Source organism: Rhizobium sp. SG570, assembly GCF_012275345.1.
Classification (GTDB): Bacteria; Pseudomonadota; Alphaproteobacteria; order Rhizobiales; family Rhizobiaceae; genus Rhizobium; species Rhizobium lusitanum.
This window is the reverse complement of sequence record NZ_JAAZQI010000026.1, coordinates 1-55605: the sequence shown is the minus strand read 5'-3', so window position 1 is coordinate 55605 and position 55605 is coordinate 1. Positions and strand designations below refer to the sequence as shown.

Annotated in this window: 59 protein-coding genes and 2 pseudogenes (1 of these 61 only partly in view); 25 read left to right on the top strand and 36 right to left on the bottom strand. The window is 58.0% G+C overall.

From position 1 onward, the window contains the following. From FHT28_RS32400 to FHT28_RS32385, 4 genes are all read right to left on the bottom strand, one after another. Positions 1 to 691: the 5' portion of an IS6 family transposase gene (locus tag FHT28_RS32400; RefSeq protein WP_168598472.1), read on the bottom strand. The gene continues 26 nt to the left of window position 1, outside the view; 691 of the gene's 717 nt are visible here — the first part of the coding sequence; it begins with the start codon at positions 689 to 691; its stop codon lies off the left edge, out of view. A 273-nt stretch (positions 692 to 964) separates the two neighbouring features. Beyond that, positions 965 to 1711, bottom strand: a complete 747-nt coding sequence (locus FHT28_RS32395; RefSeq protein ID WP_246705011.1) for an SDR family NAD(P)-dependent oxidoreductase — start codon at positions 1709 to 1711, stop codon at positions 965 to 967. Between the two features lie 114 nt (positions 1712 to 1825). Then, entirely contained in the window at positions 1826 to 3016 is a 1191-nt protein-coding gene (locus FHT28_RS32390; RefSeq protein WP_168598470.1) for an MFS transporter, read from the bottom strand. Positions 3017 to 3250: 234 nt separating this feature from the next. After that, a complete protein-coding gene (locus FHT28_RS32385) occupies positions 3251 to 4168 on the bottom strand; it encodes an AraC family transcriptional regulator (RefSeq protein ID WP_168598469.1) in 918 nt (305 codons plus the stop codon). Between the two features lie 81 nt (positions 4169 to 4249). Between FHT28_RS32385 and FHT28_RS32380 the strand changes: the two genes are divergently transcribed. After that, the gene (locus FHT28_RS32380; RefSeq protein WP_168598468.1) at positions 4250 to 5077 is read left to right on the top strand and encodes an oxidoreductase; all 828 of its coding nucleotides are present in this window, start codon (positions 4250 to 4252) and stop codon (positions 5075 to 5077) included. Positions 5078 to 5256: 179 nt separating this feature from the next. Here the strand turns inward: FHT28_RS32380 and FHT28_RS32375 are convergent, their stop codons facing one another. Beyond that, complete coding sequence (locus tag FHT28_RS32375) at positions 5257 to 5679, bottom strand: organic hydroperoxide resistance protein (protein ID WP_168598467.1); 423 nt, start codon at positions 5677 to 5679, stop codon at positions 5257 to 5259. A 201-nt stretch (positions 5680 to 5880) separates the two neighbouring features. Between FHT28_RS32375 and FHT28_RS32370 the strand changes: the two genes are divergently transcribed. From FHT28_RS32370 to FHT28_RS32345, 6 genes are all read left to right on the top strand, one after another. Continuing rightward, positions 5881 to 6468, top strand: a complete 588-nt coding sequence (locus FHT28_RS32370; RefSeq protein ID WP_168598466.1) for a TetR/AcrR family transcriptional regulator — start codon at positions 5881 to 5883, stop codon at positions 6466 to 6468. Between the two features lie 71 nt (positions 6469 to 6539). Next, positions 6540 to 7160 carry a hypothetical protein gene (locus FHT28_RS32365; protein WP_210255949.1) on the top strand — a complete coding sequence of 207 codons (621 nt, stop codon included), beginning with the start codon at positions 6540 to 6542 and terminating at the stop codon, positions 7158 to 7160. Positions 7161 to 7252: 92 nt separating this feature from the next. Next, a complete protein-coding gene (locus FHT28_RS32360) occupies positions 7253 to 8107 on the top strand; it encodes a cytochrome b/b6 domain-containing protein (RefSeq protein WP_168598465.1) in 855 nt (284 codons plus the stop codon). Next, positions 8104 to 8880 carry a molybdopterin-binding protein gene (locus FHT28_RS32355; protein ID WP_168598464.1) on the top strand — a complete coding sequence of 259 codons (777 nt, stop codon included), beginning with the start codon at positions 8104 to 8106 and terminating at the stop codon, positions 8878 to 8880. Before FHT28_RS32360 ends, FHT28_RS32355 begins: the two co-directional genes overlap by 4 nt. Positions 8881 to 8945: 65 nt before the next feature. Continuing rightward, positions 8946 to 9353: a DUF4440 domain-containing protein gene (locus FHT28_RS32350; RefSeq protein ID WP_168598463.1), complete on the top strand. Its 408-nt coding sequence runs from the start codon at positions 8946 to 8948 to the stop codon at positions 9351 to 9353. A gap of 79 nt (positions 9354 to 9432) precedes the next feature. Then, the gene (locus FHT28_RS32345) at positions 9433 to 9768 is read left to right on the top strand and encodes a hypothetical protein (RefSeq protein WP_168598462.1); all 336 of its coding nucleotides are present in this window, start codon (positions 9433 to 9435) and stop codon (positions 9766 to 9768) included. A gap of 489 nt (positions 9769 to 10257) precedes the next feature. Here the strand turns inward: FHT28_RS32345 and FHT28_RS32340 are convergent, their stop codons facing one another. Then, complete coding sequence (locus tag FHT28_RS32340) at positions 10258 to 10986, bottom strand: SDR family oxidoreductase (RefSeq protein ID WP_168598461.1); 729 nt, start codon at positions 10984 to 10986, stop codon at positions 10258 to 10260. A 104-nt stretch (positions 10987 to 11090) separates the two neighbouring features. Between FHT28_RS32340 and FHT28_RS32335 the strand changes: the two genes are divergently transcribed. Then, entirely contained in the window at positions 11091 to 11504 is a 414-nt protein-coding gene (locus FHT28_RS32335) for a helix-turn-helix domain-containing protein (RefSeq protein ID WP_168598492.1), read from the top strand. A gap of 46 nt (positions 11505 to 11550) precedes the next feature. On the opposite strand, the gene FHT28_RS32330 is transcribed toward FHT28_RS32335, so the two are convergent. Further along, positions 11551 to 12411, bottom strand: a complete 861-nt coding sequence (locus tag FHT28_RS32330) for a LysR family transcriptional regulator (protein ID WP_168598460.1) — start codon at positions 12409 to 12411, stop codon at positions 11551 to 11553. 186 nt (positions 12412 to 12597) lie between these two features. Between FHT28_RS32330 and FHT28_RS32325 the strand changes: the two genes are divergently transcribed. The 5 genes from FHT28_RS32325 (at position 12598) to FHT28_RS32305 (ending at position 16509) form a co-directional block, all read left to right on the top strand. After that, positions 12598 to 13422 carry an oxidoreductase gene (locus FHT28_RS32325; protein ID WP_168598459.1) on the top strand — a complete coding sequence of 275 codons (825 nt, stop codon included), beginning with the start codon at positions 12598 to 12600 and terminating at the stop codon, positions 13420 to 13422. 49 nt (positions 13423 to 13471) lie between these two features. Continuing rightward, entirely contained in the window at positions 13472 to 14320 is an 849-nt protein-coding gene (locus tag FHT28_RS32320; protein ID WP_168598458.1) for an alpha/beta hydrolase, read from the top strand. 104 nt (positions 14321 to 14424) lie between these two features. After that, positions 14425 to 14955 (top strand): VOC family protein, encoded by a 531-nt coding sequence (locus FHT28_RS32315; protein WP_168598457.1) that lies wholly within the window; start codon positions 14425 to 14427, stop codon positions 14953 to 14955. A gap of 140 nt (positions 14956 to 15095) precedes the next feature. After that, on the top strand, positions 15096 to 15854 hold the full coding sequence (locus FHT28_RS32310; RefSeq protein ID WP_210255948.1) for an alpha/beta hydrolase: 759 nt from the start codon (positions 15096 to 15098) through the stop codon (positions 15852 to 15854). Between the two features lie 265 nt (positions 15855 to 16119). After that, the gene (locus FHT28_RS32305; protein WP_168598455.1) at positions 16120 to 16509 is read left to right on the top strand and encodes a RidA family protein; all 390 of its coding nucleotides are present in this window, start codon (positions 16120 to 16122) and stop codon (positions 16507 to 16509) included. A 198-nt stretch (positions 16510 to 16707) separates the two neighbouring features. Here FHT28_RS32305 and FHT28_RS32300 read toward each other — a convergent pair whose 3' ends face one another. Beyond that, positions 16708 to 18117 carry an amidase gene (locus FHT28_RS32300; protein WP_168598454.1) on the bottom strand — a complete coding sequence of 470 codons (1410 nt, stop codon included), beginning with the start codon at positions 18115 to 18117 and terminating at the stop codon, positions 16708 to 16710. Positions 18118 to 18225: 108 nt separating this feature from the next. Here FHT28_RS32300 and FHT28_RS32295 point away from each other — a divergent pair, with 108 nt between their 5' ends. Next, positions 18226 to 18792 (top strand): TetR/AcrR family transcriptional regulator, encoded by a 567-nt coding sequence (locus FHT28_RS32295; protein ID WP_168598491.1) that lies wholly within the window; start codon positions 18226 to 18228, stop codon positions 18790 to 18792. Between the two features lie 98 nt (positions 18793 to 18890). Here the strand turns inward: FHT28_RS32295 and FHT28_RS32290 are convergent. The 3 genes and pseudogenes from FHT28_RS32290 to FHT28_RS32280 all read right to left on the bottom strand — a co-directional run. Then, positions 18891 to 19475 (bottom strand): annotated as a pseudogene (locus tag FHT28_RS32290) (SOS response-associated peptidase); the annotation flags it as partial. 135 nt (positions 19476 to 19610) lie between these two features. Next, complete coding sequence (locus tag FHT28_RS32285) at positions 19611 to 19760, bottom strand: LysR family transcriptional regulator (protein ID WP_168598490.1); 150 nt, start codon at positions 19758 to 19760, stop codon at positions 19611 to 19613. Between the two features lie 11 nt (positions 19761 to 19771). Next, on the bottom strand, positions 19772 to 20689 hold the full coding sequence (locus tag FHT28_RS32280; protein ID WP_168598453.1) for an NAD(P)-dependent oxidoreductase: 918 nt from the start codon (positions 20687 to 20689) through the stop codon (positions 19772 to 19774). 91 nt (positions 20690 to 20780) lie between these two features. On the opposite strand from FHT28_RS32280, the gene FHT28_RS32275 reads away from it, so the two are divergent. Further along, complete coding sequence (locus tag FHT28_RS32275; protein ID WP_168598452.1) at positions 20781 to 21668, top strand: LysR substrate-binding domain-containing protein; 888 nt, start codon at positions 20781 to 20783, stop codon at positions 21666 to 21668. A 59-nt stretch (positions 21669 to 21727) separates the two neighbouring features. Here FHT28_RS32275 and FHT28_RS32270 read toward each other — a convergent pair whose 3' ends face one another. Further along, positions 21728 to 22654 (bottom strand): LysR family transcriptional regulator, encoded by a 927-nt coding sequence (locus tag FHT28_RS32270; RefSeq protein WP_168598451.1) that lies wholly within the window; start codon positions 22652 to 22654, stop codon positions 21728 to 21730. A 39-nt stretch (positions 22655 to 22693) separates the two neighbouring features. Between FHT28_RS32270 and FHT28_RS32265 the strand changes: the two genes are divergently transcribed. The 4 genes from FHT28_RS32265 (at position 22694) to bla (ending at position 25328) form a co-directional block, all read left to right on the top strand. Next, positions 22694 to 23188: a VOC family protein gene (locus FHT28_RS32265; protein WP_210255947.1), complete on the top strand. Its 495-nt coding sequence runs from the start codon at positions 22694 to 22696 to the stop codon at positions 23186 to 23188. Between the two features lie 128 nt (positions 23189 to 23316). Continuing rightward, positions 23317 to 23709, top strand: a complete 393-nt coding sequence (locus tag FHT28_RS32260) for a VOC family protein (RefSeq protein WP_168598450.1) — start codon at positions 23317 to 23319, stop codon at positions 23707 to 23709. A 57-nt stretch (positions 23710 to 23766) separates the two neighbouring features. Next, entirely contained in the window at positions 23767 to 24204 is a 438-nt protein-coding gene (locus FHT28_RS32255; RefSeq protein ID WP_168598449.1) for an acetyltransferase, read from the top strand. Positions 24205 to 24443: 239 nt separating this feature from the next. After that, on the top strand, positions 24444 to 25328 hold the full coding sequence (gene bla, locus FHT28_RS32250) for a class A beta-lactamase (RefSeq protein ID WP_168598448.1): 885 nt from the start codon (positions 24444 to 24446) through the stop codon (positions 25326 to 25328). 56 nt (positions 25329 to 25384) lie between these two features. Here bla and FHT28_RS32245 read toward each other — a convergent pair whose 3' ends face one another. Further along, positions 25385 to 26284 (bottom strand): LysR substrate-binding domain-containing protein, encoded by a 900-nt coding sequence (locus FHT28_RS32245; RefSeq protein ID WP_168598447.1) that lies wholly within the window; start codon positions 26282 to 26284, stop codon positions 25385 to 25387. Between the two features lie 168 nt (positions 26285 to 26452). Between FHT28_RS32245 and FHT28_RS32240 the strand changes: the two genes are divergently transcribed. Then, a complete protein-coding gene (locus tag FHT28_RS32240) occupies positions 26453 to 27019 on the top strand; it encodes a sugar ABC transporter (protein ID WP_168598446.1) in 567 nt (188 codons plus the stop codon). 65 nt (positions 27020 to 27084) lie between these two features. Here the strand turns inward: FHT28_RS32240 and FHT28_RS32235 are convergent, their stop codons facing one another. The 4 genes from FHT28_RS32235 to FHT28_RS32220 are packed head-to-tail and all read right to left on the bottom strand — an operon-like array spanning position 27085 to position 29371. Continuing rightward, positions 27085 to 27447: a LysR substrate-binding domain-containing protein gene (locus FHT28_RS32235; RefSeq protein WP_168598488.1), complete on the bottom strand. Its 363-nt coding sequence runs from the start codon at positions 27445 to 27447 to the stop codon at positions 27085 to 27087. Between the two features lie 54 nt (positions 27448 to 27501). Then, positions 27502 to 28473 (bottom strand): MBL fold metallo-hydrolase, encoded by a 972-nt coding sequence (locus tag FHT28_RS32230; RefSeq protein WP_168598445.1) that lies wholly within the window; start codon positions 28471 to 28473, stop codon positions 27502 to 27504. A 19-nt stretch (positions 28474 to 28492) separates the two neighbouring features. Beyond that, a complete protein-coding gene (locus FHT28_RS32225; protein WP_168598444.1) occupies positions 28493 to 28819 on the bottom strand; it encodes a hypothetical protein in 327 nt (108 codons plus the stop codon). A gap of 6 nt (positions 28820 to 28825) precedes the next feature. Next, complete coding sequence (locus FHT28_RS32220) at positions 28826 to 29371, bottom strand: sugar ABC transporter (RefSeq protein ID WP_168598443.1); 546 nt, start codon at positions 29369 to 29371, stop codon at positions 28826 to 28828. Between the two features lie 165 nt (positions 29372 to 29536). On the opposite strand from FHT28_RS32220, the gene FHT28_RS32215 reads away from it, so the two are divergent. Then, positions 29537 to 30463, top strand: a complete 927-nt coding sequence (locus FHT28_RS32215) for a LysR substrate-binding domain-containing protein (protein WP_168598442.1) — start codon at positions 29537 to 29539, stop codon at positions 30461 to 30463. Positions 30464 to 30559: 96 nt separating this feature from the next. Here FHT28_RS32215 and FHT28_RS32210 read toward each other — a convergent pair whose 3' ends face one another. From FHT28_RS32210 to aepX, 17 genes are all read right to left on the bottom strand, one after another. Further along, positions 30560 to 31003, bottom strand: a complete 444-nt coding sequence (locus FHT28_RS32210; protein ID WP_246705008.1) for an NUDIX domain-containing protein — start codon at positions 31001 to 31003, stop codon at positions 30560 to 30562. A gap of 222 nt (positions 31004 to 31225) precedes the next feature. Continuing rightward, positions 31226 to 34828 (bottom strand): thiol reductant ABC exporter subunit CydC, encoded by a 3603-nt coding sequence (gene cydC / locus FHT28_RS32205; protein WP_168598440.1) that lies wholly within the window; start codon positions 34826 to 34828, stop codon positions 31226 to 31228. A gap of 101 nt (positions 34829 to 34929) precedes the next feature. After that, positions 34930 to 36366 (bottom strand): ATP-binding cassette domain-containing protein, encoded by a 1437-nt coding sequence (locus tag FHT28_RS32200; protein WP_168598439.1) that lies wholly within the window; start codon positions 36364 to 36366, stop codon positions 34930 to 34932. Further along, positions 36367 to 37224, bottom strand: a complete 858-nt coding sequence (locus FHT28_RS32195) for an ABC transporter permease (RefSeq protein WP_168598438.1) — start codon at positions 37222 to 37224, stop codon at positions 36367 to 36369. It lies immediately after the preceding gene. Positions 37225 to 37229: 5 nt separating this feature from the next. Beyond that, entirely contained in the window at positions 37230 to 38183 is a 954-nt protein-coding gene (locus FHT28_RS32190; protein ID WP_168598437.1) for an ABC transporter permease, read from the bottom strand. Positions 38184 to 38185: 2 nt separating this feature from the next. Beyond that, positions 38186 to 39745 carry an ABC transporter substrate-binding protein gene (locus tag FHT28_RS32185; protein WP_168598436.1) on the bottom strand — a complete coding sequence of 520 codons (1560 nt, stop codon included), beginning with the start codon at positions 39743 to 39745 and terminating at the stop codon, positions 38186 to 38188. A 257-nt stretch (positions 39746 to 40002) separates the two neighbouring features. After that, entirely contained in the window at positions 40003 to 40845 is an 843-nt protein-coding gene (locus tag FHT28_RS32180; RefSeq protein WP_168598435.1) for a MurR/RpiR family transcriptional regulator, read from the bottom strand. A 127-nt stretch (positions 40846 to 40972) separates the two neighbouring features. Beyond that, a complete protein-coding gene (locus tag FHT28_RS32175) occupies positions 40973 to 41929 on the bottom strand; it encodes a TIM barrel protein (protein ID WP_168598434.1) in 957 nt (318 codons plus the stop codon). 44 nt (positions 41930 to 41973) lie between these two features. Continuing rightward, entirely contained in the window at positions 41974 to 43059 is a 1086-nt protein-coding gene (locus FHT28_RS32170) for a cysteine synthase family protein (RefSeq protein WP_168598433.1), read from the bottom strand. Then, a complete protein-coding gene (locus FHT28_RS32165; RefSeq protein WP_246705007.1) occupies positions 43056 to 44315 on the bottom strand; it encodes an alanine racemase in 1260 nt (419 codons plus the stop codon). The genes FHT28_RS32170 and FHT28_RS32165 overlap by 4 nt, the downstream gene beginning before the upstream one ends. Before the next feature lie 65 nt (positions 44316 to 44380). Further along, positions 44381 to 45373: an ornithine cyclodeaminase gene (locus FHT28_RS32160; protein ID WP_168598431.1), complete on the bottom strand. Its 993-nt coding sequence runs from the start codon at positions 45371 to 45373 to the stop codon at positions 44381 to 44383. A gap of 64 nt (positions 45374 to 45437) precedes the next feature. Further along, positions 45438 to 45893 (bottom strand): ParB N-terminal domain-containing protein, encoded by a 456-nt coding sequence (locus FHT28_RS32155; protein ID WP_168598430.1) that lies wholly within the window; start codon positions 45891 to 45893, stop codon positions 45438 to 45440. 60 nt (positions 45894 to 45953) lie between these two features. Continuing rightward, on the bottom strand, positions 45954 to 47159 hold the full coding sequence (locus FHT28_RS32150; RefSeq protein ID WP_168598429.1) for a CDP-alcohol phosphatidyltransferase family protein: 1206 nt from the start codon (positions 47157 to 47159) through the stop codon (positions 45954 to 45956). Between the two features lie 10 nt (positions 47160 to 47169). Next, positions 47170 to 48126 carry an NAD(P)-dependent oxidoreductase gene (locus FHT28_RS32145; protein ID WP_246705012.1) on the bottom strand — a complete coding sequence of 319 codons (957 nt, stop codon included), beginning with the start codon at positions 48124 to 48126 and terminating at the stop codon, positions 47170 to 47172. A gap of 32 nt (positions 48127 to 48158) precedes the next feature. Then, on the bottom strand, positions 48159 to 48962 hold the full coding sequence (locus tag FHT28_RS32140; protein WP_168598427.1) for a phosphocholine cytidylyltransferase family protein: 804 nt from the start codon (positions 48960 to 48962) through the stop codon (positions 48159 to 48161). Positions 48963 to 48997: 35 nt separating this feature from the next. After that, the gene (locus FHT28_RS32135; RefSeq protein WP_168598426.1) at positions 48998 to 50185 is read right to left on the bottom strand and encodes an aminotransferase class I/II-fold pyridoxal phosphate-dependent enzyme; all 1188 of its coding nucleotides are present in this window, start codon (positions 50183 to 50185) and stop codon (positions 48998 to 49000) included. A gap of 59 nt (positions 50186 to 50244) precedes the next feature. Then, positions 50245 to 51159: a phosphoenolpyruvate mutase gene (aepX, locus tag FHT28_RS32130; protein WP_168598425.1), complete on the bottom strand. Its 915-nt coding sequence runs from the start codon at positions 51157 to 51159 to the stop codon at positions 50245 to 50247. Positions 51160 to 51486: 327 nt separating this feature from the next. On the opposite strand from aepX, the gene FHT28_RS32125 reads away from it, so the two are divergent. Together FHT28_RS32125 and FHT28_RS32120 are read left to right on the top strand one after the other, a co-directional pair. Next, complete coding sequence (locus FHT28_RS32125; RefSeq protein WP_168598424.1) at positions 51487 to 52245, top strand: GntR family transcriptional regulator; 759 nt, start codon at positions 51487 to 51489, stop codon at positions 52243 to 52245. A gap of 5 nt (positions 52246 to 52250) precedes the next feature. Continuing rightward, a complete protein-coding gene (locus tag FHT28_RS32120) occupies positions 52251 to 52793 on the top strand; it encodes an FCD domain-containing protein (protein WP_168598423.1) in 543 nt (180 codons plus the stop codon). A gap of 279 nt (positions 52794 to 53072) precedes the next feature. Here the strand turns inward: FHT28_RS32120 and FHT28_RS32115 are convergent, their stop codons facing one another. Beyond that, entirely contained in the window at positions 53073 to 53969 is an 897-nt protein-coding gene (locus tag FHT28_RS32115) for a LysR family transcriptional regulator (RefSeq protein ID WP_168598422.1), read from the bottom strand. 139 nt (positions 53970 to 54108) lie between these two features. On the opposite strand from FHT28_RS32115, the gene FHT28_RS32110 reads away from it, so the two are divergent. Next, positions 54109 to 54438: a nuclear transport factor 2 family protein gene (locus tag FHT28_RS32110; protein WP_168598421.1), complete on the top strand. Its 330-nt coding sequence runs from the start codon at positions 54109 to 54111 to the stop codon at positions 54436 to 54438. Next, a complete protein-coding gene (locus tag FHT28_RS32105; RefSeq protein WP_168598420.1) occupies positions 54435 to 55214 on the top strand; it encodes an SDR family oxidoreductase in 780 nt (259 codons plus the stop codon). The genes FHT28_RS32110 and FHT28_RS32105 overlap by 4 nt, the downstream gene beginning before the upstream one ends. A gap of 29 nt (positions 55215 to 55243) precedes the next feature. Here the strand turns inward: FHT28_RS32105 and FHT28_RS35965 are convergent. After that, positions 55244 to 55381: pseudogene (locus tag FHT28_RS35965) on the bottom strand (MarR family transcriptional regulator); the annotation flags it as partial. Positions 55382 to 55605: the final 224 nt, after the last annotated feature.

The window sequence follows — 55605 nt, the reverse complement described above, 5'->3', positions numbered from 1 at the left end:
CGCTCCACATCTGCATGGCCGTTGCTCGTAGTTCACGATGGTGGACGGATGGAATGTCGTGGCGGGGAACGTTGAAGAGGTTGGCGATCGGATCGTGGATGGAAACGAAACGCTGAAGCTGTTGCGCTGATTTGAAGCGCGTCATGATCCGCTCTCGCCTTCGGATTGGCTGATGGGAGTTTTCTGCCCGATTGTTCAATCCCTTGTGCGAGCGATGCCCGACGCCTGGCATGATCTCCCGCTTGGCTGCAGCGTAGGATCGCAGCTTGTCAGTGATCATCACACGTGGCGGGCGGCCTTGCCCTTTCAGAAGCTTTCGCATCAAACGCTTTGCAGCCTTGGTATTTCGGCGACTTTGCACCAGAACGTCAAGGACGAAGCCATCCTGATCGACAGCGCGCCAAAGCCAGTTTTTCTTACCCGCGATGGTGATGACAACCTCATCGAGGTGCCACTTATCGCCGAGCCTGCCCACCGATCGCTTGCGGATATCATTGGCGAAATGTCTGCCGAATTTCTCCGCCCACAGCTTCACGGTCTGGTGAGAGACGTTGATGCCACGCGCGGCCAGCAAATCCTCGACCATGCGCAGACTGAGCGGGAAACGGAAATAAAGCCACACGGCATGGGCAATCACGTCCGCTGGAAATCGGTGACGACGATAAAGAGGGGCACGGGCGAATGAGGGCATGCCGCCAAATCCCACATCTTGATCGACGTTCGGTTAACGTGACGGTGCCGCATGATCACCTTCCAAGCTATGGTGATCTCTTATATCGACGACTTCAAATTGCTGATGTTCCTTTCGATTTGCGCAATGCCGCTCGTCTTGTTGCTCAGGGATGCGGGCGCCTCTTCTACTGGGGACCATGGTGTTGCTCTGGAATAGGCGCACTGCTATCTGGACTCAACAAAGCTCAACGAAATGCCGGGCGAATTTCAAGCCCGCCCGGCGTTCGATGCGTCAGGGATTCATGGCTGCGAAAATTGCATCGTAGGTGCCGTCACGTTCCGCCCATCTGCGAGCATGGTCCTTCTCAAGCAGCAGCTCGCTCTTCGAATGATCCTGGCGATCAAGCATTCCCATCAGCTCGGCTATGTAAGTGCTTAGCGGCATTGCTCGAGGATCGGAGGCCTGGTCTGAGCCGGTCAGTTCGGTCTGCACGTATGGCGGCGAGAGCTCCAGGACCTCGACAGGCACCTTCCGGAGTTGGTGACGGACCGACGTCAACCAGGAGTGCAAAAAAGCTTTGCTTGCGCAGTAGGTCGGGAAGTCGGCGCGGGGAAGAAAAGCGAGCGCCGAGCTCGTCGCCATGAAGGTGGCATTCGGTCTGGTTTTGAGAATGGGAAGAAATGCCGCTGCCACTCTGATGACGCCCAGAATGTTTGTCGTGACGATTGCCTCGGCGTCCGAAGGATTCCAACTTGCAGATCGCATATCCTCTGCACGCGAAATACCGGCGTTTGCAATCACGACATTGAGCTCCGGAAATTGATTGAGGACCGCGCTCGACAGCCTGGCAAGAGAAGTTGGGTCATCGAGGTCAAGTGTCATGCCGACTATTCCAGGTCGGTTGGCTGCGATGTCGTCGAGCAGGTTTTGACGTCGCCCGGTGACGATTACACGGTTCCCTCGATCGTAGAACGCTTCAGCAAGCGCGCGACCGATGCCACTTGTGCCGCCGGTGATAAGGATGGTGTTGCCTGTCATCTGCATAGTATCGCCTTTCGATTTGGCCGATAGGATCGACGGCTCGTCGATCGAGTGGATTTTCAGAGAATGAATGTAGAGGTAGTAGGATGAGGCTCTTGCAGCGTTTCGCCTTTAAGAGGTGCGGCCTAGCCGCACGGACCTCAGCAGAGCCAGCGCTAACAGTGTGGAAAGAGCACCAATGGAGAAAGCCGAGGGCGTTCCAAACCTTTGCACTGCAAATCCGACTGTCGGGCCAGTCACGCCAAGCGCGATGTCGGCAAAAGCGATAAAGTTTCCGACCGCTCGTCCACGTAGTTCGGGTGCAACAGATCGGGTCGCAAGGACGCCCATCGCTGGAAAAATCAATGAAAATCCAAATCCCGTCAGGGTGGCTCCAAGAACCGCAAAGGCTGCGTTTGGAGCGAGCCAGATGGTGACCTGTCCAAGCGCCTCGAACACCAATGAACCGATGGCAACGCGCGCCGCGCCAAATCTATCTGGCAGTCCAGACGCAACAAGTCGAACCAAGACATACGCCAGACCAAAGCCGAACAGCGCAGTGCCGGATTGGGCCGCCCAGTTCCGTTCCGAAAACTCGAGAGCGAGAAACGCAACGATGACGGCAAACGGGACCATTGACAAAGCCAGGATCACGCCCGGACGCCAGATCAGCGCAAGTACGCGATGGAAAGGTACTCGATCGCCTCCAGCGGCCGCGACTGGAGACATCATGACAGCAATTGTCCCGGCGAGTAGCGGCGCCACGACGACGGCGCAGCCAACACCCACGAATCCGAGGGCGGACTGCAACGCCAATCCCATAGGCGCTCCCGAACCGAGGGCGGCATAGATCGCAATACCGGTCCACGACATAACCTTGCCGGTGCGGTCAGCACCAAGGCGCGCTATACCCCAGCTCATCAGCCCGGTAAGAAACAGGCTTTCGCCAAGTCCCATGACAAGCCTTCCGAAGATCAGGATGGCAAGTGTTGCGTCCGGTCCAATAGGCAGGGAACCCGCAAAGAGATACGCGAGGCCGGACAGAGCAGCCACCGGCAGGCCGATAAGTACCGCTCTCCGCGGTCCGTGCTGATCGCTCAGCGTCCCGGCTCGATGGCGTGTCGCAAGGGTTGCAAGTGACTGGAGGCCGATCGTCGCGCCAATGGTTGCAGGGCTGCAGCCGAGGTGGTCGCGCATTTCAATCGGGAGTGCTGCAAGCGGCAGCCCGACCGCGAGAAACCCCAGGAAAACACTCCCGACAATTGGCAACAAGCCGGTGACGGACGTGTGGTAAACGGGTTCTGATGATTGAATTGTTGTCATTCCATAGCTCCTTGGATGACGGGACTGCCCAGCTGGGCTCCTCCCGACAAAGGATGCGTTGGATGACGGTAACGCCTACGGCTGCTGCTATAGCAACTATGAATTCGCTATACTCAAGGCCGTTCTTGACTGTCAAGTCCTCACAATGGAAATCGACCAAAACGTGTTGGCTAGGCTAGCGGCCTTTCCGAGGACATCAATGGCCTAGCGCGGGTTCCTGTGGTCTGGCGCTGTTTAGCCGAGATGACGCTGAACCCATTGCACTTCTTCCGATGCCGTCCGGCCGAAATGACGCTTGAAATCGCGGCTGAACTGCGCAGCGCTCGCGTATCCCACGGATGTCGCAACCTGTGAAATCGTTGCACTCTTGCGGGCGACCATCAACCTGGCTTCGTGGAGCCGCAGGGCTTTAACATACTGCATCGGACTGCTGCCTGTCAGGTCTTTGAAATGCACATGGTAAGAGGGTACGCTCATGCCGACTGCGCTAGCCAAATCGGCAACCGCGATCTCGGAACTGAGGTTTTCTCTCAGCCATGCCAGGCTCTGGATGAGCTTGCCCGATACGCCTGTCTGCTGGAGGGCAGCAACAAGCGCGCCGCCCTGCGGGCCAACAAGAACCCGGTAATGCAGTTCGCGCAGCAGCGCGCTTCCTAGCACCTTGGTCTCGACGGCACTGCAAAATGCTTTCAGCATGCGCTGGAGCACATCTTCGAGGTCCGTCGACATCCTGCTTGATTGCAAGCTCTTGACCTTGGTGCTTGCCAACTTCGTGTATTTCTCGACCTCAATGGCGATCTCAGCTGCCATCTGCATATCGAACTCGACATAGACTGCAAATAGTGGCCGTTCCGGGCTCGCCTGTGAGGTCATCCTGAACGGTACGGGCAGCGAAACGGCGAGATAATGCTCTTCGTCATAGGAATAAACTTCCCCGTCCAGCATGCCTTCCTTGCGACCCTGCAATACAAAGACCGCCCCGGGCTTGTAGAGAACGGGGACATCGTGAAGCTCGGCTTCCGAGCGAAGGATCCGCACCGACGCAAGTCCGGTAGGATTATAACCGTGGCGCGGGGCCAGCCGCGACGCTCGTGAAACAAGCTCACCGCGAAGGCGCTCTCTCTGTGCACAATTCATAGGATTTGGCAACATATTAAAAGGTTTCGCAATCGATAAGTAGTCCTTCAGATATTATTTGTCATGAACGAGTTCAACCATGAAAGGTGAAACATTATGTTGAAGAAGACGTTTTTTATCACAGGCGTAAATTCCGGATTTGGTCTGGCCATCTCGTCCGCGGCCGCCGCCGCCGGCCATACGGTCATTGGCACTGTGCGATCTGAAGCGTCGCGTAGCACACTTGCTGAAGCTCTCCCTGCTGTGCGGACTGTTCTGTGTGACGTTACCGAGTTCGACCGCATCGATAGTGTCGTACGTCTTGCCGAGGAAGAACATGGACCGGTCGACGTCCTGATCAACAATGCAGGTTACGGGCATGAGGGTGTCCTCGAGGAGTCGCCGATTGAGGAAATGCGGCGCCAGTTTGACGTCAACGTATTTGGTGCTGTCGCAGTGGCAAAAGCATTTTTGCCGAAGTTCCGCGAACGACGTCGCGGCTTTATCGTGAACGTCACATCAATGGGGGGGATGATCACGATGCGGGGCATCGCGTATTATTGCGGCAGCAAGTTCGCCCTGCAGGGCATATCGGAAGTGATGCGCGCTGAAATGGCTCCTTTCGGTGTGCATGTGACCGCGGTCTGCCCAGGGTCTTTTCGAACAGACTGGGCTGGTCGCTCGATGATCCGCACGGAGCGTTCGATCGCCGATTACGACCAACTTTTTGATCCGATTCGAGAAGCAAGACAGGCCGTGAGTGGCAAGCAGCTGGGGGATCCCGCCAAGCTGGCAACGGCAGTGCTTGAGCTCGTTGAAAACGACAATCCGCCAACGCAGCTTTTGCTCGGCAGCGATGCTTTGAAGCATGTTTCGGCCAAGATTGAGCGACTTCAGGAAGAAATTGCAGCCTGGAGGCACGTCACGATTTCAACCGACGGCTGAGTAATCGGAGCTATATGGGACACATAGACATCATAAACCTTCCCAGTCCTTCTTCCTTCGATCACTCAGTGCGTCAGCTCAGTTCTCGGAGGCAGCTAGAGCCGGTTGCAGGCTGGGCATGAGATGGAGATTGACGGGCGACATGCTGGGCGGCGATTCACCGCCCAGAGATCCTGCTTTCAAGCGATCGTTAGTTGAACGTCAATATTGCCACGCGTAGCATTTGAGTAAGGGCACGTTTGATGGGCCGCGTGGACAACACGTTCAGCGTCTTCACGAGAAAGGCCAGGCGCGTTCGTTACGAGCTCTACCGTCAGACCGTAGCCGCCGTCCGAGCTTGGTCCAATGCCCACGATGGCTTTGACTGAGGCATCCGCCATGTCAATCTTCATTGTCCGAGCGACAAGTTTGAGGGCGCTCAGGAAGCATGCCGCGTACCCTGTCGCGAACAACTGCTCGGGATTGGTTCCGTCCCCTCCAGATCCACCAAGTTCTGTTGGCGTCGATAAACGGACGTCAAGACGGCCGTCCTCTGTTCGGGAGCTGCCATCGCGTCCGCCGCTGGCGGTCGAGGAGGTCTTGTATTTTACTTCCACGGACATACGAAAATTCCTTCTACTGATGGTCAATGACGACGAGCTTCTTAGAGCTCACAATCTACCTACTACATGGTAGACTAGATTCAGTCAACGCGCGCTTGGTTCCGTCTTCGCGGCGGCGCTTTACGGCTCGAAACGACGCTTATGCAAGTGCAGCCAAATCAACCTCTTGACAAACTTCCTACTGGAAGGTAGATAAACTGTATGAGCAATCTTCTTACGACATCCGACGAGATCATCAACTGCACCAAGCAGTTGATCATCGCTGGAGGCTACAACGGCTTCAGCTATGCAGATATTGCTGAAGTTGTTGGAATCCGCAAGGCAAGCATCCATCATCATTTCCCTAGCAAGGTCGATCTGGTCCGTAAGCTGGTCATGCGGTACCGTGAAGACGGGGAGGCGGCTGTTGCTGCGCTTGAGCGCAACACCCAAAATTCTCTCGAGACCCTTAAAGTCTATGCAGGACATTGGGCGGAATGCATCGAAGACCGCAGCAGGCCGTTCTGCGTATGCGGATTGCTTGCTAGTGAACTTCCAGTCCTGCCGCCGGAAGTGGCTGCGGAGGTTACAAGCTTCTTCCGCTTCCTTTCCACGTGGTTGACATCGATCATGGAAAAAGGAGCGGCCGAAGGATCGCTCAGGCTTTCTGACACACCTTCTGTAGAAGCCGAAACGTTCATCGCATGTATTTATGGGGCGATGCTCTCAGCGCGTGCCTACAATAAGCCGGAAGTTTTTGCCACGGTCATGACGCCTGCTTTGAAGCGCCTGTCTCCGACATCCAATTAAACCCAGCCGGGGCGATACGTCGACCCGGCTAATTTCAACCCTAGATAACTACCAACTAGTAGGAAGTCACAATGATGAAGAATATTCTCCCCGCGCTGATGCTTGGTTTCGCCGGAATGGCAGCCACCGTCGCTCTGCCAGCGCACGCTGAAGACAAAGCACCGCAGGTACACATCCGCGGCAGCATCATCAGCTATAGTGGTTCAACCCTTCAGGTAAAAACCCGCGAAGGCGACACCGTCGCCGTTGCTCTTGCCGACGGCTGGAAAGTCTCCAGCGTGGCAAATGCCAAGGTCGAGGACATCAAGCCCGGCGACTTCGTCGGCATTGCATCTCTGCCCAAGGATGGCGGCGGTGACGGCGCGCTTGAAGTGCTCATCTTCCCGCCAGCACTGAAAGGTGCCGGTGAGGGAAGCTATGGCTGGGATCTCAAGCCGAACAGCAGCATGACGAACGCGACGGTGGCCGATGCCGTCAAGGGCGTTGACGGTCGCACCGTAACGATGTCGTACCAAGGCAAGGAAAAGAAGATCTCGATCCCGGACGGCACTCCAGTCGTGACGTTTGCTGCCGCGACCAAGGATGACCTTGTCCCGGGCGCCGTGGTTTTCATTCCAGCTGAGAAGGCCGCAAGCGGCACCGTCGCCCATCAGGTGCTGGTTGGCAAGAACGGCGTGGTCCCGCCCATGTGATCACGCTGTCGCCGGCCGGTCCAGCCGCCCCATCTGGACCGGCCGGCGCCGTAAAGCAAACAAAGCCGTCAAGATCCCGCCGAGGACGCTCCATGACCGACACCGCCAACAACGACAATATCCACTACCCACGGACGGTCTATGTCCAGCGCCATTCGGTTGTGACCCGAGTGACGCACTGGTTGAACGTCCTCTGCCTCAGCTTTCTGCTGTTGAGTGGCCTTCAGATATTCAACGCTCACCCCGAGCTTTATTGGGGACATTATGGTGCTGACGGTGACCCAGCAGTCCTGACGATAGGATCCTCCGGGCAAGGCGACGGTCTTCGCGGTTTCGTCCGGGTGGCCGGTGTCGAAGTGTCAACAACAGGTGTGTTGGGCGTTTCCAGCTTCGAAGGGGAGCGGACGCCAAGAGCGTTCCCGGCGTGGATAACTATTCCATCGTTTCAGGACCTTGCGGCCGGGCGACGCTGGCACTTCTTTTTTGCCTGGCTGTTTCTGATCAATGGCCTTCTTTACCTCGGTTTCAGTTTGCTGAGCGGTCACTTTCACCGGGACATCACCCCAATCCGCAGCCAGCTGTCGCCACAGCATCTCTGGCAGGAGGTTCGGGATCATGCCCGCCTGCGCTTTCCCAAAGGACAGGAGGCCAAGAGGTATAATGCGCTACAGAAGCTAACTTATCTGGTCGTCATTGTCGTTCTACTTCCCCTGATGGTTCTGACGGGTCTGACGATGTCGCCGGGCGTCGATGCTGCATTGCCGGCACTCGTAGACATCTTTGGCGGTCGCCAGTCGGCTCGTACCATACACTTCATCACCGCGTCGCTCTTGGTTTTGTTCGTCATCGTTCACATTGCCATGGTCGTGCTGTCCGGCACTTGGAACAATATCCGTTCGATGATCACCGGTCGCTACGCCATCCAGGAAGAAGGTCCAAACACATGAGCCGCATCCTCACTCGCCGCAACTTCCTGATCGGATCGACATTGGGCATCAGCGCAACCGCACTAACTGGCTGTGACCTGCTGGATCAAAATGCCGGCATAGCCGAGGTGCTTAAGTCGGCGGAGCGACTAACCATGACGGGGCAAAGGCTTCTGCAAGGCCGCAACGCCTTGGCGCGCGAATTCGCTGAGACCGATATTTCCCCGTCGTTTCGCGTCAACGGGACCAGCGCACCTGACAGCGAAGAATATGCCGCACTTTCTGAAGCAAAGTTCGCAAACTGGAGACTGAAGGTCGAGGGGCTTGTGGAGCGGCCACAGGAACTTTCGCTCGCAGACCTCAAGACGCTACCGGCACGGACGCAAATTACACGTCATGACTGCGTCGAAGGGTGGAGCGCCATAGGAAAATGGACCGGCGTTCCCCTCGCAAATGTTCTCGCACTGTCAGGTCTCAAGTCCACGGCCCGCTATTTGGTCTTCCATTGCGCCGACGAGTTGCAGAAGACCCTGGACGGCAGCGGCCGGTACTACGAAAGCATCGATCTCGTTGACGCGTTTCACCCGCAGACGATGCTTGCCTATCAGATGAATGGGCAGGATCTGAGTGTCGGCCACGGGGCGCCCCTGCGTCTGAGGGTGGAGCGGCAGCTGGGCTACAAACAGGCCAAATACCTGATGCGCATCGAAGCCGTCGACAGTTTTGCGGGCTTGTGGGGCGGGAATGGCGGTTATTGGGAAGATCGAGGATACGAGTGGTACGCAGGCATCTAGGCAAGCTCACAGCGCCTGCCGTAGCTCGCTTGTTCCAATTTCATTAGCTTCACGGGGAAGTGTCCATGTTTGCAAGAGATCCGGCTCACGCAATTGAACTGATCGACGAAGCATTCCAAAATGCGGATATCGATACGCTCGTCAGCCTGTATGATGACAAAGGCGTTCTAATCTCGACAGAGCTGGTGCCGGGTCAGGAAATCCGTGGCAAGCAGGAACTGCGCGCCTTTTATTCGCGTGTGCTTCGACCGAGCATGTTTACTGTTACCCAGATCAAGACGCATATCGTCGAAGCTGATGGTATCGCATTGCTAACATCGAAGTGGAGCCTGGCGCGTGAAGGCGCTCAGACTAAAACCTTCATCGCCACGGTCGTGTTTCGACGCCAACCCGATGGGGGCTGGAAGGATCTTATCGACACCAGTCCCGCGACGCTTGGAAGTTTTTGGCAACTGGACGAAACCGAGTCTTGATCGCTCGGCTTGGCATTATTGCCAACGAACAAAGTCCAGCGCGCACGCGCACATTAACCTCTGATGACGAGGATTAAATATGAACAGGTCCAGACGGGTGGCGAAGATCGCAGCGATCTCACCGGTAGCCGCCGCCGCAGCCGTGTATGTCGATCATACTTTCTCGATCGACTCTGATCCGGATAATCGGTGGGTAGCGAAACGACAATCGGACATGACGGCCGCTTTGGACAAAAGACGCGCTCTAAAAAGCGAAGATTTATTTTCCCCTGACGTCACCGCCGAACGCACTGCTTCGGTCTCGGCTGCCGGAAAGGAAAGTACCCCGCTGAAGTTGTCGGGCGAAAGCCAGAGGATTGGGGAAGGAAACTGGGACGAAGCCGTCCCGTTCGGGAAGCATTTCGGCTACCTGTAGACAAGCCGCCGCGGGTGAATGCCGTCTCTCCCGGCGTGCTCGATACGCCCTAGTGGGATGCGGATCCCGACAAGCAGAAGCAGGAGATGTTCAAGGAGTTTGCCGCCAAGACGGCGGTCGGCCGAAGCCCGGCATGACGCGTCGCTGATATCTGATCGTTCAATCGTCTTGCAAGGAAAGTTCCGGTGTCCCGATCTCAACGTGAACGTCTCGATGTGCAATTACGCAGCATGGCTGCCCAACCCAGACGGCAGATCCCGGAGTTGTGGCAGGCGTTCGAGAGACTCATGGCCACAATGCCGGCGCCAGATGGCGTCAGCGTTGGCGAGACCGCGTTGGCCGGGCGGCGCGTCTCGGACGTGCCGTAGCCGATTTCACTTTCGCCCTTCTCGGGGGCAGAACAAGATTAGTGCGAAATCGTACGCCAATCAAATTCGTCCATATTTTCGTAGTCTTAGGAGTCGTTTCCGGCACCCGTCGAAAGCTGGCTCAGACCTGAGCCATACCCCCATCAACGGCTATTTCCGCACCGGTGGTATAACTGCTCTCGTCGCTCGCAAGGAAGAGGGCAGCTGCCGCTACCTCATCAGGTCTGCCCATACGCCCGAGAGGTATCATACCAGACAGTGCGTCTCGAACTTCCTGTGAGGTACTTGCCATCATCGCCGTATCGGTCGGTCCAGGGCTGACAACGTTGACGCGAATGCCTTTCGGAGCAAGTTCGTTTGCCCACGTGCGTGTGAACGATCGGACTGCGGCTTTGGTCGCACCATAGACACCATAGCCTTTGGTGCCTATATCGCCCGCAATGGAACCAATCAGCACAATCGCTCCGCCGGGCTGCATGATGTCGATGGCACCCTGCGCCGCGAACACGAGGGATCGGACGTTCAGGCCGAATGTCCGATCGAAATGATCCTCAGAAATGTCTCCAAGGGGTGCATATTCCGATAGGCCTGCATTGAAGACGAGCACATCGATGCGGCCATGTTCCGACCGGATACGCTCGAAGACGCGCTGAAGATCAGCGTTGTCGCTGGCATCCGCCTGTATTGTGTAGATGTGGCCGGTGCCGGCTGATTCAGGCGTGCTCTCCGCGTCCTTGCGGCTGGTTGCGTAGACCTGCGCTCCCTCTCTGGCGAACCTTTGAGAAACGGCTCCGCCGATACCACCGACACCGCCAATCACCAGGGAAATCTTGTTTGCTAATCTGGTCATATGAACTCCATCAACACTGATGAGGCCAAGATATATTCTCTATACCTACGGTCAATTACGCACTATCTGTAAAGCAGATATCGAGGAGTATACCTATGTCCGCAATGAAAGAAGGTGCGCTCATCAAAGCTTGCTCGTCTCAAAGCCACAAAGCTGTCTCCGCCGAGGCGTTGCTTGACGTTGAGAAGGCGCGGCCCGTGCTCGAGCAGATCGCCAACAAGTGGTCGGTCCTGATCCTGACCGTCCTGTGTACTAGGCCGTCACGGTTCAACGAGATCATGCGGCGCCTGGACGGGATTACGCACAAAGCCCTCGCCGACGCATTGAAGCGCTTGGAGCGCAATGGACTCGTTCGCCGTGAAGTGCTCACGACAACGACACCGGTCGGCGTCGAATATACCATCACCCCGCTCGGCCGCTCCCTTCAGCAGCCGTTCGAGGCGCTCTACGCTTGGTCCATGACCTACGGTCCGGAGCTGGAGCGCGCGCAAGAAGATTACGATCGGGCTCGAGACTAGCTCGGCTGGCATCGGCCAACATTCGATTGCTCAGCCGGGCCGCTTATCACGCGGCAGCGTTCACGAGATGGTCCGACACGGTCGAGATGAACGCGCGAAGACGCTGAAGACGTCTTAGGTCTCGGTGATATCCCATCCAGATGTCTCGGGCCGGCGGCGGCGTCGGCAGTTCCAGTCTGCGGATACCCGCGATCTGACTGCCGACCACGCGGGGAAGGACGGCGATCCCGACGCCTTGCCGACACATGCGCCCCTGGACGTTGCGGTTGTTCGATCGCAGGACGGGCCTCGCGTTGGGGAAACTCTCGATGAGCCAGGCGATATCGGGGAACTGCCCGGTTGACGTATCGTGGGTGATCAGCCGGAAACCAGTCCCGTCGCCATATTTGGGATCAGGCGACTCCTCGGCGATGTAGGCACCGTATTCGAGCTTGAAAAGCCGCCGTTGAACCACATCGGCAGTGTTGAAGGGAACGATACGAAAAGCGATGTCGGCCTCCCGCTGAGCGAGGTTGAACAGGCGCGTGCCGGTCAGGATCTCGACGTCGACATTGGGGTAGGCGTTCGAGAAATCCGCCAGAATGGGAGGCAGGACATAGGCCCCGAACCAGTCCGCTGACGAAATGCGCAGACTGCCTTTGAGATTCTGCTCCTGCCCCGCGAGCCGGCGCTCCATGGCGAGCGCGCCCTCTTCCATCTGCTCCGCCAGCGCGATGATCCCGTGGCCCTCTTCGGTCAGGACAAGACCGTCCGCAGTCCGCTGGAAGAGCGTGTGACCGATCGCCTGCTCAAGTGCGCGCAGGCGCCTGCCGACGGTCGGATGGCTTGTCTGAAGAGAACGCGCGGCGCCGCCGAGCGTGCCGGATCGCGCGACAGCAAGAAAAATTCTGACGTCACTCCATTCCATCGCCACACCCTCACAAAACTGAACACCGAGAATACAGTTCTGTCACTTAAAGAACAAATCTAAACACCTAGATTTTTGTCATCGTCTGAGGGTGCCCCTCCTGCAGATTCGACGACTTTCATGAGGTCGTTTGGATGAAGGAGACGCGCCATTGGCGTCGTCTGAAAACAACTCGGAGAAAAACCAATGAAAACTTGGCTCATCACGGGCTGCTCAAGCGGCTTCGGCCAGCGGCTCGCACTCGCTGCAGCACAGCGCGGCGATCAGGTCATCGCGACGGCACGCAATGTCAAAACGATGGTAGAAATGGTTGAGCCTTTCGACGGCCGCATGATCACCTTGCCGCTCGACGTGACGGATGCGGCGGCAGCCAAGACCGCGGTCGAAAAGGCGGTGGAGACATTCGGCGGCTTTGATGTGCTCGTCAACAATGCCGGCTACGGACTGTTTGGTGCGATCGAGGAAGGCACCCCAGAAGAATATCGGCCGATGTTTGAGGTGAACGTCTTCGGTCTGATGGAAACCACAAGAGCAGCCCTGCCGATCCTGCGACGTTCTGGCGGAACGATCGTCAACATGTCGTCCGGCGCAGGCATCGCGGGCAGCGGCGGTGCGGGATATTACAATGCCGCAAAGTTCGCCGTGGAAGGAATTTCCGAAGCGCTCGCCGGCGAGCTGAAGCCGTTCGGCATCCGTGTGCTGATCGTCGAGCCTGGGCCCTTCCGCACCGATTTCCTTGGCCGTTCAATCACGATAGCGGCCAACGAGATGCCGGAATATGCCGCGAGCTCGCGCAAACACTATCGCGAAACCAACAACGGCAATCAGGCGGGCGATCCCGATAAGGCGATCGCGGTGATCCTTAAGGCAGTCGATGCCGATGACGCCCCGCTTCATCTGCCGCTCGGCCCCGCGGCGCATTCGATCGCCGAGCGAAAACTGGCTTCTTTCCGGAGCGATATCGATGCCTGGCGCGACATCACGATCGCCACCGATTTCGACCAGCCCTGAGCGCTGGCCGCTAGCCCTGTTTGAACTCAACATCGACTGGAAAGTCATCATGATCGCAACTTTGAAGGGGTTTACCCAGCAGCTGGTGCCGGTGAACGGCATCAAGATCAACGCCGTCACGGGCGGCTCCGGTCCCCCGATCCTTCTGCTTCACGGCTGGCCGGAAACATGGTGGGAATGGCACCATGTAATGCCGCTGCTGGCCGAGCATTTCAGCGTGGTGGCCATTGATCTGCGCGGCGCGGGCTTTTCCGACTGCCCGCTTGACGGCTATGACAAGGCGACGATGGCGCGAGATGCGCACGAGGTCATGGTTGCCCTTGGGCATAACCGCTACGCCGTCTGCGGCCATGACATTGGCGGAATGGTGGCACTGCCCCAGGCCGCCATTTATCGGGAGGCTGTCACCCACCTGGCGGTGCTCGACGTTCCGCTTCCCGGCTGGACGCAATGGGAGGCGACGACGGCAAGGATCTGGCACTTCAGCTTCCATATGAACCGGGATCTACCGGAACGCCTGATCCATGGCCGCGAATATGATTATGTTTCGGCCTTCATGGCGGAGCGGTTCTACGATCACAGCACGTTCAATCCGGCGGACATCGAGATCTACGCGAAAGCGATGGCCCTTCCTGGCCGCACGCGCGGCGGCATGGAATGGTATCGCACCCTTGCCGCCGACCATGCGGCCGCACTCGAGTACAAGAAGCGACCGCTCGAGATACCCGTGCTCGGTCTCGGCGGAGAGCAGCGCTTCGGTCCGCATATGGTCTCGATGCTCAAGGAGTTTGCCACCAATGTCATGGGCGGTTCGATTGAGCGGTGCAGCCATTATGTCGCGGACGAGCGGCCGGATGAAGTCGCGGCCGCTCTGATCGATTTTCTCAAGCCCAATTGAAACTCTGCGACCGCCTGGCCGCAGGCCGGGGGATCGCGACATTGCGGGTGAGTCGCGCCCGCACCCATCGCGTTCGATCGATTAAACATGAAAGGAAAAGTGTCATGACCGCACCTCAAATTCGCGGCGTCAACCATATCGGCATCACGGTGCCCGATATCGAAGCAGCAAAATCGTTCCTGGTGGAAGCTTTCGGCGGCCAGGTGATCTATCAATCGTTCGGACCACAGGATCCGCCGCGGCAGGGACCCGAATTCGAGCTGGCCACGGGTGCTTTCCCTGGAACGGTCGTACACGCGCAGGCGATGGTTAAAATTGGAACCGGACCTGACATCGAGCTCTTTGAAATGCACGGCTCCGAACAAGCCCAGCCGGTTCGAGCGAGCGACTTCGGCATTACCCACTTCGGTGTCTACACCGACGACATCGACGCATCGGTAGAGCGCTTCAAAAGGGCTGGAGGAACGTCTCTCACTGCGCCGCGCGCTATCCCCTATGCAACCGAGAAAGGTCCTGGAAACAAAGTCTGTTACTGCCGCATGCCATGGGGCACGACGATTGAGTTTATCACCACGCCCGACCGCATGGGCTATCGCGACCAAACGGATCTGCGTAGGTGGCAGGACGAGGAATGAGGGTGAGCTTTGAGAACATAACGTTTCGCCACAGCTTTCTGTCGGGATGGCTGCGGCCTCGGCGCTGGCAGGTTGCGCCTCTACCTCCGGCACCGGATCAAGACCGATTTCGCAACACAAATATGAAGGAACTACCGACCATGTCGATCTTCAGCAAAGCAGCCGTTGGCCTTACGGCCGTACTTTTGTCTTCTGCCGCCGTGACTGCGCCCGCCTTAGCCGACGCGCGAAATATCGTGCTCGTCCATGGTGCGCTCGTGGATGGCTCCGGTTGGCGCAGCGTTTATGACATCCTGATACGGGACGGCTATACTGTCAGCATTGTCCAGCAGCCACTGACAGGCTTGGACCAGGACGTCGCAGCCACCAAAAGCGTGCTTGAGCAGCAGGACGGCGACGTCGTTCTTGTCGGTCACAGCTACGGTGGTACTATCATCACGGCGGCGGGCGATGATCCTAAGGTCAAGGCACTTGTCTATGTCGCGGCGCTGCAGCCCGAAAAGGGCGAAAGCACCGCACAGTTGCTCCAATCGATGCCTTCACCGACCGATGATATAAAGCCGACCAAGGATGGCTTCCTGCTTGTTGACCGGGCAAAGTTCGCGTCCGATTTCGGGGAGGATCTGCCAAAGAATCAGGCCGAATTCATGGCCCGATCTCAGATGCCGGTCGCCGTGGCTGGCGTCAATGCGAAGGTTTCGGTTGCCGCCTGGCACAATAGACCTAGCTACGGAATTGTGGCGAAGAACGATATGACGATAAACCCCGCCCTGGAGCGGTGGATGTACAAGCGCGCTGGTTCAACGGTGACAGAGGTAGAGGGCAGCCACGCTATCTATATCTCGCAGGCCGCTGCAGTCGCAAAGGTTATCGAGGAAGCAGCCAAAGCTGCCAAGTAGCGGCGGCATGCATTCTGCATAATGCGCCTGTCTCGATAAACTTGCTAGCTGCGTCACGTCTGGGACGCAGCCGTCTCTGGCTCAACGATGAAGAGCGTCATCGGCTGAGTTGCCCTGACGCCTTGTCCAGATGCCACTCCGGCGGGCGAAGTGAAGGACTGTCCGACATCGCTGGCCGTTTCAACTTTTTCATTCAGCGGCCCTTAAAAATTCGCGACGCTTGTATCAGTGCCGCTAGCAACCACCAACGATTGCGAGGACCACTATGGATCGAGAGATCATCATACCCGACGAGATGCAGGAGATCGTCAGCCGAGCAGGCTATGCTCCCGCGGTTAAAGTTGGAGACACAATTTACGTCGTCGGCCAAGTCGGGCGGACCAAGGATCTCAAGATTGTTCACGATCCTTTAGAGCAATTCAGAGCTATGTGGGACAATTTACGGATTGTCCTCGAAGCCGCTCAATGCACGTTCGATGACATCGTGGAATTGACAAGCTATCACGTCGAAATGTCCAAGCACATGGACGTGTTCCGGACTGTCAAAAACGAGGTGTTTCCGAAGGGAACCTATGCGTGGACCCGGATAGGTGTCTCTGAGCTCGCGCACCAGGGACTCCTCGCTGAGGTGAAATGTGTTGCCGTAAAGCGATGATGGAACCCATGTGTCGCGAACGAACCTTTCCACGCTGAGCATAAAAGATACAGCAGCTTAGTGTATCGGAGGGGGTGGACTTTGGTTCGATTCCCTTCAAGGCGAACGCCCCTAAAAGCAATCCCTAGTCGAATCGCCGATGTGGCGAAGGAACACGGCCTTCCCACTAAGAAAGCCGTGCCGAATAGTTAGTAGCATTCAGAGCTGAGGCCGCATCGCCCGTGTCGAGCTGACGTTTTCAAGCAGGGATGCGATGTGAAGAATAGTCGATTCAGCCTGCCACTTGCCTACGATCTGGACGTTGATCGGCAATCCTTCCTTGCTTGTTCCAAACCGCATCGACACGCCTGGAAGACCTGTAATATTGAGAGGCACGGTAGCGCCCTGCAGGTAGGTTGCGTCGACTGTCTTGCCGTCGATCACAAATTCCTCGACGCCATGCTTATGCGCCGGGATTGGCAAGACGTGAGTGATCAGCGCGTCATAGCGTAAGAAGTAATCGGCATAGCCATCACGTAAGCGCTCGGCGGCCTGTTCGGCGTCGATGTAGTCATCCATGGAGGTGTCCGGCAGGGACAGCATTGTCTTTGCCATCTTGTAAAGTTCGTCTTCCCGACGACCAGCGGTCGCCTCACGGAAGGCTGGCTTCATCTCCATGACGTGGAGACGGTTGAAGACGTCAAGCGCGAAGTCCTTCTCCAGTGCGGGGATTCCGACATGCTCGACCGAGACACCCAGGTCTTTCAACGCCTCGGCTGCAGCCTTAACTGTGGCGGCAACTTCCGGATGGACAGGGCCGAATCCCGGTCCGACCATCCAACCCACGCGAAGCTGCCGATATGGCTGCCGGCCAATGCCTGCGTCGAAAGGAACCGTGCTGGAGGCGAATGCATCTTGCCCGTCCGGGCCTGCCAGCTGCGTGAAGGCCAGTGCGATGTCACGCACCGAACGAGCCATTGGGCCAACGTGCCAGAAGCGACGCGGCGCACGTGGCCAGATGCCTGTCATCGGCACGCGCCCATGGGTCGCTTTCATCGAGGTGATGCCGGTCTGCGCGGCGGGACCGCGGACGGAGATTGCAAGGTCAGTTCCCAGGCCGATCGGCGACATGCCTGCAGCAATGGCTGCGGATTCACCGCCGCTCGACCCACCTGGCGTGCGCTCCAGATCCCATGGGTTGTTGGAGCGCCCGGACAGCAAGTTGTCGCTCTCGATCCAATAAGAAAATTCCGGGAGGTTGGTCTTGGCAAGAAGGATGCCACCTGCCTGCTTCATGCGGGCGACACTTGTGGCGTCACGGTCTGGCGTACGACCTTTGAAGATCGGCGAACCACGCTGCGTCAGAACGCCGGCTGTGTCGATCGAATCCTTGGCGGTAAACGGCACGCCGTGCAGTGGGCCGAGTTCCTCCCCAGCAAGGACTGCGGCTTCTGCTCGGCGGGCGGCTTCAAGCGCTCCATCGGCAACAGTCACGATTGCATTGACCTGGGGGTCGACCGCCTGGATGCGGTCGAGATGTGCCCGAACGACTTCGACAGGCGATACGTCTTTATTGCGGATGAGTTCGGCCAGCTTAGTGGCATCGGCGAAAATCAGTTCGTTGCTCATGGCGTTCTCGCTAACTAACGGTTGGTAGGCAAGTCAGAGCTAGTGCTTTACAAATCCTCCGTCAAGCCCTATCTAACATTTGTTAGGATGAAGCGGAGTTTGTGGATTATGTCCGGGAATGCGAGGGAAGCCATACTGGCCGCAGGGCGTTTAAGCGCTCAAGCGCACGGCTATGGGGGGCTCAACATGCGCGAGCTAGCGGCCGAAGTCGGTATCAAGGCGGCCAGCATCTATCACCACTTTCCAAGCAAGGCCGATCTCGCAGCCGCGATCGCAAAGCGCTACTGGCAGGACACGAAGGCGTGGCTCGAAGAAGTTGCCGACATAAAAAGCGATCCGAAGGCTGCTCTCCGAAAGTATCCGGAGACGTTCCGGATGTCGCTGGAGAACGGTAATCGCCTGTGCCTCGGTAGCTTCCTCGGCGCGGAGTACGACGATCTTCCTGAACAGGTCAGGACAGAGGTGCAGACCTTCGCTGACGTCAATATCGCCTGGCTAGCGGAGCGGCTGCTCGATGCCGGCCTGACGGATAAGAAGGGAAGCGATGCGCGGGCAAGGTCAATCTTCGCCGCGATCGCGGGAGCGCAGCTCCTTGCCCGCAGCAGGTCCGACATCTCGCTGTTCGACGCAATGGTCGAAAGCTATCAAGAGGCAGGCTTGTTGCCAGGCGGATAGCCGAACTGCTCGATCGAGATCAGCTATTTTCAACGTCGATCGAGCACATTTTCGGGCGGAACTTCGCTCACCTCGTTTGTTGCCGCATAAATCGGAGATTACAGCAAAACGCCTCGTGCTTGTGGCTCTCCTGACTTCGAGACTATCGATGACCCATATGATTCTCGCGACAAAATGATGAGTGCATCGTTCGGAAGTGGGCGGGCAAGATGTTTTGCCTCGTCCCACGGCGCCCGCATCCATATGTCGGTCTCTTCCTTTGTCAGGAGGAGGACCGGCATTGCTTTCTCGTGGATCGGCTTCACGAGATCGTTGGGATCCGTGGTTAGAAAACCATAGAGATCGTCGGTCGTGAGCCCGTCCCGAACCTTCCAGACGCTTTTCCACTGTGGCACATGGATGCCGGCAAAGAACATCAGCGATTTTGCTTCATCGCGGGCAAACCAGGCGTTGGGTACATTACCACCTTCCTGTTTGCTCGCCGGATCCGGCTCGGCGAAGCTGGTGACTGGGACAAGGCATCTGTGTTCGACGCCGAACCATCGCGTCCACTGCGGGAAATTGAGCTTACGCACGTTTGTCGTGCCGCGGTCCGCCTCCATGCGGATCAGCTCCTCGAGATCAAATGGCTTGCCCTTGGCCGCGAGCTTCTCGGCCTTGGCTTTGGCTGCTTTCTCGAGTGAGGCGTGCGATGACAAAGGTCGTCTCGATCTATCTTCCGGATCTGCCGACGGAGCGCATTCGTCGCGCCGATCCCTCCATTTCGCCTGAACAGCCGATCGCCGTGATCGCAAGGAGCCAGAGCGCAATTAGCAACGTCAGTTTTGTTCGAGAAGTTGGATCCGGCGCGCTACTGTGGATTGTGATGTATCCAGCGCAAGTGCCGTCTGCCGAAAACTACCGTGCGCGGCGGCCGCGATAGCGCAGCGAAGGCACCGAAGATCAAACGTGAGGTCCGGCACGTCCATCCGATCTTCAGTCACGCCTTGCTCTCGGCGCTTTTCGCTAGCGAAATCGCTGTGGTTCGCTCTTCGATTGCTCGGACCACAGCGATCATATCGTCGCCGCCAAGGCCCAAGGCTTCCGTCTCCGCGTAGAGCGTGAAGCAGGCGTCCATCTGAGGCGAGGCTATGGCTGCCTCCCGGGCAGCTTCAATGACGAGGCGACTGTTCTTAAGAACGTCGGAGATCCCTGCCTGACGCTCAAAATCTCGACGCATCACCTTCGCAGCCTTGATCCGCGACACGTCGCTCGCCATCGGGCCGGCGTCAAGAATGGCTATGAAACGGTTCAGATCGAGACCGTTGCGCTCGGCAAAATGCGCCGCCTCGGCGAGGCCCGTTACCATGGTGATCAGAAACACGTTCACCGCGAGCTTCATGCGCAGAGCGTTGGGTGCCGGGCCACAATCGAAGACTTCCCGACAAAGCGGTTTGAGTAGAGGCCGTATCTCGGCCAGGTCCTCTTTCTCCCCCGCCAGCATCCCCACAAGTTCACCGGCCTCCGCAGGCTTGCGCGACCCCGAGACTGGTGCCTCCACATAGCGCCCGCCTTCCTTCTTGATCTCGTTTGCCAACGCAAATGAGTAGCCGGGGCGCACCGTGCCCATCGCGACGATCCGGCGTCCGGCCACACGTTCGGTAAAATCGGGTAATCCGCGGCCAAGCACGGCGTCGGTGGCAGCCTCGTCGGCAAGCATCAGGATAACCGTCCCGGATCGTTCAAATACATCGGCAGCGCTGGGTGCAGCGATCGCGCCGAGTTCCACCAGCGGCCCGCAACGCTCGGCAGAACGGTTCCACACGATCAGTTTCGTTCCCGCTCGGACGAGATTTAAAGCCATCGGCAATCCCATTGTGCCTAGCCCAATGAACCCGATCGACGTCGACTTGTTCATCCTGTGTCTCCTGTTTTCTCAGGAGATTAATCCGTCCCAACAAATTCGAAAATTTGATAAGTTTGAATTCCAACTTCAAGGAATCGGGTAGATGGTGCCACAGTTCGACATTGAAGCGCTGCGTACGATGATCGTGGGCACCGACCTCGGGAGTTTCGCGCGCGCCGCTCTACATCTCGGCAGATCGCAGTCAGCTGTCAGTATGCAGCTGAAGCGCCTCGAAGAGCAGGCAGGTCATGCCCTGTTCCACCGGCGCGGTCGCGGATTGGTGCCAACGGAAGCAGGCGACACTCTCCTCAGTTACGCGCGTCGGATCGTAGCTATGCATGATGAGGCAGCCATGGCGTTGGGTGCATCGGTGGCACCGCCAACTATCCGCCTGGGCCTGCCACAGGATTTCTTCGAAGAGGTCATGCCCAGTGCTCTCGCGACCTTCTGCCAGAAACGACCGAACGTGCATGTCGCGGTTCGTGCAGGCAGAAACTACGCGCTCGAAGACGAAGTAAAGTCCGGGCGGCTCGATCTTGCTCTCGCTTTCGCAGGCATGGATCGTCCGGGAACTGGGGAACTCCTGGCGACGATGCCGATGTTTTGGCTTTCCAAAGATGAAGACAGTGAACCGCTTCGCGATGTCTCTGGCACTCTTCCGCTTGTGCTCTTTGATCATCCCTGCCTGTTCCGGCAGGCTGCACTTCGCTCGCTTGATGAGGCTGGCATCCGATGGCGCCTTTCCCTTACCACGCCCAGCCTGCCCGGTGTTTGGGCGGCCTTACGGTTTGGATTGGGCGTCACCGTGCGCACAGCCCATGGCGTGCCGCCCGGAATACGTCGGCTGGACAATTGCTTGCCGGCACTGCCGCCGCTTGAGTTGCGGATGTTGAAGCAGGACCATCTGCCAAAAGCCGCTCAGGATCTCGCACACATCCTCAAGGCTACGATCGAAAATCCAGGCGTGGCTGCCCAACTGCCGACACGGTGAACGGTGCCACGCACGTCCCTGCTGCCAAGGCTCACGGTGCTCGATGACTGCCCGGATATCTACCTCTGCCCCTTGGCACCGGCTATCGCGGCGATTTCCTCTCGGAGCCATCTATGCGGGGCATCCTTTTCGCGACGGCGATGCCATGTCTGGACGAATGGAAAGCTGCTCAACTGGAACGGCAGTTCGCTGCACTGGAGGCCTCCCTTTCCCAGATACTCAATGCTGCGCTTCGCTGCGGTCAGCACGAGATCGCTTCCCCTGACAAGGTCGGGTGCGGCAGACCAATGTGGAAGCTGAACTGCGATGCGGCGCTTGTAACCAAGACGAGCAAGCGCGTCGTCGACCTCACTGTCGTCTTGCAACGCAACACTAACCCGCACATGAGGACGGGCGAGATAATCATCGAAGGAAAACGCGCCACACGCGCTCGATTCATCGAACAGGCAAGCAAACGTCTCTTCAAAGAGCAGTGCACTTCTGAGGTCGGCGTGCCCAGCCTGCTTGAGGATGGGATATACCCCAACCGCCAGATCAATCTCCCCGTCTATCAGCGCGGCAAGCGCGCGTTCCCTGCCGTATGATACGATAGAAAGGTCCACCAACGGTGCCGACTTTCGAAGTCGCGATACGAGGGTGGGCAGGAGGATTGCCGCTCCATAGTCCGACAGAGAAAGACGGAAATTGTGGTGGCACTGCTCCAAGTTGAAGGACGGCTGGGCGACCATGGAACGCATCAGCGCAAGGGCCTCAGCCAGTGGCTCAGCGAGTTGAAGCGCCCGCGCTGTTGGCTGCAAGCCGCCTTGGCCTCTCACCAGCAGCGGATCGTTGAAGATGTCTCTTAACCTCGCCAGAGCGTGGCTGACCGCCGGCTGTGAACGGTTGAGTCGCAATGCTGCGCGCGAGACATGTCGCTCCTCGATCAGCGCCTCGAGGAACGGCAGCAAACCCAAATCGGATGGATGGAAATTATTCGTCTCCTGCATAATTCCTATAGAAATCTTCGATTTCCATTCGATCTGTCAATGATGCAAATTGAGGGAAAAGGAGAATTGAACATGATCCGGTCGCCCGAAACAGATGTAGGATTGTCCCACGTAGCGCTGGTCGTGCGCGATCTCGATAAGAGCATCGCCTTCTATCAGGAATTTGCCGATCTTCAGGTAATTCATCGCCGAACCGCAGGCGACGATATCGAAGAGGTCGCGTGGATGGCGGATGGCTCGCGCCCGTTCGCGCTTGTCCTCGTTGCATCTACGAATTTGAATGATACGCCACTCGGACCATTCGGTCACATAGGCATTGCGTGTGCCAAGCCGGGAGATGTCTCGCGCCGTGCGGCCGAAGCTGAGCGCCGCGGCATCCTGCGGTCTGCCCCGCGCAATGATGGGCCGCCGGTCGGCCTCTGGACGTATATCTCTGACCCGGATGGCAACACGCTTGAATTGTCGTTCGGGCAGGAAATAGCATTCAGTATCAGCAGTGGCCACGATGCTCTCGAAGTGTCGCCCCGAACTTGATCCGGAAGACCGAAAATCGGAAAGTAGCGAGCAGCGTAGCCGTCGTCGCCTCACAGATGGCTTTTGTCAATCACGGCTGCAGCGTGCCTTCTGTTCCGGTCGCCAGCCAGCATTATTGGAAACTTCTAATGGCTCTCCCCAAGCTACGCGTCGCACGTCCCACCGACGATATAGAAGCGCTTATTCGTTTTTATGGAGACGGCCTCGGGCTGGAAATTTTGTATCGATTTGAGGACCACGATGGTTTCGACGGCATAATGCTCGGACATGCGGGCGCACCTTATCATTTCGAGTTCACGAAGGCGCATGGACATGCCGCAGGTCGTGCGCCGACACGAGACAATCTCCTCGTGTTCTACCTTCCGGACCCTACAGAATGGCAGGTTGCCGTCGAAAGAATGGAAGGAGCCGAGTTCAAAGCCGTCGCGGCGTTCAACCCCTATTGGGATCGCTCAGGCCGTACCTTTGAAGACCCCGATGGCTATAGGGTTGTGATCCAGCGAGCTGATTGGCATGCCTGACGGAGCAATGCCTCTGCGGAGCTCCCTTGCTTCCGGCAAATGAATGAGGAAGGGACAATGACGACAATTAGACGCTCCCGGCCCGACGAGGGCGATCGCGCAGTGGAAATTTGGCGTGGCGCGGTTGATGCAACACATGACTTTCTCTTGCCGGAGGATCGCCTTTCCATCGAAGAGATGGTGCGTGGCTTTCTGCCCCACGCGCCGCTTTGGCTTGCCGTGGATGCTAATGACTATCCGCTAGCCTTCATGCTAATCGACAAGGGCCACATGGAGGCGCTGTTCGTCGATCCCGCATGTCGAGGAACTGGAATTGGTGCCGCACTGGTACGCCACGGCCTTACACTTCATCCTAAAATGACAACCGACGTCAATGAGCAGAACAGTCAGGCGGTCGGCTTCTATGAAAAAATGGGCTTCAGGCACATCGGTCGTTCGCTGCTCGACGGGCAAGGCAAACCTTATCCTCTCATCCACTTGAAGTACGGTGAATGACCGCAAGCTTTCATATCTCACAACCTCAAGTTATTTGGAGTCGCGTCGTGGCGGACCACTAACACCCGGCGCGCACCATGAGGCGGTCGCAGTCCAGGTGAGATACTGACCAGTGTCGGGACCCGCCCGAAATCTGGTCATAAATCGGGCTAAAAAGCACTATCGATCCCGATGGGGAACCTAACGCACGGAGTTATAAAGAATGAGCAAGTTGAAGATAAGGCGGAAGTAAAGACAAAATGACCCGGATGTTCACACGACGGACTACATTTCTGACCCCTCTCATTGCATTACCTTGGTTGTTGGAGGTTGGCGCGCGCGCAGATGACGGCCGAAGCATTGTCGAAGACCAGCTCCGGGAACTCGAAATCCGCAGTGGTGGTCATCTTGGCGTTGCGGTCCTGGACACCGCGACCGGTCAGGTAATCGGGAACCGTCTCGATGAACGCTTCGCTCTGTGCAGCACGTTCAAGGCTCTGGCTATCGCGTTCACGCTCGCTCGCGTTGATCGCGGAGAAGAGAAGTTGGATCGAAGAATCTTCTTCGGCGAGAAGGATCTGGTTATGCCTTTCAAGGCGACCAAGCCGCACATTGCTGACGGGATGACCGTCGAGCAGCTCTGCGAAGGGGCGGCAATTGTCAGCGACAGCACCGCGGCAAATCTGCTGATGGCCAACTTCGGCGGACCTTCTGCATTGACCGCCTATCTGCGCTCAATAGGTGACCAGATAACCCGTATCGACAAGACCGAACTGACTCTCAATATCGTCAAGCCGGGAGAAACGCACGACACGACTTCGCCGCGCGCGATGGTCGGCACACTGCAACGCATCGTGCTGGGCTCCGCTCTGTCGCCGACGTCGCGGGCGCACCTGACCGAGTGGATGATGGCGTCCAGAGATGCGGCCGCACAGCGCCTGCGGGCTGGTTTGCCGGCGGGGTGGCGGATCGCGAACAAGCCCGGGACGTGGGAGGGAATAGCCACCAACGATATCGGGGTGATCTTTCCACCCAATCGCCCTCCCATCGTCGTCGCGGCCTATCTCGGCAAGGCACGTGGTTCCGTGGTAGAACAGGAAGCCGTTTTGGCCCACGTAGCACGCATCGTTACGAGAAACGCATAATCGAACGGCCTGCCAGCGGCGGCGGAACGGCCGCTGTCGATCAAGCAAGCGTCACCTCAGCCGGCGCGGGGCAGAATGTGCGCTTCCGAAAGCAGCCAATCCGCAAACGCCTGTATCGGACCGTCACTCAACCGGATCGGCTCTGGGAGGATCAGGCTGAAGGTCTTGGAGATCGACTGGCCTTCAGGCCAGGGCGCGACCAGACGACCTTTCGCCAATTCCGTCTCGACATAGAGGTGCGGCACCAGTGCGACGCCAAGTCCCGCCAAAGCCGCCTCGATCAGCATGATGTGGAGGTCGTAGCATGGGCCGATCGCGGGATTGGTGAGCGTGATTCCGGCTTCCTGCGCATAACGCTGCCAGGCATCCGGGTTCTGGCGACGGTGCAGACGTGGCAGGCGGTCGAGCGATGCCGCGTCTGCGGCTTTGTCGAGAAGCGCCGGATGACAGACAGGCACCAGCGTCTCGTGCAGCAACCGGTGTGTCCTCATTCCGGTCCATGCGGGATGCTCGTAATGGATGGCAGCGTCGAAACCGCTTCCGGCGAGCACGAATGGTTCCATTCGTTCGGCAAGATGCACGATGATGTTCGGATGGCGCTCCTGAAATCGTCCAAGGCGGGGAATGAGCCATCGCGTGGCGAAAGTCGGGATCGTCGCGATATCGATGCTGGCGCCATCGCTGGGCTGCCCCATCAGATACTGGCTGTCACGCTCCAGCCGGTCGAGAGACTCGCGAACCTGGGCGGCATACCGTTCCCCGCTCGGCAGAAGCCTGACGCGGTTGCCGACGCGTTCGAACAGCGTCACGCCGAGGAAAGCCTCCAGCCGACCGATCTGCCGGCTGATTGCTCCTTCGGTCAGTGCCAGCTCGTCCGCTGCGCGCGCGAAGCTGCCATGACGCGCCGATGCCTCGAACGCCATGAGAGCGGAATTGCTGGGAATTTTACGGCGCATCCGCGGTCTCCGCAGGTTTGATCGGCATTTGATCGACCCAAGCTTGATATTAGATCATTGAAGGGTGACGCAATATCGATATTTAATAGATTGCTCGCCTCTTACAATGATAAAATATCAATGACTAACGAAGCCGGAGGCGCTGCGCGGCCGGCCGGAGGCGATAAGATGATCTATACAGTTGAATGCAGCTTTGCTGACCCGCACAGCAAGGCGGAGTGGAACGCGTTTTACAGCCTGGACAAGCTGCCTGCCCTGATTTCTGTGAGCGGCTTTCACACCTCACAGCGTTTCAAAGCGTTGAGCGGTGGCTGTCCCGTCTACCTCGCTCTCCATTCGATCGAGGGCCTCGATATTCTGACCGGCGAGGAATATAGCCAGAAGGGCGGCGGCAACTTCGCCCGCTGGCAGCAACACATCACCGATTGGCACCGGAACCTGTACGAGGGCGTGGAGCGCGCCCCGGCCGTCGGCGAAACCGAATATCTGGTGCTGAGCACAACAGGCCCTCAGCCGCTGCGCGAATTGGGCGTAACGCCCTATGCAATGCATGCGGTCGCCATGGAGAAGTTCCCGGAACATCGCTGGCTCGCGAAAGCAGGTGGCGACATGATCGGCGATATCGGGCATCTGCCGGACGATGTTCACGTCTATGTGCCGATGACGCCGCAATTGACGAACGGCGATGACGTCGCCTCCGCCATAGGTTGCTCTGACGACTGCTACACTTCTTGAAGGGCTAGAAATCTCAATGCCGGGTGTAATTGTATCGTGAGCGGTCGGTCCTGTTCCCAACGTCATCAATCCGAAGATCGCCGCTTATCGAGGTTTTCGGAGGCGCCGAATGTCGATATTGCAAAAGAAATGAAGCTGCTCAGCCGCGGCGTCATGCGTCTGTCGCGATAGTAGACGAGCCACATGGGGCGCTCGCCGAGCCGCCACTCTGTCAGGAGCGGGGTAAGGCTGCCTGTTTCGAAATCTCTCCTCACGAGGATTTCCGGCTGCATGATGATGCCCAACCCAGCCCGGGCTGCCGCGCGGACGGCCTGACCATTATTGACGGTGATCATCCTGACTGGCAAGACCTCAGGGCTCTCGTCGTCTCTCGTAAATCTCCATACGGAACGAGCCGACGGCGCAAAGGCGACAGCTTCGTGCGATATCTATGCAGAGGGGGAAGCCCTGGGCCTGGGCGACGACGATATGATGACCGTGGTTCAAGCGATTGAAGAGCGACCCGCCGCACTTCCAGCAGAGATCAGCTCAGATGGATTTCGCCCCCAGCCTGCATCCGAAAGTCCGGCCACGATCGACTTAGATTCCGCCTGTCTCACGTGCAGATGCGGTACTGGTTCTTCATAGCTGACGCTATAACCTTCGCCCATTCTCTCAATGCGTGCAAAGCCACGCTCGCCAAGATGCATACCGGCGATCAGAAGCCGTTCCGCACTGACGATATCCAACAGTCTCGATCGCGTCGACGCTGCGAGATTGCTATCCTGGTCGAATGCAATCGAAACATCCGGCCGCGGGATCTGGATATGGGGGAAATGGACGATGTCGCCCCAGATCAACACGCTTTGGCCACCGCACTCAAGATGATAGCCGGTATGCCCTGCCGTATGACCGGGGAGCGGAACAGCCGTCATGCCGGGAAGCACTTCGCCGGTCTCAAAGGTTCGCAACCTGTCACGATAAGCGTTAAACGCCCGACGGGCGAAATGGAAGTTGCCCTGAGCGCGTTCTGGCGCGCGACCGAGATTGCCGTCATCCTGCCAGAACGCGATTTCCTGCTGATGAACGAGGAGCTCGGCGTTCGGGAATGCGGCTTCACCTGAGGAGTCGATCAGGCCGCCAACATGGTCGGGATGAGCGTGCGTCAGCAGAACGGCGTCAATATCAGCGGGGTGGATGCCTGCAAATACGAGATTGTCTTTCAGCCGCCCGCCCCATTGTTTGAAGCCGCCCGCTCCGGCATCGATCAGCACTGTGCGGCCACCTTCACGCACAAGATAGCAGTTGATGTGGACAGCGGTATGATCCGGCATCCCTGCATTCTCCTGCATTTGAGAGGCGTCGTCAGCATCGATATTCGAGAGCAGGTCGAAACCGGCATGGAGATAACCGTCACTGATGGCGGTGATGGTCAGCTCACCGATAGTCTGGTTTGGAAATTCGGATACGGTCATGATCGCCTCTGGCGTGGATTCAGTTGCGTGCATGGATGCTCGACGCCTCATAGCCGAAGCAGCGAATGCGCGCGGTCAGATGGAGGCTATCCCCGATGGCGCCGTCCAGTTCTTCCATGAACTGATCCATCAGCGCCGCTGTCCGGAAAGGTTCGAGGCGATACTGGATCTCGACAAAGGCCGGATGACCCCGGCCATGCCGAACGGCGACGAAAATGACATGCACATTCGTCAAGGCAGCTTGAAGGATGCCCGTACACAGTAGCGTGCAGCGCTCCGTGAGGGCTGCGAGCGTATCGTCCGGCGGCATTCTGTCTTGCGGGATGTACAGGGTGACATTCGGCATCGGCGTTCACCGCGCGCTCGCAGAGGCAGCGTCATCGCCGCTCGTCAATTGCGGCGTCATCGGCGCATAGACGTGAATGTCGTCCGGCAGATGCCCGATATTCGGGAATATGTCGCGCGCCCCTTTCGCAAGCCAACGATGCTCGGGGAGTTTCTCCATGGCGACTGCCCGCATGGCAAACGGCGTCAGGCCCAGATCGTGCAGCGGCTCGGGTCCTTTTGCGCTCAGCACTAGGTATTCGGTCGAGCCGACAGCCGGGGCACGCTCGATACCGTCGTAAAGGTTACGGTGCCAGTCAGTGATGTGTTGCTGCCATCGAGAAAAATTGCCGCCTCCCTTCTGGCGATATTCTTCGCCAGTCAGAATGTCGAGGCCGTTGATCGAATGAAGAGCGAGATAGACAGGGCAACCGCCAGTCAACGCCCTGAACCGCTGTGATGTGTGGAAACCGCTCACCGAAATCAGGGCGGGCAGCTTGTCCAGGCTGTAGAACTCGTTCCATTCCGTCTCGGTGTGGGGATCAGCAAAACTGCATTCAACCGTATAGATCATCGTACCACCTCCGACCGCGCATTTCGTGCCGGCCTCACTTTCATTGATGTTTGATCAAGTTAAGCTATTGTGAGCGCCAGCAATAACGATTTGGAGTCATGCTTCGATGATCTTATATCAAGGTGAGGGAACCAATACGCCAATCGAACCCTTAGGAGTGCACTCATGCGCCGCAAGATCCCCAGCAATTCGGCTCTTATGGCGTTCGAAGCGTCGGCGCGTCATGGCAGTTTTGCACGCGCGGCCGACGAACTGGCTCTAACGGAAGGCGCGATCAGCCGGCAGATCGGTCGGCTGGAGGCTTTCTTGGGTGTGACGTTGTTCGAGCGCATCGGCAACCGGGTCAAGCTTCTGCCAAGCGGGGAGCGGTATGCCGCGCAGGTTCGCGAGTCCCTCGACCGCCTGGAGCGTGACAGCCGGTATGTGATGGGGCAACCAAGCGATGGCGCCAGCATCGATATCGCGACGATCCCCACTTTTGCCACACGGTGGCTTATTCCTCGCCTTGGACGGTTTCGTGAGCGCCACCCGAATATCGTCGTGCATCTTGCCGAGCGAATGGAACCGTTCGTGCTCGCCGGAAGCGGTTTCGACGCCGCCATCCATTTCGAGCATCCCGCATGGTCCGGGATGAGGACACACCGGTTGCTGCACGAGACGCTGGTGCCCGTTTGTCATCCGGCGCTTTTCGACAAAGCCGTGGGCGCGGTGTCGCTCGACCAACTGCCCCGTCTTCACAGGCGCCAGAACCCGGACGCGTGGCAACGTTATGCGCAGGAGACAGGGATCACGCTCACCAATCCTGCGATCGGTCCATACTACGACCTCCATATTATGCTGATCGAGGCCGCACTGGCGGGACTTGGCGTTGCTCTGGTGCCGCGGCTATATGTCGAGACGGAGTTGGCGGAAGGGCGTCTAATCGCTCCTTGGCCCGAAAGCCAAGCGATTTCCAAGACGTTCAGCCTGATTCTCTCGGAGCCCATCCGGTTGAGTGACGCTCCGATACAGGCTTTTGCAGACTGGCTGCTTTCCGAAACTCATCGATTTGATTCCTTCGCGCATTATGACGCAGGGCGTTCAATCACTTAGCGTACCCAAAGCATGATCGCTGGTTCGATTTGCATCAAGAGCGTAATCCACAACGTCAGCTTTCGGCATTAAAACCGAAATCACATGCAGCGGGAGTCATCTTGCGCCGGGGAACAGAAGTTCCATCGGATAAGGAAGGGCGAGTTTCGGCATTTCATTTAAGGAAGTGTATTTGAGGCCGACGGTCTCAGGATCGGTAAAACTACCCGGCTCGCCGCTTGTTAGGCATTCAAAGAGGACTACCAAATACTCGACCCGATCTCCTTTCGGATACTCATATCGGAAATCCTTGCCACCAAACACCGCCAGAATTTTTGAGCTGGTGACTGTCAGCCCGGTCTCCTCTAGGACTTCGCGGGCGACAGCTTGTTGTGGTGTCTCACCCGGCTCGATAGCACCGGCGGGAAGGCTCCACCCTTCGCCGCGACCTTTGCGTTGGAGAAGCAGCCGTCCTTCGGCGTCGGAAATCACCGCTGCGACGCTCGGCAGCATAATGAGGTCGTGACCGATCTTTGCGCGGAGGGATTTAATATAATTCAAGGGCCTGATCATCCGATATCGAAGTTGCTGCACCTATGCATAAACTAAAGCTGCTCGCAGCTGCAATCGGTCTTGGCGCTTCGACGCGAACGTCGGCAGCACCCCGAAAGGTTTCACGCCTCCAGGGTCGCCAAAGGCTTGCTCCACCCCAGCCCAATCCAGACGGAGCAAGTCACTCTCTCTTGGGCCATCCGCGGGCAAGTGGCCGCCCCCTTGCGTTCGTCAGCCTGCGGCCATCGCGCTTGTAGCTCTGATTGCCCCGGCCGATTGATGGCCAATCAACTCGGCGTAAAATCCTCCCATTTCCACAAGGTCATCATGTGCTCCTCGCTCCACGATCCGCCCACCGCGCATCACCAGAATTTCGTCGGCTGCGCGGATCGTCGAGAGACGATGCGCAATGATGATTGTGGTTCGATCAACCATCAGTTCGTCAAGAGCTTTTCGAACGTGGGCCTCGCTTGCTGCGTCCAGATGGGAAGTGGCCTCATCGAGGATCAGGACAGGAGCGTTTTTGAGGAACGCCCGCGCGATGGAAATTCGTTGTCTCTGCCCGCCGGATAGCTGCACGCCACGCTCCCCGACCGGCGTTTCCAGTCCGGCAGGCAGGGAGCTCACGAAGTCCGTCAGAGCTGCCCGCTCGATCGCCTGCATCAACTCTTCATCGGTTGAGTCTGGCCGGGCGAGCCGGATGTTTTCCGCAAGGGTGGCGTTGAAGAGATACGTGTCTTGCGCGACGAGGGCGATATGCTCGCGAAGGCTATCGAGTGTGATGTCCCGCAGATTGTGACCGTCGATTGTTATGCGTCCTTTTTCCGGATCCCAAAAGCGTAGCAAGAGGTTGGCAATCGTCGTCTTGCCTGCACCCGATGAACCGACGAGGGCGATGCGTGCGCCGGAAGGTACTTTGAAATTGATGTCCTTCAGGATCGGTTCGCCGCTCGTGTCGTAGGAGAAGGTGACGTTCGAAAATTCCAGTGTCGACCCCCCGACCGAGTCTGGTAGTTGGCCCGGGCCGTCGGCGACCGGAACCGGCTCGACATTCACGGCATGTACCCGGCGTGTAGAGGCGATTGAATCGGCGAGTTGTCTTGCCGCCTGCGCGAGTTCCGATACCGGTACGAACGCCGCCGCGGAGAGGAGAGCGACAAGCGGCAGATAGGTTGGCTCAAATGCGTGGGTGTGGATCAGGATAGCAGACGTGATCAAAACGGATGCAGATCCAAGCGCTGATATCATCTCCTGCTTGGCAACCTGAAACGACAGATCGGCGTTCAGCGCAAGTCGGGTGCGTTGATACTCCGCCGTTTGGTGTTCGAAGGCGCCACGGCGGTTGCCGATCGCCCGAAACGCGATGAGCTCACCGAGACCTTGTACGGTGTCGACAACGAACGCATTGAGGCCACCGAGATCCTTGCGCGCTTGATTGCCGAGGCTGTCAACCTTGCGTCGTTCAAATACTGGTGCAAGAGCCGCGTAAAGCAGGAACGGCAATAGGACTACGGCAGTCGGCCAGGCAATGAATGCGAGGGCGATCAGCACGGACGTCGGCACCAGTATTGCCACCATGGCTGGAGCGACGACATGGGCAAAGAAGTACTCGACCGTTTCAACGTCCTGGGTGCCGAGCGACACTAGATCTCCAGTTCGTCTCTTGAGAAGATACGCCGGCGCGAGCTTCTCCAACACCCTGTAGAGATCCACACGCATCTGGGCGAGCAACCTGTAAGCCATGTCATGCGATCGCCAGGACTCGTTCCACTGCAGGAATGCAGCAACCGGCACCAGTATCGCCATCCAGACGAGATACGATCCGTAGGAGGTCCCGGTCTTGATCGTCGCGACCGTCAGAGCGCTGAGGGCGCTGACCCCGACGAGGGCGTAGACGCGACCGACACCGGACGTCACCGTCAAGATCAATTGCTTGCGCCAAGGCCCAATGAGGCTGAATAGCGTACCCAGCGTCTGGAACGCGGAGAGGTTCGCAGCAATCTTCTCACCTTCGGTCGTCTGAAGTTTCGCAGCAGCCTTGTGGGCGACGCCGGCTTCGACCTTGTCCTGCCGAGTTGAGGCTGGGGCAAAGTCCAACACGGTATCGCGTTCGCTCAACTCGATCTGTTCAGCCATCAGGTCGCGGTACGCGCCATCCCGGCCAATCAGCTCGGCATGGGTGCCGATGTCAGCGATATGGCCATCGGACACCACGAGGATGCGATCTGCGTTAATGACGCTCGACAGCCGGTGCGCGAGCACGATTGTCGTCCGCTTACGGGAGAGATCATCGAGAGCCGCCTGGATGATGGTCTCATTTTCCGCATCGACAGAAGAAAGCGCTTCATCAAGGATAAGGATCGGCGCATCTCTCAGGACCGCGCGCGCGATCGCGATACGCTGTCGTTGCCCGCCGGACAACCGGAGACCGCGCTCTCCGATCACCGTATTATACCCGTGGGGCAGGGCGGAGATGAATTCATGTGCATTGGCGGCGTGAGCTGCCGCCTCGACCTCCTCAGCGGTTGCGCCGGGACGCGCAATACGGATGTTGTCTTCGACTGTGCCGTAGAACAGGTATGTATCCTGCTGGACGACGGCGATCTGATCGCGAATATGGTCCGCTGAAAGCGTAGTGACGTCATGACCGCCAATGCGGATCATGCCGGTATTTGGGTCGTAGAACCGCAGCAGCAATTTGACGATCGTCGATTTTCCGGAACCACTGTAGCCGACGATCCCGATGCGCTCTCCTGCTTTGACGTCGAAGGAAATGTCCTGCAACGCGGCGCCTCGCTCGTCGGAATAGCTGAACCGGACGTTCTCGAAGGCGATAGACGGTTCCAGGTACGGGCTGTCGGCTGTTTCTCGCGGTGGCCTTGGCGGGGTTGCATCCAGCAAGCTCTTGATCCCGACCGCCGCAGCATTGGCCATCATTCCCCGGTGGAGCAGGGAACGCAGATCCCGTAAGGGGCGGAACACTTCCGTGCCCGCCATTAGAACGATCAGCAGCGCCTCGATGCTCATTTCCCCATGACTGACGCGCCAGGCACCAAGCGCGATGGCCGCGGCGGCGCCGCCGGCAATGGCGAGGTCCGTCAGGGCCCGGCTCATCAAGCTGGCCTGGAGCACGAACATCGTGCTATCTGCCAGCTGGTTTGCCTTGACGGCCAGTCGGTCGCCAAAAGCGCCGCTCTGGCCAAACGCTTTGAGTGTCGGCAGACCTTGCACGGCATCCAGAAAATCGGCGCCGAACGCCTTGAACGAGCGAACTCTCCTCAACGTTGATTCTTCGCCGATCCGTTTCAGAATAAGGGGAAGGACGAGTGCAAGGATAGCCGCAATAGAGATCACCGCTGCCACGGGAATATCCCAAAACGCAAGAATGCCGAAGAGCAGTATCGGGGCCAGCAACGCGATTGCCAGCTGCGGCAGAAACTGACCAAAGAATGTTTGGAGCTGCTCGACGCCGTCAATGGTCGATAACGCGATGGTTCCCGTCCGCCGTTCCGCCAGCCATGCCGGGCCGAGCCTGACGATCTGATCGTAAAGGCTCAGCCGCACTCGATCCTGTATGAGTGCAGCCGTGCGATGCGCAAGAAGGGCCCTCATGTACTCGAGCGCCATTCGCAAAGAGATCGCGACGATAAGCAACACGATCGCCATCACCAGCTCGCTCAGGGGAGCGCCTTCGAATAGGCGGGCAATCAACCATCCGAGGATAATGAACCTGGCGATCCCGAACATCAGGGATATGAACCCCAAGCCGATGGCGATCGCGATACGGGTTCGGAAGCCCTCAGTGGCTTTCCAAAGTTGCGCGTCGAAATGCATGATGAAGAGTCCTGGCAAAGTTTCGTAGGCGTAGTGTAGACTACGTCGTTGAGGCTTTCAAGGCGTAATACGTAGTATAGACTACGAAGATGCCAAACGCGTCACGACGCATTATCCCGAGTGATATCCTTGAGCATGGCGGGTGAATTGCTGCCTGCCACCAAAAGCATTCGGCGATCAGCGATCGCGGTGGCGAGGTCGTGGTCGTGAGTGATCAGCAGGATCGCGAGCTCCTCTTCGTCGGCCGCTTCGCGCAGACATCGGATGACCTGTTCCTGCACAGGCGGATCGAGGCGTGAGGTGGGCTCATCCGCAATCAGCATTTTTGGTTTGGTGGCAAGGATGCGAACAAGCGCCAAACGCTGGGCTTCGCCGCCGCTGATCTGGTGTGGGCGCCGCCGGAGAAGGTCACGTCGCAGACCGAAACGTTGCATCAATCCGGGTATCTCGTCGAGCACGCGCTCTCCGTCCGGAAGACCACGCAGATCTTCGAGACTCCGTCCCAGGGTCTGCCAAGGCGAAAACACGCGCGTCGGATCCTGATGAAGCTTCTGAAACCCTCTGGCGCCCGCGGTGCTCGACCGTCGGATCGCGCCACCCAGAGGCGTGGCCTGGCCGAGAAGTGTTTTCCCCAAGGTTGTCTTGCCGATACCACTCTTGCCCATGAGCGCCGAGATATGACCGGCATGGCAATGAAAATTCAGGTCGTCCGCGAGAACGCGGTTGCCAACCCCGATGGAGAGATGGTCGGTCTCAACGATTTTCGGGGTAGTGGAGCGCGCGTACGGTCTTCTCTCCCACGTGGCAGGATCGCTTGCGAGATAGCGACGGGCATAATCGGTCCGAGCGTCCCGCAGAAGCAGTTCAGCGGGTCCAGTCTCGACGATCTTGTTTTCGTCGAGAAACGCTATCTGATCGGCGAGCGATCGCACGAGGGCGATATCATGCGTAATGAGGAGAATTGCGCGGCCGCTCCCACGCAGAGTCCGGAACACGTCCGCCACAACCTCGCGCCGATCTGCATCGAGGCCCTTGGTCGGTTCGTCGGCGACAACTATTCCAGCGCGGGTCACCGACGCAATCGCGGCCATCACCCTTTGCGCCATGCCGCCCGAGAGCTCGAAGGGCCGCTTGCGATGGTGCTCCGGGTCGAGATGCATCGCAGAGAGAGCCTCTCGCGCATGCTTCAACGATGCCGGAGCGGTGATCTGCTCGGAAACCTGGTCTTCCGCAGCAAGCAGTGGGGCAAGGGCGGTGAGAGGCTCCTGCGGCAGAAGAAAAACATCGGTGGACCAAAGCGAACGGAGCGCCTGGTTGTCGCCGGCGTCATATGCGCGTCCGTTGATGATGATGCGGCCGGACACCGAAACGCCGCTTGGGACGAGCCCCATGATTGCGCTGCCAATCAGGCTCTTGCCGCTTCCGGTCTCTCCAAGGACCGCCAGGATATTGCCGGCGATCACGCTCAAGGAAACCTTTTCGACGATAACACGATCGCGCGTTGCAATCGTCAGGTTCTCAACGACGAGGTCGGTCACTCAGTTGATCTCCTCGATACCCTGGCGCCGCGCGCTGTAATATTCGCCGATCAAGGTCGCTGACAGAGTGCAGACCAGAATGGCGGCGGCCGGCGCCAGAACCATGTGCGGATAGGTCCGAAAGAAGGTCATGGTCCCGGCTATCATCGCTCCCCATTCGGCGTCCGGTGGCTTGAGGCCGAGGCCAAGAAAGCCCACGGACGATATGGTCAGGACGTTCGCTCCAACACTGAGCGCTCCGAGCGAGAAAAGGTACGGGGTGACAGCCGGCCGGACATGGGTTCGGAATATGTAGCGGGACCCGAAGCCGAGCAGGCGCGAAGCCTCAACATGATCGGACGCCAGCTCCCGCGCGGCTATGGCGGCGGTCAGGCGCGCGAAGCCTGGCCATTGCGACATCCAGAGGCCAAACAGGATCGGCCCGATACCCCCACCTAGCAGGCCCGAAACCAGAATCACAAATAGCAGGCTGGGGCAGGCTATGATCACGTCGGCCAGCCGCATGATGACCTGCCGTGTCCAGCCGGGACGGAAGGCAGCCCAAAATCCGAGCGTCAGACCCGTCGCCAGTGAAGCGATCACACCAGCAAATGCGATGCCGAGCGAAACCCGTGTCCCAGCGACCAGCCGGGCTGCAATCGAACGTCCAAGATTATCGGCGCCGAGAAGATACTCAGCTGACGGCGGCGCATAGGCGGCGCTTAGGGCCTGGCGGTTAGGATCGACGGTCAGGAGAAGTGGGCCGAACAGGGCCATCAGCAGCATAAGCGCCAGGGGCACGAAGCCGAAAACGACAATCCGCAGTGGCGGAAAGCGGTGCAGCGACGCTGCAATTTCATCGGAGGACGAGAATGTCATATCCCTTACCTCACCTGCAACAAGCGCGGATCGAGTAGCCGAACCGCTATGTCGCTCAGGCCGTTGATTGCCACGACCGAAATCCCGATAAGCAAGCCGGCTCCCATCGCCATGGGTATGTCGGCCGCAAGAACGCTTTCGATCAGCCTTGTGCCAAGTCCGTCGAGGTTAAAGAGCACGTCGATAACGACGAGACCGCCGATCGTATGCGCGACCAGCGGCCCGAAATAGGCGATGACTGGAACCAGTGTCGGCCGCAGCGCGTGTCTGAGGACGATCCGAAGCCAGCTTTGCCCCTTGATGCGGCCGTAGGTTGGATAGAAATCCTGCATCGTGCGGACGACGGCGTTGCGGGCAACGCGTGAAAGCTCAGGCAGCAGCGCCAGTGCAAGCGTGCAGGAGGGAAGTATCATGTGGCCCGGCAGATTGGTGCCGGCGGCCGGCAGCCAGCGGAGACCAATGGCAAAGACCGTGATCAGGATGATCCCGAGGAGGAACGAAGGTATCGATGACAGGATCGCCGAGACGACGAGAAAGCCACGATCGACAACGCTGTCCCGCCGCATTCCAGCTGCGAATCCTAGCGCCAGGCTGAGAATGAGCGCGAGACTAACACCAATGAACGCGATGCTCATCGTCGTCTCAAAACTTCGCCAGACTTCAGGTCCAACGTCACGACCGCTGATCATCGATCGGCCAAGCTGTCCGGCGAACACCGATCCGACCCAGCGTCCGTATTGAAGGACGATTGGCTGGTCGATCCCGGTCATCTGGCGGGCGTGATCAACGGTCTGGAGGGAGATCCGCTCGCCATAGCGGGCCTCCGCAATCCGGAACGCGATATCGCCGGGCGCCATCTGCACTGCGACGAATGCGAGGCTGGCGACGGCAAGTGCGACACCTGCCGCTGCCACGAGATGGCCAAAAATCGCACCGGCAATCCCGCGGAGGGCGGACATGCTCAGCTAGCCCATTTGACGCGATCAATCCAGAAGCTGACCTCAAGGGCGTCGATCGGTACGCTATCGAATGCGACGCGATCCGAAACCGAAACGTTATAATCGTACCAGACCAGCGGTACGACGGGCAGATCGCTGTTGATCAGGACCCGGATCTTCTTGCGAGCCGCGGCACGTTCCTCGTCGGTGCGAGCCGCAATATACGCGTTGAGAGCAGTTTCCATGTCCGGGTTGTGGTAGTTAACACCGCTCCATACCGCGTTTGCCGCGTTGCTCTCGGCATAATCCAGCATAAGTGTGGCAACCGGATCGGGCACCGCACCATAGTTCCTGCGCGTGAGACCGAACAGAAAGTTGCCCTTGGACACGGACTCCAGGACCATGCTCTGGTCTCCGTTCTCGAGCTTGACCTCGATGCCGACATCGGCAAGCTGCGCCTGGACAGCCTGCGCCAGAGCTGCCACTTCCGGCTGCTTGCCGACGATCATCGTGAACGAGAACCGCTTGCCATCACGCGTGAGAATCCCATCCGGGCCCTTGATCCAGCCTGCGCCGGCCAGCAGGCGTTTGGCCTCTTCGACGTTTTGTTCGATTGGCGGCAGGTCAGGATCGTACCAGTCGGGAAATGCGGCTGACAAAAGCTGATTGGCGGCGGCCTTTGGATTGCCAAAGAGGGCCTTTGCAATCCCCTGGCGATCGAAGGCTAACGAGATTGCCCGGCGTTCGGCAGGGTCATCGAACCGGAGATCGCCGGCATTGACGAAGATCCCGTTGATGCGGGCCGTCTGTACCTGCTTGACGCGGACCCTTCCGCTGCCCTCCACCCGATCGCGCAATGCCTGTGGCAAGCCGAGCACCAGATCGGCCTGGCCCGCCTCCGCCATGTTGGCGATGGTATCGGGCGAGGTAGCGCCCGTGAAATGAACTTTCGAAATGTTGGCCGGCGTTCCCCAGTAGTCCGGAAAGGCTTCCAGATCGACGGAAGTCTTGCCCTCGATCTTCGTGACCTTGTACGGGCCTGTTCCGATGATCTGCTTGACTGTTCCGTCCGCGGCGAATGAGGCTTTCGCTAGAATGACAGCCGGGCCGTCGGTAAAAAACTCCGGCACCAGGCTGAAGGGCTGCTTCAACGTGACGACCACGGCCTGACCGTCGACACTAACGGAGGATATTGGCAGCTGTGGCACCATCTCGGTGTTGTTGCGCGATTTGCGCATCACTTCGATTGCATCGCGAACGAGCTCTGGGGTAAGCGTCGAACCGTCGTGGAAGCGTACACCGTCACGGATGACAAACGACCACTTCAGCCCGTCGTCGCTGACAGACCAGCTCTTTGCGAGTTCGGGTACGAGCTTGCCATTCGGATCGATCGTTACCAGCGTCTCTGCGACCCGCAACCGGCGGAAATGATAGCTGGTATCGGCCAGTTCAAGACTGGTGATCTGTCGAGGGGATGTGATCTGAAGGACGCGTTCCTCCTGTGCCCAGGCGAGGCGCCCCAGCACGGTCGTCGCAGCGCCGAGCACGACGGAAGCGGTCAGCACCGCTCTTCGGGAAATCATGGAAAGGCTCCTCGGTTGGACTCGACATGGCGCCATGCCCGAACCAATCCTTCAGCCTCCTCCGACACGTCGCTACGCGCGGAGCGGTCTCATGAAACCGTACTGGTCACTACACAGCGTAGTAGCAACTACCATTCATGATAAAACCAATCAAGTTTAAAGTTTTGGTGTAGGGGGGCTTCGCGGACATTATCTGCCGCGCCGCAGGAGCCGACGCTATCCAATTTGTAGTGCTGATGACGCGCCTGATGAACGGATTAGACGCCGCGGTCGAGCTCGTTTCGAAAATCCCGCAGGCGGTGGGCCGTCTCCATCGCCCGATCCGGTCCGAGTTGAGTGAGCGATAGAACAAGGGTTTCGAGCGCGAGCAGGATCGTGCCATAGAAAGTCATGTTGCCGACTTCGGTGCGAGGCACTTCCAAGACAACGTCGGCGTCTTTCGCCAGTCGACCAGTCGGGTTATCGGTGATGACGACAAGCTTTCCGCCGACACGCTTGAGTTCCTCCTTGATAAGCAGGCTTTCCTTGTGGACCTTGCCGTAGGCCAGGAGGACGACCGCGTCCCCCCTCTGCAGGCCAAGCAGAGCGTCGGCAAAGGCATGGCCGGTGCCTTCCATCGCAAAACCCACCCGGCCTATGCGGCCGAGATGGGTTGCCGTTTGCTGTGCCAGCCTAACAAGTGGGCCGCTTCCGAAAAGTCCGATCCGGTTTGCCCCGTCGAGCAAGCGCGCCCCGGACTCAAACTGTTGCGGCAATGACGGGCTTGAGAGACGCTCGAGCGTCTTGGCGTAGGCTTCGACGACGAGCTGGAGAGGCGGTCCGCTGGTGTCCTGGGTTAACTCCCTCAACGTAACGCCCACCTTCTCCACCGGCGTGCGACTACCCTGATCGAGTTTCTCCGCGATCACGGTCTTGAGATGCGGCAGGCCGTCAAAGCCAAGTGACTGTATCGAGCGAATAACAGTCGCATCGGACGCATCGATCTTGGCGGCCAACTCGAGCGCGGAACTAACAAGCACCGCGTTCGGATAGCGCTCGATATAGTCGAGAAGCCGGGTCGCAGCCGCGCTGAGAGACTGTCTTTGCTGCACTTCTAGCATGCCAATTCCACTGTCGTTTCCGGTGTTTTCTTACGAGCGAAGCACAATAAGCTAGCTCTTAGAGGCCATGAATTCCAGCTCCTGGACCTTATTCACCGTTTGCCCCTTCGTTTTCTCCACCGTGTTCCTAGCCCGCGTTTCGAATTAGATCCGGTCCATCATCGCTCCTGGACCTGTTTCTATGGGCTTGCAGCATTTCCTCGAGGCGCACGGCGATTTTGTGCGCTCGTCGATAGAAGGCAGCTTCCGGCATGCTGTAACGATCGATGTGTGTTTCGAAATTAAGGGGTGGCTCATATTTTGTCGCGGCTATCGCGCGCGTCATGCTCTCCCAATCGATGCGACCATCGAACGGCAGCATATGATCATCCGTCGCACCGAAGTTGTCATTGATATGTGTTGTGATGAGACGGTCGCCGAACTTTTCCAGAACGGAGCAGCCTCCGGGCTCAATCATCTCCCAATGACCCGTGTCGAGGCACAGGCCGAGAAATCCCGGTGGAAACCATGCGAACAGCCGATCGTACAGCAGCAGGAAGCTCTCCGCGGAGGCACAGAACAAAGTCTCGACCGCAATCTTCACTCTTTTCTCCAAGCAATAAGGCTGAAGCTCTTCGAGTGACATCCGCAGTGGGCGGAAGAAGGCTTCTTCTCTCTCGGGGGAGAGAAATACATCGTCGGTGATGTCGACATGCAGAACGATATCAGGCGAGCAGAAAGCCGAGGCGAGATCCACACGGTTCTTGACCAATTCGACACCGCTTTGTCGCTGCCATTCGTGGGGAGATAGTATGTCCCTTCGCGTTTCCCTACCGATACGCCCGTTCTTGCGCCAGCGAACCTCACTGATCGGATTGCGGCCGTTGCTGCCATGGACCGACTTCGCTTTAAGCCCGGAGGCCCTCACCATGTCGGAGGTGAAGGAAATCTCGGCGTCGCTCAGCATGTAAGAGTTGCCTGAATCGGGGTTCCAATTGATGTGCGTAAAGCCCGCTTCCGCGATGAGCTGCAAAGATTTCTTGATACCCTCATCATACCAGCGCTCTTCCTCCGGCCACTGCCAGATCGTTATGCACGTATCCATCGGCGGTCACTCCTTAACTTGACCTATAGAATGTGAAGCACGGCCTAGCTGACGCGGCGTGACGGGATGGCTTCCTCGAGATCGAAATCAGCCATCCGAACGGAGTCTCGATAGGCCTCAAATATCCGCTCGATACGATGGTGGGCGGATGTGCTGAGCAGTTGACGTGCCTCCAGCCAATCGTCGTTGTAGACCGTGTCGAGATACTTTTCCCCTGCATCGCAAGCGAGGACGACGATGGTGCTTCCCGGCTTCAACAAAGGCAGACGCCTCAGGGCGACATAAATGGCCATCCCAGCGGTTCCGCCTACGAGAAACCCGGTCCTTCGGGTGACGGTGCGGGCCGTTGCAAATGCGTCAATGTCCCTGACGGTGAGTTCCTCATCGATCAGCGTATGATCAACGTTCGGACCGACGCAAAATCCGGCCGGGGCGCCTGCGCCCGTTTGCCAATGCTGATGGGGAGCTCCACCAAAAATTATCGAACCCGCAGGCTCAACGCCAATGCTGACGACACTTGAGCCAAGGCGCCGTAGCTCCTTGACCGTCCCACAGAGCGTGCCGCCCGTTCCAACTGCCCCGACCAGATACTTAAGATCATCACCAAGGTCGCGGTGCAGTTCCGTGGCAAGACCCACATAGCCCAGATTGTTATTGGGGTTATGGTGTTGGTCTGGCCAGAAAGCTCCCTCTGTCGCGGCGATTTCGCTTGCGACGCGCATGCGTTCGACCGTGCTCGCCGTATCGCTCTTCTGGCCACCCACGAACCTGAGTTCCGCGCCCAACGCTTTCATCGCGCTCAGTTTGGCGCGCGAGGCATTGTTATCGACCACCGCAATGAACCGATATCCACGCTCTATAGCGATGAAGGCAAGGCCAGTGCCCGTATTGCCAGAGCTCGACTCGACGATCTGCCCACCAGGCTTTAGTAAGCCATCCCGCTCGGCCGCAAGGATCATTTCGCGCGCCATTCGGACCTTGCACGAGCCGGTCGGATTGAGTTGTTCCATTTTTAACAGCAGGCGGCTGCCCGAACCTACGCGCGCAAGTTCGAACAAGGGCGTGTCCCCGATCAACTCGGAGCCAACTCGGGCGATGCGCGTCTGCATTCGTGGATTTTGATATGTCATTGTTCGATCCTCCAAACGAAGCGCTCCTGCCGCCGCGACACAACCACCTTTGGTGGAAGGGGAAGCTGATGAAACGAGCTTTCGTTCTTGTCCATCTGATAGCCGGCCGTATTGGGGTAAAGGATGAGATCGCCATAGCGTGGCCGAGCTTCGAACGAGACTTTGCGCCACGTCAGAATATCGTACTCCATGCAACTGGACCCTCCGATAGCAGCACGTGTCAGCTCTTGCGGGCGCTCCGGCCCCATCTGAATCAGACGCGGGGAAGGAAGGAACTCGCTGTTGACCCACTGAGCCGACATACTCATGCTGAGGCCGGCGACGGTGACGATCCCATAGTCCTGGTTCTGTTTGTATCCTTGCACCGGGAATGCCGAAATCCCGGCACCATCCAGCAAGGCACGACCCGGCTCCAGGAAAAGCTCGATCTGGTGGCTTCGAAGGCGGGCGGCCAAAGTCTTTTCGTCCGAAGCGCTATCAAGGATCGCGTCGAGCATCTTTGCGCCTGATGGCGATTGGAAAAACGGATAGAAATGCGGGAAGGATTTGTTGGCGTGAAAGAGCTCCGGCGAGCAAGAGTCCGTAAAAGCCGACCAATCCTGCTCAGAAACAAAACTGCAGGCAATGCCGCCGCCGATCGATATCGCGGAGGCTCTCAAGCCCATTGCTCTCGCGTCAAGGCATTTTTGGATCAAGGCGTGAGCAAGCGCGGCGCGCGGCCCCACGGCATAGCCATCGAGGTGGAAGGAAAATCCCTCCATTACAATATTCGGATTCGCTTCCACGCACCGGGCGAGGGCAAGGCCGAGATCCCGCTCAGTCAGCCCGAAGCGACTGTCTTGGCTCATCGGCGGCAGCACCCGAAGCAGGATTTTCAATGGGGTGGACCGGCGCGCAATCTCAATCGCCCGTTCGAGTTCATCCAGAGCATCAATGGCGACTATGGCGTGGTGTCGGGCGGCCAGCCACAAGAGGTCGTTGCTCTTCGCCGCGCCTGTGACGCCGATAGCGTCTCCTCTCAGTCCGTTGCCAAGAGCATGGACGAATTCCGGAACGCTCGCGACGTCGACTCGACCATCAAGTTGAGCAATCTCGCGGAGCCACGCCCCGGCCTTGTTTGCCTTTTTGCCGAAATATACGTGCCCTTGCACGTTGTGTCGGCGCAGCACATCCTGGAACGCTAAAAGGTTTTCCGTAAAGCTCTCAGGGTGAACGAGATGAAAGGGTCCCTGGACGGTACAAGCGATCTGCTGCAAAAGCGCGGTATCCTGCCGTATCGCTACGGCCCAATCTCGTTCCACTGCCTGCAGCGACGGACCCACTAGTTCCACAGCTCGATCCTCCTGCCGCGGCCGGCCGCAATCGCCCTGGTGGCGAAAGCATGCGCGATCGGGATATCGGTAATCACCATCCCGCTGTTAAACGCGAAGACCTTGTCCTCTTGCCTGTGTCTTCCTGGCTGTCGCCCGGCTATGATCTCCGGCAGTTCCGCGTCCACATCCAAGTTACCTGTGGGCGCAGCAAGCCTCCGGTGCTTGTCAAACATCTGAGTTTGGTTTGTCGCGATGGTATAATCGGCTTGTGTTATCGCCCCGTCCTCAACTCCCTTGCTGGCAACCGATATCAACAACCCTCCTGGGCTTAACCATTGCGTCTGAACTCTCGGATGCGCCGCACGCCCCGAGGCCGCCACGACAATGTCGGACGCCGCAACGGCTTCCGGCACATCGTCGACAAGTTCGACATCGCGGTCGGGAAAGTATTTTTTGAAAGTCGCAAGACTGAGAGCAATACCCTCTGGATGCGTGCCGAAGAGGCGCAGTGTCTCCAGCTTGGGCATGGCGGTCAGAAGATAGGGAAGGGTGTTGACACCCGAGCGGCCGCTTCCGATCATCAGCGCCGAACGCGCATCCTCCTTGCCGCAATACTTGGCGATGATTGCCGTCGACGCGGGCGTACGATGACCACCCACCTTGAGGCAGTCCATGAATGCGAACGGCATTCCGGTGGTATCGTCGTATAGGCTGATCGTCGGGAAGTACTTTTCATAGTTTGTATTCCCCTGCCGATACGAGGTTTTGAATGCCAGCATCTCCGTGCCACCGTCGTAGCCAAGCATAGAATAGGAGAGCGAATCCCGTTCATTCGGAAGCGGCAGCATCAGTTTTGTCGGGCAACCGGATTGTCCGTTCGCAAAGGATAGGTAAGCCTCCTCGACCACCTGAATTACCTCCGCAGGCGTCAGTTCGATATCGGCGAGTTCCGACCGGCTTAGAATGTGAAGGGCGGGCGTATGAAGATAAGACTTGGTCATCTGCTGTTTCCTCTTTCATTGGGATCGGGCGGAAGATTTTTCTATTCGCGAGCGGGACTGGCGTTCAGCCGGGTGTTGCGCGACGGGCGGTAAGCCTCTCCGAAGGAGAGGTGAACCTTTCCAGTGGAGAGGCATAGCCAAGTCGTTCTAGTGAGACGTCACAGCCGGATATTGCGGGGCTGAAAATGTGGCGCGTGGTCTTGATCGGGAAAAGGCTGCCGCTGCGAGCCATTGCAAAGATGTGCTCCGGTGTAATCGTTTCGCCCTCACGCCACGCTGTCACCCGAACTTCGTCATATCCCAGAAAGACGACGGGCAGAAAAGCTAGCCTCAGGCGCCTTGCGACGGTCAGTCGATGATGTCCGTCCATGACGAAGAGCGCATCTTTGTGCGCCGTGATTGGCTCCGTCCATCGTCCGTCAGCGAGAATTTTTGATTCGAGTTCTTCAACCCTGGAAGGATCTACTTCTTCAGTCGGAATCAGTCGCTGTGGGTCGAAAAGGCAGTATGGAGAGGCCATTTTGAGCTCCTTTCTCCATGCGGACGGGTATGAGCGGTCCCTTGCTCACTTCGAATTCAGTCAGTCTCGCAGGACGGCGATCGAGCGTTCGACGCGCCAACACACCCAAAACCGCCGGCAGATTTCCGTCGCCGCAAAGGCGCCGCACAGAACGATCGGCAGCATCCGAAAACCGAAAACCGCAGAGAGGGTGATGATGAGTATCCTCACGTCTCGCCCAAGACGAAAGTAAGCATGACGATCTTTCGACCGCATCCAGCTGTCGTAGAGCAGACCCGTGTAACTGCTGGCCGAGACGGCGACCAAAGCGCATAGCGTGATAATGAGGTATTCGTCACCAAAAGGAGACGACCTCAAAGGCCAGACAAGCGCCAGTAGCATTGCCGCATCGAAAATCCGGTCCAGCGTCAGGTCCAGCCACGACCCGAATGCCGACTCCTTTCCCTGCAGCCTCGCTACTTCGCCGTCGGCCTCATCAAGAATGCCTCCAATCAGCCAGCACACTCCGCCGGCCGCCAGAGCCAGCGACCCCCCATCCAAAAAGAGAAGAACTGCGAAAAGCGCGAAGAGGGCACCGGCGAGCGTCACGTAATTGGGATGGACCCCCGCTGCAGCAAGCGGTTTGGACGCCAGATGGCAAAGATGGCGGACTATCAGACGGGACACGGGGCCGTCCATCGATCTTTGGGACGCCCGAACCTCCAGGGCGCGTTTGACACCAGCAATCAGGTCGGGAGCCAACCGCGCAACGTCCATCGCCTCTTGCCGACGCAAGAAGAGGAAGAGCGCATCTTGCCCACGCTGGTTGGGAAAGGCATTGCAAAGTATGACCTGCGCGCCGTGCTTCCCACAGGCTGTTCTCATCGATTCGAGCAGGCTACGGTCCGGGGCCCCGCTCTCCCTGTTACTTTCCCACGCCGTCTGAATGTCGGAGGCATCCAGGGGCGCAAATTTCGTCAGCATGGCGAGACCAGACTGATAGACAATCATGAGCGACTGCCCGTCCCGCACGAGCAAATCATCGATGGGGCCGGAGACTATAGAGAAGCTCAGCCGCTCGGCGAGCAACCGGCATTGTTCCTGGATCTGCGAGGGGAGGCGATCCAATCCAATGACTGCCACGGAGACTGCGGAGAATGAACGCCGCAGAACCTGCAGATTGCGCCCAAAACATGAAAAACCGTAAACGCGAGCAAAAAAGTAATCCGAGATCAACCGCTCGTCGGAAACTTCTTGGAGATCGATGACATAGATTGCCGTTTGCATGTTGGACCACCTAAACGGAGATAACCGAATGCTGCTGGTTGACGTTACGGAGGACGGCCGCGGCGTGCTCTTGAATGCGCGCGACCACGGCCGCCCCGATATTCTCCATCGATTCACTCGTCTGTGCGCCAACATGCGGCGTACAAATCACGTTCGGCAGCTTGAGGAGTTCGTCGGATGGATCGAGGGGCTCGAAATGGAACACGTCGAGCCCGGCAGCAGCAACTTTGCCTGACCGTAGCGCCGACAATAGTGCGGACTTATCGAAAATGCCGGCACGCCCGGTGTTTACGAGGACGACACCGTCCGGCATCAGATTGAACTCAGCCTCTCCGATCATGCCCTCGGTTTCCTTGGTGAGCGGAAGGTGGATGGAGAGCGCGGAACAATTTCTCAGCAGATCACCGAGGTCATTGAAAGACGCTCCTGTTTCGCGCGCCGCGGACTGTTTCTCACGCTTCATTGGTGAGCGGTCGAACACCGAGACATTGAAGCCCAAGGCTGCACTGCGCTTGGCCATGATCCGGCCGATCTGACCGAAGCCGAGGATGCCAAGCGTATGGCCTTCGATATCCCGAGCCAAGCCTTCGTATTTTATTGCCCAATTGCCGGCCCGCAGCTCCGATGCGAGCAGCGGCAGGCGTCGCCAGGCACAAAGAAGCAGGGCTGCAGAATGATCAGCAACGGACCTCGAGGCGGCTGGGGTCGAGTCAACTGTGATACCCCGCCGCCGCGCTGCGCTCATATCGATGTTGTCGAAACCGGAGCCTGCTTTGATGATCAGACTCAACTGCGGCGCCTGTTCGATATCGACGGATGTGATCTCGACGTGACTGCGCAAGACGACAATGTCGACGTCATCAAGATAACTGTTGAACCCGCCGCTTTTGACCTGAAACACCTCGTGGTCGACGCCAAGCTCTTCAATCATGGAGTGATGGTAGTGGCCTAGGAGCAAAATTTTCATCGCGCCCACCTTCAGATAGAGAAAAGACTGCGCTATGCGGTGTGCACCTCGGCAGCTTCAGTGAAACGTTGAAGTGGTGCCGCGAAGATCCTCTCAGCAATTCGAAGATCCTCGGCGCTGTCGATTTCGTACCATCTGAGGTCATCGCATCGCGCCGCTGCCATTCGCAGCCCCCGCCGCTCGATGAGGTTGGCAAAAAGTTCTTCTGTGTAGGCTTTGACCGCACCAGTTCCAATCAATTCATCGAGGAAGGGAACGATCTTGCCCCTGAGGTCCGCCGAACTCAGGCGCATCAGGTTCATGGTCTTGAACAACTGTGGAGAACCATCGGAAAGGTTCGCGGCAGTTTGTTTCATTCGGACCTCCGCGATATAGCCGTTGTCCGCAAGCACGACGGCAGATCCTTCCATCGAAGCGTCAAACGGGGCTACAGCCGAGGTGTTCGGCACATCGCTAGTCGTCAGATAGTGAAGCGCATTGATTTCGAAGAAGACGTCGCCCTCTAAGAGGTAGCAATCGCCCTCGAGAAGAGCCTCTCTCGCCAGCCAAAGCGAATATGCGCTGCCCGTCCTGTCGAACACTGCCGACTCGACATAATTGATCTCAAGGTGTCCAAAGCGCGACCCGCACGCATATTGGATCGCATCCTTGCGGTAGCCGACGACGATGGTCACCTCTTCGACGCCGACTGCCTCAAGGTTTCGTAACGCGTTATGGAGGATCGGAGTACCATTAACCTCGACCAGGGGCTTCGGTCGAAGGTCGGTCAGTGGGCGCAGCCGCGAGCCGAAACCGGCGGCAAGAATGACGGCTTTCTTTGGACGGTAGTTGCTCATGTTCGTATCCCTTCTCGATTGGAGGTACATCCGGATCATTTCCACGCATTGAGAAACTCGACGAGCCGCGAGAGGCCGGCCTCAAGCATTTGTGGTGGGATCCCATAGGAGAGGCGCAAGCCCGACGGGTCGCCGAAGGCGGTTCCAGATACCGCGGCGACACCCGCTTCGGAGAGGAGCGCGTTGACAACCTCGTCGGCGGTCTCGGCGTCCCCGGTTGCCGACTTTTTCAATAGCTCCGACAGGTCAAGGTAAAAATAGAAGCCGCCTTGTGCCTCGGGCACGGGAACACGTTTCAGCGACGCTAGAACACCGAGCCCGATCTGCCTGGCTGAGGCGAGCTGCGAACGGAGATTTGCTTGATAGACGCCATCGTCTCGCCGCAGATGAGCAAGGACAGCATGCTGCGCGATAACATTCGGATTCGAAGTCGTGTGAGACTGAAGGGCCTTAACGGCGATGACCACGTCCTTCGGCGCTGCGAGATACCCGATACGCCAGCCCGTTAACGCGAGCGACTTGCTGAAGGCGTTGATGATCACAGTATGCGAGCGGACTTCCGGCACCAGCGACACGATCGGATGATGGGTACGACGACCGTGCACAAAGTCGCCGTAGCATTCGTCGAAAATGATCCAGAAATTGCGGTTGACGGCGAGTTCCGAGATCGCAACGAGGGTCTGCACGTCATAGACAGCGCCGGTTGGGTTTGCGGGTGTGTTGATGACGATTGCGCGCGTCCGCTCGGTGACTGCAGCCTTGATGTCCTCAATTCGAGGTACGTAGCCGTTTGAACGGGTCTCGACAAAAACGGGGGTCGCACCGGCGATCATGACCTGAGCCGGGAATGTCGTCCAATAGGGGGACGGAATGATCACCTCGTCTCCGGGGTTGAGGAGGGTCATGGCTGCATTGAACAGCGCCTGTTTCGCGCCGCTCGTGACCGCTATCTCGTCGGGCTGCCAGAGCTGGCCAGTGTCAAGCGAGACCTTCCGAGCCAACGCTTCTCGCAATTCGGCCAGCCCGATCGTATCCGTATAGCGATTAATGCCCTTTTGGATTGCCTCGATAGCCCCATCACGGACATTCGGTGCGAGGCTCGACCAGATTTCGCCGGCCGTGAGATCGACGATTTCTTTTCCGGCATCCGCGGCGGCTTTTGCGGCCGCCCTGGCCGCTGCTGTGCCGGATGACTTGAACAAGGCTGTTCGTTGCGCAAGCATCTGCGCTTCCTCCTATGGGGATTTCCTGAAATGAGGTAGATCGCTGATGTCTGGCGGCCTTACGTGTGCTGCGGAAGATATCTATCTTCGGCGGCTGAGAGCTCGTCATAGCGGAGAAGACCGAACACTTCTTCCAACGAGGCGACTTCCCCCTCGACACCTGCAATGCTTTCCTCGGCCATAATGCGCCCGCAGGTGGTCCGCATGGCAGCTGTTGCCGCTCGCATGTTGTGGTTCGCCCAGATCACAGTGGAAATTTTCGCTTCGCGGTAGGCGGAAACGGGAGTTTGATAGTATTTCGTCGGCACGATAACGACCGGGAGCTTTCCGGCCCACTGGCGAGCGAACTCGAGGATTTCCGTCGCGTCGCTCCTTCGTGAATGAATGAGAACCGCGTCTGCCCCCGCATCGGCGTAAGCATGGCCCCGCGTCAACGCTTCATCAAGCCCGTAGCCCGCGATAAGAGCTTCGATTCGGGCGACGAGGACCATCGCCGGTACGCTATCTTTAACCGCGCGGAGGCGCCCGGAAAACTCGTCGATCTCAGCGAGGGGGTGCCGATTGCCGACAAAACTGTTCATCTTCGGAAAGCCTTTATCCTCCAGGCAAACCCCGGACGCACCCCTCTGGTGAAGTTTTGCTGCAAGCAGACGGGCGTTGTTGAAGTTTCCAAAGCCGGAATCCCCATCGACGAGGATCGGCAGTCCGCTGGCGTCTGCCATGCGCTCGACCACATCAACCATTTGCGTCCAGCTTGCCTCGTTGGCATCCCGGTAACCGAGGCTCGACGAGATCGAAAGCCCCGACGCCCATAACGCCTTGAAACCGGCTTGCGCCGCCACTGCGGCCGAAAGGCCGTCGTGCGCTTCCATTATGAATTCAAGTTGCTGGGATCGTATGAGTTCATGCAAGGGGTCGATCAATGCATCGCCCAATGCAATCGTATCGTGCAGAGAAGAAAGCTGTTTGTTCATTGCCACGTCTCCTTCAACTGCAAGGACGATGTGTGACAATTAGATGAAAGACAACAAAAAAATTTGGTGAAGGCTCAAAATATTGTCGTTATTTCAACGAGATAGCGCGGATATATCGTTTCATTCCTGATATTTCGTCGCCATTTTTGGCATATAGCGAAGGCCCTTCAACGGTTTGCAGCTTATACTGGATAAATTTTGTCAATATTTTCCCGATATAGCAAGCAGGGCGCGAATAAAGCTGATACCGTATTATTTTCCAGATTGCGTCGCCGGGGGCGCTCCAGTTCCTGCGAGGAGACGACGCGCGTTCGGAGGGTAGTCGAAATGCAGCGACATCAGGCCCTGTTCCCTGGCCACGAAGACCTGAGCGACGATCACGACAAAGCGGGCCAAGTTTATTCCCGGATCAGATCCGTCCTGATCTCATATCGGGTTCCGCCTTCGAGTTTTCTGAATATTCGCACGATTGCAAAAGCTCTGAATGTCAGCCCTACACCCGTCAGAGAGTCGTTAATTCGCCTGGCAAACGAAGAACTCGTCTTGCAGGCGTCCGCCGGACGGGGCTACTTCTCGCGGGTTCCAAGTGTTGAGCAGCTGGCGGCCGAGTACGAGGCAGCATTCTCAATCATTTGCTATGCCGTGCGCAAAAATGCCCAGGATTTTTCGTTGACCGGGCTTCGGATGGTCCAAGACGAACAGGCGCTAGATCCAGCAGAAGAAACTGCGAGGGATGGGGTCTGCAAGTTCGTCATATTTCTCGAAAGTCTCTACCAGAGGCTCGCTGCCATCTCGGGAAACTCGATCCTACAAACACACGTGCAGCAGTTCATCGATCGAACGAGCTTTATTCGAGAGTTTGACCTTCTCAGGCCCCATCGACGGCATCAAATTATCGAAAACATGATGCATTTCATTGACCTGCTTCAGGCCGGGCGTATTGAGGAAGCTATCGCAAATCTCGAACAGCAACTCATTGCGAAAACAAGGTTGCTTCCCGAATTGGTACATGGTGTCATACAGCGATCTGCCGCCGAAAATAAACCGATCGAGGCACTTCTCCACGAAAGTCCTTTGAGAGGATGATCTAATTGTCCGCGTATCTGAAAGCCAGTCCGGATCGCGCACGTCGGAAGGTTCGCGACGACCTTGAAATCGCGACCGCGATCATGACCTACGCTATCCGTAAAAACCTGGGAGGATTCCATTTTTCTGGTATTCGGATTCCCTGGATCATCCAATCGTGGCAAGCCGACGAAAAGTTGCCGGACGTAGAGACCTTTGCGACCGAAGTAGCTACCTTTCAAGAGCATTTGCATGAACGAATAGCGTCACTCGCTCATAATCAAGCGATGGTCCGGCAAATGTGGAAACTGAACGAAAAGACCCGCCAGTTTCGAGAATTGGAATTGCGCAGGCCGGAGACAGCGATAGATATCCTCAACAAGACAGCGGATTTGGTGAACGCCCTGTTCAACCGAAACGCAGAGCTCTGTTCCACCATCCTGTTGCAGTGCGCAGAACGGCGCTACAGTTTGCTTGTTGAACTCGTGTCGCCGGATAAGTCCGTTAAGCTGCCACGGCTTGACGCGCTTTTGTTCACTCAGCCGAAGAGCTCCGGCAGCCGGAACTGATCGACCGCACCATGCGCGTCATTCTAAACCTCCAACGAGCCAAGTGGCGGTAATCGCTCAAACATTGAGGTGCTGCGGTTAACCCGAGACCGGTCTATGGTTCGAGTCCCTTCAAGCAAAGTAATTGCGCCTCTTGATTTGGCATTTCCTGCCATTTGATTTTCCGAGCATCTAAAATCTCAGCGAGCGGCCACGTACACGGGATGCAGGTCCCTGTCCGGATAACAGTTGGGTGCGTATCTTCAATGTTGAGAAGACGTTGATTTAAGCGCCGGTCGATTACCCCCTCGCAAAATCGCGGGCAGCTTGAATGAATGCGCTAAACGCAGCCGGCGGATTCTTCCTGCCGGGGTAGTATAGGGCTAATGGCGCCAGTGGGGGAGTCCAGTCTTCGAGAACGCGCACCAGTCGCCCGGCCGCAATGTCATCGCGCACATCTGCCTCCATAACGTATCCCAGGCCCACTCCATTTTGCGCCGCTATCCTGACAAGGCTTGACTCGTCGAGAGTTATTGAGCCTTGCACATCGATCTGGACAGCGTTCCCATCCTTTTCAAATTTCCACCGAAACAAGGCGTTGTTGGGCAGGCGCGCACGGATGCAGCGAAACCGATATAAGTCGGCTGGCACGGTTGGACTGCCATGAGTGCGCAGGAAGTCTGGTGATGCGACAACGGCATTACTGCGCTTGGTACCGAGTGGCACAGCGATCATGTCGGTCGGCACCAGATCGGCCGACCTCAAGCCCAGGTCGAACCCCGCCGCAACAATGTCAACGATCCGTCCCTCTGTGACCAGATCGATATGCACCTGAGGGTAGCGCTGCATGAACGACAATATGAGCGGTTCCATCACCTCGCGTGCTGCTGTTGCGAAGGCATTAATTCGCAATGTACCCGTCGGAGTTTCCTGGAGCGATTGGACCATGAGCATAGCATCGTGGATGTCCATCATTGCCGGTCCAACCCGCTCGGCAAAGGTTTTTCCCGCGTCGGTGAGCGAGACGCTACGCGTTGTGCGGTTGAACAGGCGAACGCCGAGACGCTGCTCAAGCTTTGCAACGGCATTGCTTAATGCGGTGGTGGACATGCCGAGCTCGAGCGCGGCAGCCCTGAACGAGCCGAGGCGCGCGATGCTAAGAACGGCGTCCAAATCGACAAGTACAGAGCGCGTCATTATCCCTCTTTTCGCAACGTCTCATCCTCCTTTATCCTAGTTATCGTGTCAACCAACTCGTCTTAGATGACCTCCATCGACCTCTTATGGGGGCGGCGCCCTCAGCAGGCAGAGGCTGGAACTAAAATTGGAGGAACCAATGACGATCAAACTCCCCAAGGCCATCAAAGCATATTTCGAGGCCGACCGGACAGGCAGCCCGGATGCCATCGCTGCCACATTCACCGAGGACGGCATCGTGAAAGATAAAGGCCTCACGCACCGAGGCCGTGATGCCATCCGCGGATGGATGGCTGATGAAGCTCAGCAATACAGCTACACGGTGGAACCCTTCCTCATCGCCACCGCAAACGGGAAAACCCAGGTAACGGCCCATGCGGTCGGCGACTTCCCGGGCAGCCCCATTGATCTGCGCTTCTTGTTCGCCCTCGCGAACGACAAGGTCGCCGAGCTGGAGATCACCGTATGACACCGTTCCTCACCTTGCAGGGCCGTCGCGCCCTCATCACTGGCGGCACTTCAGGGGCCGGCGCTGCAACCGTGGCGCTGTTCCAGGAGCTCGGCGCCCGCGTACTGACCACCGCTCGTAAGAAGCCTGCCGACTTCTCCGGAGCGGCATTCGTCGAAGCCGACCTGACCACCCCGATGGGGGTACGGACCGTCGTCGACGCGGTGCATCGGGAGCTCGGCGGCCTCGACATCCTCGTGAACGTGCTGGGCGGCTCTTCGGCCCCGTCAGGCGGCTTTGCTGCACTCACCGACGAGGAGTGGGACAAGGAGTTCAACCTCAACTTCTTCCCGGCAGTCAGACTGGATCGAGCTCTCATCCCCGGGATGATCGCTCAGGGAAGCGGTGTGGTCATCCACGTCACCTCGATCCAGAGAAACCTTCCGCTACCGGAGGCGACCACCGGCTATGCTTCGGCCAAGGGAGCACTCAACACCTATAGCAAGAGCATCTCCAAGGAGGTTTCTCCAAAGGGCGTGCGAGTGGTGCGGGTCTCTCCGGGCTGGATCGCCGACCCGGGAGCCAACGGCCTAGCCCTGCGCATCGCCGCGGAAGCCGGCATCGAGTATGACGCCGCAGTGCAGGTGATCATGAACTCGCTCGGCGGCATACCGCTCGGAAGACCGGCCAAACCGGAAGAGGTCGCCGATCTGATTGCATTCCTTGCATCGGATCGAGCAGCGTCGATTACCGGAACCGAGCACGTGATTGACGGCGGGACCGTGCCGACCGCTTGATGGTTCAGGTCAGCTCACACTATTGCAGCTCAGGCGGGTGCGTCCCACCCGCCGATCTGGGAGTAGATCGCGTCACGCAAATGCCGCACGTCGCGGTTCAACGCAGCGAGTTCCGGTGGTGTCTGGGTCGAGGCTGCAAGCAAGCTATCGCTGAGGCAGCCGGCCCTGACGTCGCGAAGGCTCAGCGGGAGCCGATAATAGAGCCATACCGCATGGGCAATGATCTCAGCAGGAAACCGGTGGCGTCTGAAGTGGGTATGCGGAGCGTTGGTGCATCGGTCGCTGAAAGAACGGACTTCTGTCTTTGATGCTCTGGCTACGCGGTGACGGTTTTGCAGCGGACGGATTTCGGGCGTGCGCATGCCAGCATTCGATTGAGGACGGCACAGCC

Bases quoted from the DNA above. Each gene is read 5' to 3' on its own strand.
- FHT28_RS32340 (WP_168598461.1), bottom strand. From the start codon at position 10,986: ATGACCAGATTAGCAAACAAGATTTCCCTGGTGATTGGCGGTGTCGGT.
- FHT28_RS32185 (WP_168598436.1), bottom strand. From the start codon at position 39,745: ATGATTTCCCGAAGAGCGGTGCTGACCGCTTCCGTCGTGCTCGGCGCT.
- FHT28_RS32135 (WP_168598426.1), bottom strand. From the start codon at position 50,185: ATGCTTGCGCAACGAACAGCCTTGTTCAAGTCATCCGGCACAGCAGCG.
- FHT28_RS32335 (WP_168598492.1), top strand. From the start codon at position 11,091: ATGAAAGAAGGTGCGCTCATCAAAGCTTGCTCGTCTCAAAGCCACAAA.
- FHT28_RS32330 (WP_168598460.1), bottom strand. From the start codon at position 12,411: ATGGAATGGAGTGACGTCAGAATTTTTCTTGCTGTCGCGCGATCCGGC.
- FHT28_RS32160 (WP_168598431.1), bottom strand. From the start codon at position 45,373: ATGACCAAGTCTTATCTTCATACGCCCGCCCTTCACATTCTAAGCCGG.
- bla (WP_168598448.1), top strand. From the start codon at position 24,444: ATGACCCGGATGTTCACACGACGGACTACATTTCTGACCCCTCTCATT.
- FHT28_RS32175 (WP_168598434.1), bottom strand. From the start codon at position 41,929: ATGGATACGTGCATAACGATCTGGCAGTGGCCGGAGGAAGAGCGCTGG.
- FHT28_RS32170 (WP_168598433.1), bottom strand. From the start codon at position 43,059: ATGACATATCAAAATCCACGAATGCAGACGCGCATCGCCCGAGTTGGC.
- FHT28_RS32310 (WP_210255948.1), top strand. From the start codon at position 15,096: ATGTCGATCTTCAGCAAAGCAGCCGTTGGCCTTACGGCCGTACTTTTG.
- FHT28_RS32385 (WP_168598469.1), bottom strand. From the start codon at position 4,168: ATGTTGCCAAATCCTATGAATTGTGCACAGAGAGAGCGCCTTCGCGGT.
- FHT28_RS32315 (WP_168598457.1), top strand. From the start codon at position 14,425: ATGACCGCACCTCAAATTCGCGGCGTCAACCATATCGGCATCACGGTG.
- FHT28_RS32280 (WP_168598453.1), bottom strand. From the start codon at position 20,689: ATGAACAAGTCGACGTCGATCGGGTTCATTGGGCTAGGCACAATGGGA.
- FHT28_RS32320 (WP_168598458.1), top strand. From the start codon at position 13,472: ATGATCGCAACTTTGAAGGGGTTTACCCAGCAGCTGGTGCCGGTGAAC.
- FHT28_RS32365 (WP_210255949.1), top strand. From the start codon at position 6,540: ATGATGAAGAATATTCTCCCCGCGCTGATGCTTGGTTTCGCCGGAATG.
- FHT28_RS32145 (WP_246705012.1), bottom strand. From the start codon at position 48,126: ATGAAAATTTTGCTCCTAGGCCACTACCATCACTCCATGATTGAAGAG.
- FHT28_RS32350 (WP_168598463.1), top strand. From the start codon at position 8,946: ATGTTTGCAAGAGATCCGGCTCACGCAATTGAACTGATCGACGAAGCA.
- FHT28_RS32355 (WP_168598464.1), top strand. From the start codon at position 8,104: ATGAGCCGCATCCTCACTCGCCGCAACTTCCTGATCGGATCGACATTG.
- FHT28_RS32295 (WP_168598491.1), top strand. From the start codon at position 18,226: ATGTCCGGGAATGCGAGGGAAGCCATACTGGCCGCAGGGCGTTTAAGC.
- FHT28_RS32360 (WP_168598465.1), top strand. From the start codon at position 7,253: ATGACCGACACCGCCAACAACGACAATATCCACTACCCACGGACGGTC.
- FHT28_RS32125 (WP_168598424.1), top strand. From the start codon at position 51,487: ATGCAGCGACATCAGGCCCTGTTCCCTGGCCACGAAGACCTGAGCGAC.
- FHT28_RS32215 (WP_168598442.1), top strand. From the start codon at position 29,537: ATGCGCCGCAAGATCCCCAGCAATTCGGCTCTTATGGCGTTCGAAGCG.
- FHT28_RS32195 (WP_168598438.1), bottom strand. From the start codon at position 37,224: ATGACATTCTCGTCCTCCGATGAAATTGCAGCGTCGCTGCACCGCTTT.
- FHT28_RS32150 (WP_168598429.1), bottom strand. From the start codon at position 47,159: ATGCAAACGGCAATCTATGTCATCGATCTCCAAGAAGTTTCCGACGAG.
- FHT28_RS32285 (WP_168598490.1), bottom strand. From the start codon at position 19,760: ATGGACGTGCCGGACCTCACGTTTGATCTTCGGTGCCTTCGCTGCGCT.
- FHT28_RS32390 (WP_168598470.1), bottom strand. From the start codon at position 3,016: ATGACAACAATTCAATCATCAGAACCCGTTTACCACACGTCCGTCACC.
- FHT28_RS32115 (WP_168598422.1), bottom strand. From the start codon at position 53,969: ATGACGCGCTCTGTACTTGTCGATTTGGACGCCGTTCTTAGCATCGCG.
- FHT28_RS32245 (WP_168598447.1), bottom strand. From the start codon at position 26,284: ATGCGCCGTAAAATTCCCAGCAATTCCGCTCTCATGGCGTTCGAGGCA.
- FHT28_RS32225 (WP_168598444.1), bottom strand. From the start codon at position 28,819: ATGCCGAATGTCACCCTGTACATCCCGCAAGACAGAATGCCGCCGGAC.
- FHT28_RS32190 (WP_168598437.1), bottom strand. From the start codon at position 38,183: ATGTCCGCCCTCCGCGGGATTGCCGGTGCGATTTTTGGCCATCTCGTG.
- FHT28_RS32380 (WP_168598468.1), top strand. From the start codon at position 4,250: ATGTTGAAGAAGACGTTTTTTATCACAGGCGTAAATTCCGGATTTGGT.
- FHT28_RS32395 (WP_246705011.1), bottom strand. From the start codon at position 1,711: ATGACAGGCAACACCATCCTTATCACCGGCGGCACAAGTGGCATCGGT.
- FHT28_RS32105 (WP_168598420.1), top strand. From the start codon at position 54,435: ATGACACCGTTCCTCACCTTGCAGGGCCGTCGCGCCCTCATCACTGGC.
- FHT28_RS32155 (WP_168598430.1), bottom strand. From the start codon at position 45,893: ATGGCCTCTCCATACTGCCTTTTCGACCCACAGCGACTGATTCCGACT.
- FHT28_RS32300 (WP_168598454.1), bottom strand. From the start codon at position 18,117: ATGAGCAACGAACTGATTTTCGCCGATGCCACTAAGCTGGCCGAACTC.
- FHT28_RS32260 (WP_168598450.1), top strand. From the start codon at position 23,317: ATGGCTCTCCCCAAGCTACGCGTCGCACGTCCCACCGACGATATAGAA.
- FHT28_RS32270 (WP_168598451.1), bottom strand. From the start codon at position 22,654: ATGCAGGAGACGAATAATTTCCATCCATCCGATTTGGGTTTGCTGCCG.
- FHT28_RS32220 (WP_168598443.1), bottom strand. From the start codon at position 29,371: ATGATCTATACGGTTGAATGCAGTTTTGCTGATCCCCACACCGAGACG.
- FHT28_RS32240 (WP_168598446.1), top strand. From the start codon at position 26,453: ATGATCTATACAGTTGAATGCAGCTTTGCTGACCCGCACAGCAAGGCG.
- FHT28_RS32375 (WP_168598467.1), bottom strand. From the start codon at position 5,679: ATGTCCGTGGAAGTAAAATACAAGACCTCCTCGACCGCCAGCGGCGGA.
- FHT28_RS32230 (WP_168598445.1), bottom strand. From the start codon at position 28,473: ATGACCGTATCCGAATTTCCAAACCAGACTATCGGTGAGCTGACCATC.
- cydC (WP_168598440.1), bottom strand. From the start codon at position 34,828: ATGCATTTCGACGCGCAACTTTGGAAAGCCACTGAGGGCTTCCGAACC.
- FHT28_RS32180 (WP_168598435.1), bottom strand. From the start codon at position 40,845: ATGCTAGAAGTGCAGCAAAGACAGTCTCTCAGCGCGGCTGCGACCCGG.
- FHT28_RS32370 (WP_168598466.1), top strand. From the start codon at position 5,881: ATGAGCAATCTTCTTACGACATCCGACGAGATCATCAACTGCACCAAG.
- FHT28_RS32140 (WP_168598427.1), bottom strand. From the start codon at position 48,962: ATGAGCAACTACCGTCCAAAGAAAGCCGTCATTCTTGCCGCCGGTTTC.
- FHT28_RS32275 (WP_168598452.1), top strand. From the start codon at position 20,781: ATGGTGCCACAGTTCGACATTGAAGCGCTGCGTACGATGATCGTGGGC.
- FHT28_RS32345 (WP_168598462.1), top strand. From the start codon at position 9,433: ATGAACAGGTCCAGACGGGTGGCGAAGATCGCAGCGATCTCACCGGTA.
- FHT28_RS32110 (WP_168598421.1), top strand. From the start codon at position 54,109: ATGACGATCAAACTCCCCAAGGCCATCAAAGCATATTTCGAGGCCGAC.
- FHT28_RS32325 (WP_168598459.1), top strand. From the start codon at position 12,598: ATGAAAACTTGGCTCATCACGGGCTGCTCAAGCGGCTTCGGCCAGCGG.
- aepX (WP_168598425.1), bottom strand. From the start codon at position 51,159: ATGAACAAACAGCTTTCTTCTCTGCACGATACGATTGCATTGGGCGAT.
- FHT28_RS32305 (WP_168598455.1), top strand. From the start codon at position 16,120: ATGGATCGAGAGATCATCATACCCGACGAGATGCAGGAGATCGTCAGC.
- FHT28_RS32265 (WP_210255947.1), top strand. From the start codon at position 22,694: ATGATGCAAATTGAGGGAAAAGGAGAATTGAACATGATCCGGTCGCCC.
- FHT28_RS32255 (WP_168598449.1), top strand. From the start codon at position 23,767: ATGACGACAATTAGACGCTCCCGGCCCGACGAGGGCGATCGCGCAGTG.